This window comes from Aeromonas sp. FDAARGOS 1408, from assembly GCF_019048665.1.
Classification (GTDB): domain Bacteria; phylum Pseudomonadota; class Gammaproteobacteria; order Enterobacterales; family Aeromonadaceae; genus Aeromonas; species Aeromonas dhakensis.
Genome location: NZ_CP077394.1, coordinates 180,001 through 222,500, shown reverse-complemented (window position 1 = coordinate 222,500; position 42,500 = coordinate 180,001). Strand labels below are relative to the sequence as shown.

Annotated in this window: 23 protein-coding genes and 2 rRNA genes (2 of these 25 only partly in view); 13 read left to right on the top strand and 12 right to left on the bottom strand. The window is 61.2% G+C overall.

Annotated features, from left to right (window positions below; translation table 11 throughout):
• A protein-coding gene (rapA, locus tag I6L38_RS01155) for an RNA polymerase-associated protein RapA (protein ID WP_043172014.1) crosses the window boundary here: on the top strand, window positions 1–1,355 show its final stretch. It extends 1,513 nt beyond the left edge of the window; the window shows 1,355 of its 2,868 coding nt (coding positions 1,514–2,868); its start codon lies off the left edge, out of view; its stop codon occupies window positions 1,353–1,355.
• Window positions 1,356–1,576: 221 nt separating this feature from the next.
• Window positions 1,577–2,233, top strand: coding sequence for a bifunctional tRNA pseudouridine(32) synthase/23S rRNA pseudouridine(746) synthase RluA (gene rluA / locus I6L38_RS01150; protein ID WP_201883181.1), 657 nt, complete (start codon window positions 1,577–1,579; stop codon window positions 2,231–2,233).
• Between the two features lie 676 nt (window positions 2,234–2,909).
• Here the strand turns inward: rluA and I6L38_RS22550 are convergent.
• From I6L38_RS22550 to I6L38_RS01075, 3 genes are all read right to left on the bottom strand, one after another.
• Entirely contained in the window at window positions 2,910–19,385 is a 16,476-nt protein-coding gene (locus tag I6L38_RS22550) for a VCBS domain-containing protein (protein WP_254204175.1), read from the bottom strand.
• Between the two features lie 227 nt (window positions 19,386–19,612).
• Window positions 19,613–21,274, bottom strand: a complete 1,662-nt coding sequence (locus I6L38_RS01080; RefSeq protein ID WP_042005943.1) for a putative transporter — start codon at window positions 21,272–21,274, stop codon at window positions 19,613–19,615.
• A gap of 118 nt (window positions 21,275–21,392) precedes the next feature.
• Entirely contained in the window at window positions 21,393–22,028 is a 636-nt protein-coding gene (locus I6L38_RS01075; protein WP_010636289.1) for a hemolysin III family protein, read from the bottom strand.
• A 218-nt stretch (window positions 22,029–22,246) separates the two neighbouring features.
• Between I6L38_RS01075 and I6L38_RS01070 the strand changes: the two genes are divergently transcribed.
• From I6L38_RS01070 to I6L38_RS01060, 3 genes are all read left to right on the top strand, one after another.
• The gene (locus tag I6L38_RS01070; RefSeq protein WP_043171883.1) at window positions 22,247–23,752 is read left to right on the top strand and encodes a pyridoxal-dependent decarboxylase; all 1,506 of its coding nucleotides are present in this window, start codon (window positions 22,247–22,249) and stop codon (window positions 23,750–23,752) included.
• A 104-nt stretch (window positions 23,753–23,856) separates the two neighbouring features.
• Window positions 23,857–24,420 carry a septation protein A gene (locus I6L38_RS01065; RefSeq protein ID WP_005309592.1) on the top strand — a complete coding sequence of 188 codons (564 nt, stop codon included), beginning with the start codon at window positions 23,857–23,859 and terminating at the stop codon, window positions 24,418–24,420.
• A 24-nt stretch (window positions 24,421–24,444) separates the two neighbouring features.
• Entirely contained in the window at window positions 24,445–24,741 is a 297-nt protein-coding gene (locus tag I6L38_RS01060) for a YciI family protein (protein ID WP_005309589.1), read from the top strand.
• 78 nt (window positions 24,742–24,819) lie between these two features.
• On the opposite strand, the gene cysQ is transcribed toward I6L38_RS01060, so the two are convergent.
• On the bottom strand, window positions 24,820–25,590 hold the full coding sequence (gene cysQ / locus I6L38_RS01055) for a 3'(2'),5'-bisphosphate nucleotidase CysQ (protein ID WP_043171882.1): 771 nt from the start codon (window positions 25,588–25,590) through the stop codon (window positions 24,820–24,822).
• Window positions 25,591–25,756: 166 nt separating this feature from the next.
• On the opposite strand from cysQ, the gene I6L38_RS01050 reads away from it, so the two are divergent.
• From I6L38_RS01050 to I6L38_RS01040, 3 genes are all read left to right on the top strand, one after another.
• Window positions 25,757–26,077: a ComEA family DNA-binding protein gene (locus tag I6L38_RS01050; protein WP_005309580.1), complete on the top strand. Its 321-nt coding sequence runs from the start codon at window positions 25,757–25,759 to the stop codon at window positions 26,075–26,077.
• A gap of 95 nt (window positions 26,078–26,172) precedes the next feature.
• Complete coding sequence (gene galU / locus I6L38_RS01045; protein WP_043171881.1) at window positions 26,173–27,084, top strand: UTP--glucose-1-phosphate uridylyltransferase GalU; 912 nt, start codon at window positions 26,173–26,175, stop codon at window positions 27,082–27,084.
• Window positions 27,085–27,297: 213 nt separating this feature from the next.
• Window positions 27,298–28,695 (top strand): peptide MFS transporter, encoded by a 1,398-nt coding sequence (locus I6L38_RS01040; protein WP_026459194.1) that lies wholly within the window; start codon window positions 27,298–27,300, stop codon window positions 28,693–28,695.
• A gap of 72 nt (window positions 28,696–28,767) precedes the next feature.
• On the opposite strand, the gene I6L38_RS01035 is transcribed toward I6L38_RS01040, so the two are convergent.
• Window positions 28,768–29,739: a response regulator gene (locus I6L38_RS01035; RefSeq protein ID WP_005309570.1), complete on the bottom strand. Its 972-nt coding sequence runs from the start codon at window positions 29,737–29,739 to the stop codon at window positions 28,768–28,770.
• A gap of 355 nt (window positions 29,740–30,094) precedes the next feature.
• Here I6L38_RS01035 and I6L38_RS01030 point away from each other — a divergent pair, with 355 nt between their 5' ends.
• The 3 genes from I6L38_RS01030 to I6L38_RS01020 all read left to right on the top strand — a co-directional run bounded on the left by I6L38_RS01030 (window position 30,095) and on the right by I6L38_RS01020 (window position 32,455).
• Window positions 30,095–30,772 (top strand): DnaT-like ssDNA-binding domain-containing protein, encoded by a 678-nt coding sequence (locus tag I6L38_RS01030; protein ID WP_043171750.1) that lies wholly within the window; start codon window positions 30,095–30,097, stop codon window positions 30,770–30,772.
• A 68-nt stretch (window positions 30,773–30,840) separates the two neighbouring features.
• Window positions 30,841–31,695: a DnaA/Hda family protein gene (locus tag I6L38_RS01025; RefSeq protein ID WP_005309562.1), complete on the top strand. Its 855-nt coding sequence runs from the start codon at window positions 30,841–30,843 to the stop codon at window positions 31,693–31,695.
• Between the two features lie 124 nt (window positions 31,696–31,819).
• Entirely contained in the window at window positions 31,820–32,455 is a 636-nt protein-coding gene (locus tag I6L38_RS01020; protein ID WP_216989021.1) for an SDR family oxidoreductase, read from the top strand.
• A gap of 59 nt (window positions 32,456–32,514) precedes the next feature.
• Here the strand turns inward: I6L38_RS01020 and I6L38_RS01015 are convergent, their stop codons facing one another.
• The 4 genes from I6L38_RS01015 to I6L38_RS01000 all read right to left on the bottom strand — a co-directional run bounded on the left by I6L38_RS01015 (window position 32,515) and on the right by I6L38_RS01000 (window position 37,292).
• On the bottom strand, window positions 32,515–33,723 hold the full coding sequence (locus I6L38_RS01015) for an ABC transporter permease (RefSeq protein WP_017785922.1): 1,209 nt from the start codon (window positions 33,721–33,723) through the stop codon (window positions 32,515–32,517).
• Window positions 33,720–34,856, bottom strand: coding sequence for an ABC transporter permease (locus I6L38_RS01010; RefSeq protein WP_043171746.1), 1,137 nt, complete (start codon window positions 34,854–34,856; stop codon window positions 33,720–33,722). Before I6L38_RS01010 ends, I6L38_RS01015 begins: the two co-directional genes overlap by 4 nt.
• Window positions 34,856–35,860 (bottom strand): HlyD family secretion protein, encoded by a 1,005-nt coding sequence (locus I6L38_RS01005; protein WP_216989020.1) that lies wholly within the window; start codon window positions 35,858–35,860, stop codon window positions 34,856–34,858. Before I6L38_RS01005 ends, I6L38_RS01010 begins: the two co-directional genes overlap by 1 nt.
• Window positions 35,861–35,933: 73 nt before the next feature.
• The gene (locus I6L38_RS01000; protein ID WP_017783355.1) at window positions 35,934–37,292 is read right to left on the bottom strand and encodes a TolC family protein; all 1,359 of its coding nucleotides are present in this window, start codon (window positions 37,290–37,292) and stop codon (window positions 35,934–35,936) included.
• Between the two features lie 338 nt (window positions 37,293–37,630).
• On the opposite strand from I6L38_RS01000, the gene dusB reads away from it, so the two are divergent.
• Both dusB and fis read left to right on the top strand, forming a co-directional pair.
• Window positions 37,631–38,596 (top strand): tRNA dihydrouridine synthase DusB, encoded by a 966-nt coding sequence (dusB, locus tag I6L38_RS00995; RefSeq protein ID WP_043171745.1) that lies wholly within the window; start codon window positions 37,631–37,633, stop codon window positions 38,594–38,596.
• Between the two features lie 25 nt (window positions 38,597–38,621).
• On the top strand, window positions 38,622–38,918 hold the full coding sequence (gene fis, locus I6L38_RS00990) for a DNA-binding transcriptional regulator Fis (RefSeq protein ID WP_005309538.1): 297 nt from the start codon (window positions 38,622–38,624) through the stop codon (window positions 38,916–38,918).
• A gap of 82 nt (window positions 38,919–39,000) precedes the next feature.
• Here fis and I6L38_RS00985 read toward each other — a convergent pair whose 3' ends face one another.
• From I6L38_RS00985 to I6L38_RS00975, 3 genes are all read right to left on the bottom strand, one after another.
• A complete protein-coding gene (locus tag I6L38_RS00985; protein ID WP_201882996.1) occupies window positions 39,001–39,633 on the bottom strand; it encodes a LysE family translocator in 633 nt (210 codons plus the stop codon).
• 325 nt (window positions 39,634–39,958) lie between these two features.
• Window positions 39,959–40,073, bottom strand: a 5S ribosomal RNA gene (rrf, locus tag I6L38_RS00980).
• 83 nt (window positions 40,074–40,156) lie between these two features.
• Window positions 40,157–42,500, bottom strand: a 23S ribosomal RNA gene (locus I6L38_RS00975) (it continues 545 nt past the right edge of the window).

Below are 42,500 nucleotides of genomic sequence, written 5' to 3'. Positions count from 1 at the left end.
TCGCGCTTGAAGAGGCCGTGCGTACCCGCGAGGGGATCCGCGCCGCCGTCTTCCACGAAGGGATGTCCATCCTGGAACGGGACAAGGCCTCCGCCTATTTCGCTCAAGCTGAGGGGGGCGCCCAGGTGCTGCTCTGCTCCGAGATCGGCTCCGAGGGGCGCAATTTCCAGTTTGCCAGCCATCTGGTGCTGTTCGATCTGCCTCTCAACCCGGATCTGCTGGAGCAGCGGATCGGCCGACTGGATCGCATCGGTCAGCAGAATACCGTCGAGATCCACGTTCCCTATCTGGAGGGCACTTCCCAGCGCGCCCTGCAACTCTGGTATCACGATGGCCTCGATGCGTTCGAGCAGACCTGCCCGACCGCCCGCCCGGTGTTTGAAGCGGTGCGTGACGAGCTGTTCGAGCTGCTGGCCGCCAACACCGGTGAGCAGGCAACCCTCGAAGCGCTGCTGACCCGCACCCGCGAGCTGCACGAGCCCCTCAAGGCCAGTCTGGAACAGGGCCGTGATCGTCTGCTGGAGATCCACTCCAGCGGTGGCGAAGCCGCCAAACAACTGGTCGAGAAGCTGGCCGCCGAAGATGACGACACCGGCATGATCTCCTTCGCCCTCAAGATGTTCGACGAGATCGGCGTCAATCAGGATGATCGTGGCGAGAACGCTCTGGTGCTGATGCCGGGCGATCACATGCTGGTGCCGAGCTTCCCGGGACTGCCGCAAGACGGCATGACCATTACCTTCGATCGTACCACCGCCCTGTCGCGGGACGACATGTCGTTCCTCTCTTGGGATCACCCCATGATGCGCGGCGGTATCGACCTGATCCTGGGTTCAGAGATCGGTGCCACCTCGGTGGCCCTGCTCAAGAACAAGGCGTTGCCGGTCGGTTCCATCCTGCTGGAACTGATTTTCGTTGCCGAGTCTGCAGCTCATCCCCAGCTCTACCGCTTCATGCCGCCTACCCCGATCCGGCTGCTGATGGACAAGAACGGCAACAACCTGGGTGAGAAGGTGGCGTTCGATGCCTTCAACCGCCAGCTGACGCCGGTCAACCGCCACCTGGGCAGCAAACTGGTCACCGCTTCCCAGCCAGTGATCCACGGTCTGATTGGCCAGGGTCAGGCGATTGCCGAAGGACTGAAGGCGAATATTGTCGACCAGGCCCGTTCTCAGATGGCGCAAACTCTGCAGCAGGATCTCGATCGTCTGGAGGCGCTCAAGGCGGTCAACCCGAACGTGCGCGACAGCGAACTGGATTATCTGCGCAATCTGCAGGCAGAATTGCACCACCTGATCGACCAGACCCAACTCAAGCTGGATGCCATCCGCTTTATCGTGGTTACCCATAACTGATAAAACGGTGAAGGCATCGTCTGGTTACTAACAACCAGACCCAACGCGAGTTGGATACCATGCACTTTTTATCGTGGTTACCCATAACTGATAAAACTGTGCAGGCATCGTCTGGTTGATAACGACCAGACCCAACGCGAGTTGGCAGCCATGCACTTTTATCGTGGTAATCCATAACTGATGGGGGCTTGCCCCCGCTTTGACCAAAGATGCGAGACGCTATGTTTGTATACTCACCGCCCCTGGAACCCTGGCTCGATATCCTGTTCAAGGACAAGGACATCATGGTGGTCAACAAGCCCACTGGCCTGCTGAGCGTCCCTGGGCGCGGCCCCGAGAATGAAGACAGCGTGCTCCATCGGGTGAAACAACAGCACCCCAAGGCGGCGGCAGCCCATCGTCTCGACATGGCGACCACAGGTGTGCTGGTGATCCCCCTCAATCCCAACTCTCACCGGGAGCTGAGCCGGCAATTCCGCGAGCGGGAAACCGAGAAGCACTATCTGGCCTGGGTGTGGGGCGAGCCGAAACTGGATGCGGGTGAAGTGGATCTGCCGCTCTGTGTCGACTGGCCCAACCGCCCGAAGCAGAAGGTGGACTTTGAGGAGGGGCGTCACGCCCTGACCTTGTGGCAGAAGCTGAAGGTGGAAAATGGCAACAGCTTGATCAAGCTGACCCCCATTACCGGTCGCTCCCATCAGCTACGGGTTCATATGCTGGAGCTGGGGCACCCCATCCTCGGGGATAACCTCTACGCCAATCCGGAGGCGCTGGCGGCGGCACCGCACCTCTATCTGCATGCAGCCAGCCTGACCATTACCCACCCGCGCAGCGGCGAACGGATGACCTTCGAGGCTCCGGCCCCCTTCCCAACCTGAACCAACGCAGGAATAATAATGTGTCTAGCCCCGAAATAGGTTCGCACATTTTTAGCACTGAAAACCCCTGATGCGCCACATCGGGGGCTTTGTATTTCAATGCCTGATGTGGTCACTTCAGGTCATGTACCATTTCCCCCGCTTGTGCCTGGTTCCGAGGGCTTTGTAACAGCAACTCTCCTTGCAAAATCTCGGTCGCCCGTTCCGCCTATGTATCCTGATATCAGCCATAGCCATCCGTCATCGAGTACTGGAGCCTGTGCCACTCATGCACCGACGGACACAAGAGCGAGTAATATTGCCCCCCAAGTCAGAGTGGTAGCCAACTTCCTTACGTGAACAGGTATTCATCACCAAACTAAGGTTTAAAGGTTCGCTCTTGTCCGGCAGACAGATAATATCAGCCCCCGAATTAGCTCAGACACCGCCGGCAAAATCTAGTCAGGCCCGATAACAAACTTGTACCTGTTTCTATGTCAGCTTACCTTTTTCAATCTACACGACCGAAGCCAGTTTAAAACTCAGTAAGCAGTTACACTGTATTTGCTCCATGTCTTATTCCATCGAGGTCTCGGTATAACCGAAAGCAAGGTGTAAATCATATTCAGGACGGGAAAACAACGCTAATAAAAAAGCGGCAGATTGCTCTGCCGCTTTTTGCCTGGGGTCGACCGGATTACTTGTCGATATCCAGCATGTTGTTGTTGAGCATGTAGTCGATCACCTGAGACGAGGTGGCCGCCGCACTGCCGGTGAGGCTGTCGAACGTGTGGTTCATCAGCACTATCTCCTGGGTCACGGGGGCAGCGCTGCTCTCCTTGACCTGCAGATGCACCCCTTCACTGTCCTGGAAGACCGAGAGCAGGCTCTTCAGATCGTTCTGGTTGCGAGAACCGTCGTGATCCAGCAGGTCGCTCAGATCCAGCTTGTCACCTTCCGCCTTGGAGAAGTCGACCACGTAGTCCTTGGCCACGCTGCCCGCAGCTGTATCGCCCTGCAGCCAGGTGAAGGTATCGGCGCCGCCATCCCCCTTGAGGATGTCATTGCCAAGCCCGCCGACCAGGATGTCGTTGCCCAGACCACCGCTCAGGGTATCGTCGCCGATGCCGCCAAACAGGGTATCGTTGCCGCTGCCACCGTACAGGGTATCGTTGCCGCTCTCGCCGTACAGGGTGTCGTTGCCGGCACCACCGAACAGGATGTCGTTGCCGGCCCCGCCAAACAGGAAGTCATCGCCACCCTGACCGAACAGGATGTCGTTGCCATCCCCGCCGATCAGCACGTCTGCCTTGTCGTTGCTGGAGGACTGATCAAACTCGCTGGCATGGTCCGTGATGTAGTCATGGACCTGGGCATCGGTCACCGAGCCTGCGCTCAGCTTGCCGGCCACATACTGCTTGATGGCCGCGTAGCCTTCACCGTTGATACCGGCAAAGTGGATCGCATCACCGAACAGGATGTCGTCACCGGCACCGCCGTCGATCCGGTCGCTGCCCGGCAGGTTGTTCACCGAGGTACCCAGAATGGCGTTGGCCAGGTCGTTGGCGTTGACACCGGTCATGATGACGCCGTCAGAGTCGTAGGACTTGAGATCGTTGTAGGAGATGTTGGCTCCCAGTCCGATCGCTTCTACCGTAACCCCCATTCCTGTCAGCAAGGCAAAGCCGGCAACGGAGTTCGTAATCGTAGTATTGGTGGTATTACGGCCATCACCGTCCAATGTCGAGTAGGTATAACCACCCAGACCATCGGGACGCATATAGCCAATCTTGGTTGACGCGCCTTTGGTATCGACCTTATACACGGCCCCCTGAGCATCGATAATGGTATATCCGCTGCTCTTGTAAACTTGACCTGGCACATAGCCATTCTGCAGCAGCTGATTGAGATAGACATCACGAGAATCATTCGGATAGTCATCGATCAGCGGATTGCTACCCTCACTACTGAGATAGTAAGTCGGCTTACCATCGGTAATGAAGTAGGTCAGGTTCTTGGCATTGGTGTTACCTTGAGTGGTTGAGCTGTTGAACCAGTTGGCCGTGGTCTTGAATACATCTTCGTAGTTGGTACCACCGCCACTGTTGGTGCTGCCATCCATGCTGTCGAGAATGGCTTGCAGCTGGCTCAGGGCATTGCTGTCCTTCAGGTTCACGCTGACCGATTTGTTGGCCATGGTGTCGAAGTCCACTAGGAAGATGTTGACCATCCCGGCCCCATCGGTCCCAGCGCTCGCCTTGAGGCTGGAGAACACCTGTGCCAGCTGACTCTTGATGGTGTTCATGGCACTGGTGCCGATACTGCCCGAGCTGTCGACCATGAAGGCGATGTTGTAGTTCTGGCCCGGCAGCACCACGCTGCCATCCAGATCCCCGACCACGATATTGTGCTCGCTGCCGTAGATACGGTTTTGATCCCCCGGCTCCCCTTCGGTGGATTGGAAGTAGCTCAGACGAATGCTGTCACTGTCGGTCGCGGTACTGGTCTGATCGGTACCCACCTCCTTGGCGGTAGCATCCACCTGGAGATCCACCAGACCGGCGCTGCCGCCCGGCACTCGCAGAGTCAGTCCGGTCAGCTTCACATCCAGCGCACTCGTATTCCACAGACCGCTGCTGGCGGTGAGAATGAGCTGGCCATCAACTCCGACGGTGCCCAGCAACTGACTACCGCTGTAGAGTTCAGCTCCCTTCGGAATCCCGCTCAGTACTAAGCTATCGAGCACTTCGCTGCCATCCCGGTCGGTCAGGGAGGCACTCACCTCCAGCGGGTAATCAACAACCACTGGCTGTACCAGGGTCAGCTCACCCGTGCTCTGGTTGAGCTGGTAGATACCGTCGGCAAACTGGACATACTCCACGTCGTGCAGTGCCTTGGTGATGCCGGCGCCCTTCTCCGTGACGGAGAAGTCGAACCAGCGATCATTGACCGAATATCCGCTGCCCTTCTTGATGGCGTAGTCGGCACGGTTGCCAGTCAGCACCGCGATATCAGTACCGGCACCACCATAGAGGCCGTCGCTGCCGAGGCCCGATACCAGCACATCATTGCCGTCTCCCCCGTCGAGGGTATCACCCGTCACAGAATTGCCACCGACCAGCACGTCATTGCCTAGGCCACCGACAAAGTGGTCACCGCCGCCCTTCACACTGACGATATAGTCGTTGACCTTGGTGCCATCAACCCGCTCCTGACCACTGCTACTGTCTGTCAGCCAATTGGTGATGCCAAAAGCCGTCTTGTTGAAATTACCTGACTGGAACTGATCCGTGGTGACGCTCGCGCTCGGGAAGCTCAGGTTGTAAGACGGTATGCCATTCCCCGTTAGGGTGACATTGACCGTGGGTCTATCTGCTACCGCATCAATATCGATCACCAGCTTGCCGCTGTTGCTGAGGTTGGCACCGTCGCTGATCTGATAATCGAAGCTGGCGTAGTCCCCCTTCATGTTACCGATGACGACACCGCCGCCATCGCTGGCACTTGAGCTCGACTCGTTCACCCCAGGCACGAAGCGCAGATGGCCAGCACTCACATCGGCATAAGAGATGAGGGCACCACTCGACACGGCAACCCACTGGCCTGCAGCATTGAGGTACTCGAGCTTGCCACTGAGAGGCAGAGTGCCGATCTTCACACTGAGATCGCTCGTAACCTGATCATCGCTGGCACCGAACTGGGCCCAGGTCAGCACCTGGGGCTTGTCTTCCTGCCCGGCACTATGGCCCCCGGCCGCCGTCGGCGCACGATCGTTGTCGATGATGGTACCGATGCCGTTCTGACCGCCCACAGTCACCGTCAGGGTCTCATTCGCTTCGACCAGACGATCGTCCACCGTCGGGATGGCCACGGTAAAGCCCGACACCCCGGCCGGCACGGTGATCTTGCCGGTGGCGCTGTTGTAGGTCACCCCGTTGCTGAACTGGGCAGTACCCCAGTCAAGGCTGGAAGCCGGGTTGGTACCGCTGCCCTTGATGCCGAAGTCATACTGGGTCGCTTCCTGGGTCGCATCCGACAGCGTCACCGTGTGCAGCAGGTTGCCGCCCTCGGCCGCACTCTCGCTGGAGACCGACTGTACGATAGGCGTAAACAGCGGCTTGGTTGCGAAAGAGCCCAGGCTGTAGTCGCCGTCGCCATCCACCACCTTGATCTGGAAGTCGATGTCGCCATCTCCCAGCGGCTTGGACATGTTCTGATACTGGAAGAACTCCCACTTGCCGGTGGCCGGGGTAAATTCCAGACGGAACACCAGGGTGCCATCACTGGCCTTGCCGACCAGGGTATTGGCCGATTCCATCGTGGTGGTGATCAGCTTGCTGGTCGCCGTGGTCAGCCCGGTCTCGGTAGAACCGACCAGCTGCATGTAGCCCTTGCCGTCTGCACCCCACTGCGGAGTGACCGTGCCGGAACCGTAGGCAATGGCCGGCGCCGTAGTCGCCCCGAGGAACTCGATGCTCTTCACGGTGAAGTCGCTGTTGTCGCCATAGAGGCCGTTACCATTGTTGGTGGCCTTGATGACCATGGTATCGAAGCCGCCCTGCTGTACCTGGAAGTTCTCGGCATAGTCGCCACCCGCCGCGTTGGAACTGAAGGTCTGGGTACCGATCAGCACGCCACCGCGGTAGAACTCGACCACGCCGCTCTCCAGCTCGCCACCGAACATCTGGCTGAACTTGATGTTGGCGCCATAGGCCACCTTGCCCGCATCCAGCTTGACGATCAGCTGCTCGGAAGCAGAAGTACCATTTGCAAAGTGGCGGAAGTCCACCTCGTTGGCGAGGTTGTGGTTCGGTGAACCGACGCTGGAAACCCCCAGACCGGCGCTGGAACCGTTGACATTGGCCGTCGTCAGGGCCGAGTTGGTCGATGAGGTAAAGCCCAGCGCCGTGATGCTGAAACCGCTCACGTTCAGGGTCATCTGGTTGCTGCCACTGTACTTGGTCAGATCAAACAGGCCGGTCAGAGTATCCGGGATGTTGGTCTTGATGACAGAGACGGCCGCCATGTCGCCAGCCACCGGTGAGTCGTCCTCGACCGAAATGGGCAGGCTGCCGGTGGTGGTGGTCTTGCCATCCGATACGGTCACACCGATCTGGAAGTTGAGTACGTCTTCACTGCCCTTGACCGGATGATCCAGCGGGGCCTTGAGCGTCACGTCGTAGCTCCAGTCGCCCTTGCCGTTGCCGGCAGGCGCGGTCAGTTTCACATCCATGACCGCCTTGTAATCGGCGCCGCCCGGAATGCCGGTATAACCGGTCAACACCTTAGTAGCGGCATTCCAACTCCACTGCACCGCGGCACCGCCAGCCGTCAGGCCAGCCGGCCCGTTCAGGCTGATGGTGAGGGTATCCTGGCTGTCGACGTCGCCGACCGTGATCTTGCCGCTGGCGGCCACGCTGTCGGTGGTATCGCTGCTGCCCGCCGTATCGGCAATGCCGCCGGCAAGCCCCTCTTCAGAGACCACAACCCCCTTGTCGATATTCAGGGTCGGTGCGTCGTTGGTGCCGGTGATGGTGACGGTGACGGTGTGCTCGGTGCCGTCCACGGACTTGACCACAAAGGTTTCGACCTTGGTCTCGCCCTCGCCCAGGTACTCCACCTTGCTGTTGTCGACGTTATAGGTCCAGACACCGCCTTCGGTGATGGTCAGGCTGCCCAGCGGGGCACCCTCGGTCGGGTGCGCCACCGCCGCCACGTCGGTGCGGAAGGTGTTGTCGGCATCCTTACCGTCCACGTCCACGGCCGTCAGGGTACCGCTGTCACTCAGGACGATGTTGCCATTGCCCTCGGTCACTGCGCCCTCGGCATCGCCGCTGATGATCGCCTGGTCGTTGGTGCCGGTGATGGTGACGGTGATGGTGTGCTCGGTGCCGTCCACGGACTTGACCACAAAGGTCTCGACCTTGGTCTCGCCCTCGCCCAGGTACTCCACCTTGCTGTTGTCGACGTTATAGGTCCAGACACCGCCTTCGGTGATGGTCAGGCTGCCCAGCGGGGCACCCTCGGTCGGGTGCGCCACCGCCGCCACGTCGGTGCGGAAGGTGTTGTCGGCATCCTTACCGTCCACGTCCACGGCCGTCAGGGTACCGCTGTCACTCAGGACGATGTTGCCATTGCCCTCGGTCACTGCGCCCTCGGCATCGCCGCTGATGATCGCCTGGTCGTTGGTGCCGGTGATGGTGACGGTGACGGTGTGCTCGGTGCCGTCCACGGACTTGACCACAAAGGTTTCGACCTTGGTCTCGCCCTCGCCCAGGTACTCCACCTTGCTGTTGTCGACGTTATAGGTCCAGACACCGCCTTCGGTGATGGTCAGGCTGCCCAGCGGGGCACCCTCGGTCGGGTGCGCCACCGCCGCCACGTCGGTGCGGAAGGTGTTGTCGGCATCCTTACCGTCCACGTCCACGGCCGTCAGGGTACCGCTGTCACTCAGGACGATGTTGCCATTGCCCTCGGTCACTGCGCCCTCGGCATCGCCGCTGATGATCGCCTGGTCGTTGGTGCCGGTGATGGTGACGGTGACGGTGTGCTCGGTGCCGTCCACGGACTTGACCACAAAGGTCTCGACCTTGGTCTCGCCCTCGCCCAGGTACTCCACCTTGCTGTTGTCGACGTTATAGGTCCAGACACCGCCTTCGGTGATGGTCAGGCTGCCCAGCGGGGCACCCTCGGTCGGGTGCGCCACCGCCGCCACGTCGGTGCGGAAGGTGTTGTCGGCATCCTTACCGTCCACGTCCACGGCCGTCAGGGTACCGCTGTCACTCAGGACGATGTTGCCATTGCCCTCGGTCACTGCGCCCTCGGCATCGCCGCTGATGATCGCCTGGTCGTTGGTGCCGGTGATGGTGACGGTGATGGTGTGCTCGGTGCCGTCCACGGACTTGACCACAAAGGTCTCGACCTTGGTCTCGCCCTCGCCCAGGTACTCCACCTTGCTGTTGTCGACGTTATAGGTCCAGACACCGCCTTCGGTGATGGTCAGGCTGCCCAGCGGGGCACCCTCGGTCGGGTGCGCCACCGCCGCCACGTCGGTGCGGAAGGTGTTGTCGGCATCCTTACCGTCCACGTCCACGGCCGTCAGGGTACCGCTGTCACTCAGGACGATGTTGCCATTGCCCTCGGTCACTGCGCCCTCGGCATCGCCGCTGATGATCGCCTGGTCGTTGGTGCCGGTGATGGTGACGGTGACGGTGTGCTCGGTGCCGTCCACGGACTTGACCACAAAGGTCTCGACCTTGGTCTCGCCCTCGCCCAGGTACTCCACCTTGCTGTTGTCGACGTTATAGGTCCAGACACCGCCTTCGGTGATGGTCAGGCTGCCCAGCGGGGCACCCTCGGTCGGGTGCGCCACCGCCGCCACGTCGGTGCGGAAGGTGTTGTCGGCATCCTTACCGTCCACGTCCACGGCCGTCAGGGTACCGCTGTCACTCAGGACGATGTTGCCATTGCCCTCGGTCACTGCGCCCTCGGCATCGCCGCTGATGATCGCCTGGTCGTTGGTGCCGGTGATGGTGACGGTGACGGTGTGCTCGGTGCCGTCCACGGACTTGACCACAAAGGTCTCGACCTTGGTCTCGCCCTCGCCCAGGTACTCCACCTTGCTGTTGTCGACGTTATAGGTCCAGACACCGCCTTCGGTGATGGTCAGGCTGCCCAGCGGGGCACCCTCGGTCGGGTGCGCCACCGCCGCCACGTCGGTGCGGAAGGTGTTGTCGGCATCCTTACCGTCCACGTCCACGGCCGTCAGGGTACCGCTGTCACTCAGGACGATGTTGCCATTGCCCTCGGTCACTGCGCCCTCGGCATCGCCGCTGATGATCGCCTGGTCGTTGGTGCCGGTGATGGTGACGGTGACGGTGTGCTCGGTGCCGTCCACGGACTTGACCACAAAGGTCTCGACCTTGGTCTCGCCCTCGCCCAGGTACTCCACCTTGCTGTTGTCGACGTTATAGGTCCAGACACCGCCTTCGGTGATGGTCAGGCTGCCCAGCGGGGCACCCTCGGTCGGGTGCGCCACCGCCGCCACGTCGGTGCGGAAGGTGTTGTCGGCATCCTTACCGTCCACGTCCACGGCCGTCAGGGTACCGCTGTCACTCAGGACGATGTTGCCATTGCCCTCGGTCACTGCGCCCTCGGCATCGCCGCTGATGATCGCCTGGTCGTTGGTGCCGGTGATGGTGACGGTGACGGTGTGCTCGGTGCCGTCCACGGACTTGACCACAAAGGTTTCGACCTTGGTCTCGCCCTCGCCCAGGTACTCCACCTTGCTGTTGTCGACGTTATAGGTCCAGACACCGCCTTCGGTGATGGTCAGGCTGCCCAGCGGGGCACCCTCGGTCGGGTGCGCCACCGCCGCCACGTCGGTGCGGAAGGTGTTGTCGGCATCCTTACCGTCCACGTCCACGGCCGTCAGGGTACCGCTGTCACTCAGGACGATGTTGCCATTGCCCTCGGTCACTGCGCCCTCGGCATCGCCGCTGATGATCGCCTGGTCGTTGGTGCCGGTGATGGTGACGGTGACGGTGTGCTCGGTGCCGTCCACGGACTTGACCACAAAGGTTTCGACCTTGGTCTCGCCCTCGCCCAGGTACTCCACCTTGCTGTTGTCGACGTTATAGGTCCAGACACCGCCTTCGGTGATGGTCAGGCTGCCCAGCGGGGCACCCTCGGTCGGGTGCGCCACCGCCGCCACGTCGGTGCGGAAGGTGTTGTCGGCATCCTTACCGTCCACGTCCACGGCCGTCAGGGTACCGCTGTCACTCAGGACGATGTTGCCATTGCCCTCGGTCACTGCGCCCTCGGCATCGCCGCTGATGATCGCCTGGTCGTTGGTGCCGGTGATGGTGACGGTGACGGTGTGGGTGGTGCCATCGACCGAGGCCACGGTGAAGGTCTCGACCTTGGTCTCGCCCTCGCCCAGGTACTCCACCTTGCTGTTGTCGACGTTATAGGTCCAGACACCGCCTTCGGTGATGGTCAGGCTGCCCAGCGGGGCACCCTCGGTCGGGTGCGCCACCGCCGCCACGTCGGTGCGGAAGGTGTTGTCGGCATCCTTACCGTCCACGTCCACGGCCGTCAGGGTACCGCTGTCACTCAGGACGATGTTGCCATTGCCCTCGGTCACTGCGCCCTCGGCATCGCCGCTGATGATCGCCTGGTCGTTGGTGCCGGTGATGGTGACGGTGATGGTGTGCTCGGTGCCGTCCACGGACTTGACCACAAAGGTCTCGACCTTGGTCTCGCCCTCGCCCAGGTACTCCACCTTGCTGTTGTCGACGTTATAGGTCCAGACACCGCCTTCGGTGATGGTCAGGCTGCCCAGCGGGGCACCCTCGGTCGGGTGCGCCACCGCCGCCACGTCGGTGCGGAAGGTGTTGTCGGCATCCTTACCGTCCACGTCCACGGCCGTCAGGGTACCGCTGTCACTCAGGACGATGTTGCCATTGCCCTCGGTCACTGCGCCCTCGGCATCGCCGCTGATGATCGCCTGGTCGTTGGTGCCGGTGATGGTGACGGTGACGGTGTGCTCGGTGCCGTCCACGGACTTGACCACAAAGGTCTCGACCTTGGTCTCGCCCTCGCCCAGGTACTCCACCTTGCTGTTGTCGACGTTATAGGTCCAGACACCGCCTTCGGTGATGGTCAGGCTGCCCAGCGGGGCACCCTCGGTCGGGTGCGCCACCGCCGCCACGTCGGTGCGGAAGGTGTTGTCGGCATCCTTACCGTCCACGTCCACGGCCGTCAGGGTACCGCTGTCACTCAGGACGATGTTGCCATTGCCCTCGGTCACTGCGCCCTCGGCATCGCCGCTGATGATCGCCTGGTCGTTGGTGCCGGTGATGGTGACGGTGACGGTGTGCTCGGTGCCGTCCACGGACTTGACCACAAAGGTTTCGACCTTGGTCTCGCCCTCGCCCAGGTACTCCACCTTGCTGTTGTCGACGTTATAGGTCCAGACACCGCCTTCGGTGATGGTCAGGCTGCCCAGCGGGGCACCCTCGGTCGGGTGCGCCACCGCCGCCACGTCGGTGCGGAAGGTGTTGTCGGCATCCTTACCGTCCACGTCCACAGCCGTCAGGGTACCGCTGTCACTCAGGACGATGTTGCCATTGCCCTCGGTCACTGCGCCCTCGGCATCGCCGCTGATGATCGCCTGGTCGTTGGTGCCGGTGATGGTGACGGTGACGGTGTGCTCGGTGCCGTCCACGGACTTGACCACAAAGGTCTCGACCTTGGTCTCGCCCTCGCCCAGGTACTCCACCTTGCTGTTGTCGACGTTATAGGTCCAGACACCGCCTTCGGTGATGGTCAGGCTGCCCAGCGGGGCACCCTCGGTCGGGTGCGCCACCGCCGCCACGTCGGTGCGGAAGGTGTTGTCGGCATCCTTACCGTCCACGTCCACGGCCGTCAGGGTACCGCTGTCACTCAGGACGATGTTGCCATTGCCCTCGGTCACTGCGCCCTCGGCATCGCCGCTGATGATCGCCTGGTCGTTGGTGCCGGTGATGGTGACGGTGACGGTGTGCTCGGTGCCGTCCACGGACTTGACCACAAAGGTCTCGACCTTGGTCTCGCCCTCGCCCAGGTACTCCACCTTGCTGTTGTCGACGTTATAGGTCCAGACACCGCCTTCGGTGATGGTCAGGCTGCCCAGCGGGGCACCCTCGGTCGGGTGCGCCACCGCCGCCACGTCGGTGCGGAAGGTGTTGTCGGCATCCTTACCGTCCACGTCCACGGCCGTCAGGGTACCGCTGTCACTCAGGACGATGTTGCCATTGCCCTCGGTCACTGCGCCCTCGGCATCGCCGCTGATGATCGCCTGGTCGTTGGTGCCGGTGATGGTGACGGTGACGGTGTGCTCGGTGCCGTCCACGGACTTGACCACAAAGGTTTCGACCTTGGTCTCGCCCTCGCCCAGGTACTCCACCTTGCTGTTGTCGACGTTATAGGTCCAGACACCGCCTTCGGTGATGGTCAGGCTGCCCAGCGGGGCACCCTCGGTCGGGTGCGCCACCGCCGCCACGTCGGTGCGGAAGGTGTTGTCGGCATCCTTACCGTCCACGTCCACGGCCGTCAGGGTACCGCTGTCACTCAGGACGATGTTGCCATTGCCCTCGGTCACTGCGCCCTCGGCATCGCCGCTGATGATCGCCTGGTCGTTGGTGCCGGTGATGGTGACGGTGACGGTGTGCTCGGTGCCGTCCACGGACTTGACCACAAAGGTCTCGACCTTGGTCTCACCTTCGCCCAGGTACTGCACCTTGCTGTTGTCGACGTTATAGGTCCAGGCACCGCCTTCGGTGATGGTCAGGCTACCCAGTGCACCGGCGCTCGGAGTGCCGTTGCCCGCCAGGAACTTGGCTTCGTCCGCGCCGTCCACGTCGGTCACGGTCAGGGTGCCGGTCTCGGTCAGGATCGGGTTGGTCTCATCTTCGGTCACGCCACCGGTATCGGTACCGGTGATCACCGCGGCATCGTTGACGCCGGTGATGGTGATGGTGACGGTATGGGTAGTGCCGTCGACAGAGGCCACGGTGAAGGTCTCGACCTTGGTCTCACCCTCGCCCAGGTACTGCACCTTGCTGTTGTCGACGTTGTAAGTCCAGGCGCCGCCTTCGGTGATGGTCAGGCTGCCCAGTGCACCGGCGCTCGGAGTGCCGTTGCCCGCCAGGAACTTGGCTTCGTCGGCGCCATCCACGTCGGACACGCTCAGGGTGCCGGTCTCGGTCAGGGTCGGGTTGCTTTCGTCTTCCACCACGTTGCCGCTGTCGACACCACCAATGACGGCAGAGTCGTTTACACCGGTGATGGTGATGGTGACGGTGTGGGTGGTGCCATCGACCGAGGCCACGGTGAAGGTCTCGACCTTGGTCTCGCCCTCGCCCAGGTACTGCACCTTGCTGTTGTCGACGTTGTAGGTCCAGACACCGCCTTCGGTGATGGTCAGGCTGCCCAGCGGGGCACCCTCGGTCGGGTGCGCCACCGCCGCCACGTCGGTGCGGAAGGTGTTGTCGGCATCCTTACCGTCCACGTCCACAGCCGTCAGGGTACCGCTGTCACTCAGGACGATGTTGCCATTGCCCTCGGTCACTGCGCCCTCGGCATCGCCGCTGATGATCGCCTGGTCGTTGGTGCCGGTGATGGTGACGGTGACGGTGTGCTCGGTGCCGTCCACGGACTTGACCACAAAGGTCTCGACCTTGGTCTCGCCCTCGCCCAGGTACTCCACCTTGCTGTTGTCGACGTTATAGGTCCAGACACCGCCTTCGGTGATGGTCAGGCTGCCCAGCGGGGCACCCTCGGTCGGGTGCGCCACCGCCGCCACGTCGGTGCGGAAGGTGTTGTCGGCATCCTTACCGTCCACGTCCACGGCCGTCAGGGTACCGCTGTCACTCAGGACGATGTTGCCATTGCCCTCGGTCACTGCGCCCTCGGCATCGCCGCTGATGATCGCCTGGTCGTTGGTGCCGGTGATGGTGACGGTGACGGTGTGCTCGGTGCCGTCCACGGACTTGACCACAAAGGTTTCGACCTTGGTCTCGCCCTCGCCCAGGTACTCCACCTTGCTGTTGTCGACGTTATAGGTCCAGACACCGCCTTCGGTGATGGTCAGGCTGCCCAGCGGGGCACCCTCGGTCGGGTGCGCCACCGCCGCCACGTCGGTGCGGAAGGTGTTGTCGGCATCCTTACCGTCCACGTCCACGGCCGTCAGGGTACCGCTGTCACTCAGGACGATGTTGCCATTGCCCTCGGTCACTGCGCCCTCGGCATCGCCGCTGATGATCGCCTGGTCGTTGGTGCCGGTGATGGTGACGGTGACGGTGTGCTCGGTGCCGTCCACGGACTTGACCACAAAGGTCTCGACCTTGGTCTCGCCCTCGCCCAGGTACTCCACCTTGCTGTTGTCGACGTTATAGGTCCAGACACCGCCTTCGGTGATGGTCAGGCTGCCCAGCGGGGCACCCTCGGTCGGGTGCGCCACCGCCGCCACGTCGGTGCGGAAGGTGTTGTCGGCATCCTTACCGTCCACGTCCACGGCCGTCAGGGTACCGCTGTCACTCAGGACGATGTTGCCATTGCCCTCGGTCACTGCGCCCTCGGCATCGCCGCTGATGATCGCCTGGTCGTTGGTGCCGGTGATGGTGACGGTGACGGTGTGCTCGGTGCCGTCCACGGACTTGACCACAAAGGTCTCGACCTTGGTCTCGCCCTCGCCCAGGTACTCCACCTTGCTGTTGTCGACGTTATAGGTCCAGACACCGCCTTCGGTGATGGTCAGGCTGCCCAGCGGGGCACCCTCGGTCGGGTGCGCCACCGCCGCCACGTCGGTGCGGAAGGTGTTGTCGGCATCCTTACCGTCCACGTCCACGGCCGTCAGGGTACCGCTGTCACTCAGGACGATGTTGCCATTGCCCTCGGTCACTGCGCCCTCGGCATCGCCGCTGATGATCGCCTGGTCGTTGGTGCCGGTGATGGTGACGGTGACGGTGTGCTCGGTGCCGTCCACGGACTTGACCACAAAGGTTTCGACCTTGGTCTCGCCCTCGCCCAGGTACTCCACCTTGCTGTTGTCGACGTTATAGGTCCAGACACCGCCTTCGGTGATGGTCAGGCTGCCCAGCGGGGCACCCTCGGTCGGGTGCGCCACCGCCGCCACGTCGGTGCGGAAGGTGTTGTCGGCATCCTTACCGTCCACGTCCACGGCCGTCAGGGTACCGCTGTCACTCAGGACGATGTTGCCATTGCCCTCGGTCACTGCGCCCTCGGCATCGCCGCTGATGATCGCCTGGTCGTTGGTGCCGGTGATGGTGACGGTGACGGTGTGCTCGGTGCCGTCCACGGACTTGACCACAAAGGTCTCGACCTTGGTCTCACCTTCGCCCAGGTACTGCACCTTGCTGTTGTCGACGTTGTAGGTCCAGGCACCGCCTTCGGTGATGGTCAGGCTACCCAGTGCACCGGCGCTCGGAGTGCCGTTGCCCGCCAGGAACTTGGCTTCGTCCGCGCCGTCCACGTCGGTCACGGTCAGGGTGCCGGTCTCGGTCAGGATCGGGTTGGTCTCATCTTCGGTCACGCCACCGGTATCGGTACCGGTGATCACCGCGGCATCGTTGACGCCGGTGATGGTGATGGTGACGGTATGGGTAGTGCCGTCGACAGAGGCCACGGTGAAGGTCTCGACCTTGGTCTCACCCTCGCCCAGGTACTGCACCTTGCTGTTGTCGACGTTGTAAGTCCAGGCGCCGCCTTCGGTGATGGTCAGGCTGCCCAGTGCACCGGCGCTCGGAGTGCCGTTGCCCGCCAGGAACTTGGCTTCGTCGGCGCCATCCACGTCGGACACGCTCAGGGTGCCGGTCTCGGTCAGGGTCGGGTTGCTTTCGTCTTCCACCACGTTGCCGCTGTCGACACCACCAATGACGGCAGAGTCGTTTACACCGGTGATGGTGATGGTGACGGTGTGGGTGGTGCCATCGACCGAGGCCACGGTGAAGGTCTCGACCTTGGTCTCGCCCTCGCCCAGGTACTGCACCTTGCTGTTGTCGACGTTGTAGGTCCAGACACCGCCTTCGGTGATGGTCAGGCTGCCCAGCGGGGCACCCTCGGTCGGGTGCGCCACCGCCGCCACGTCGGTGCGGAAGGTGTTGTCGGCATCCTTACCGTCCACGTCCACGGCCGTCAGGGTACCGCTGTCACTCAGGACGATGTTGCCATTGCCCTCGGTCACTGCGCCCTCGGCATCGCCGCTGATGATCGCCTGGTCGTTGGTGCCGGTGATGGTGACGGTGACGGTGTGCTCGGTGCCGTCCACGGACTTGACCACAAAGGTCTCGACCTTGGTCTCGCCCTCGCCCAGGTACTCCACCTTGCTGTTGTCGACGTTATAGGTCCAGACACCGCCTTCGGTGATGGTCAGGCTGCCCAGTGCACCGGCGCTCGGAGTGCCGTTGCCCGCCAGGAACTTGGCTTCGTCGGCGCCATCCACGTCGGACACGCTCAGGGTGCCGGTCTCGGTCAGGGTCGGGTTGCTTTCGTCTTCCACCACGTTGCCGCTGTCGACACCACCAATGACGGCAGAGTCGTTTACACCGGTGATGGTGATGGTGACGGTGTGGGTGGTGCCATCGACCGAGGCCACGGTGAAGGTCTCGACCTTGGTCTCGCCCTCGCCCAGGTACTGCACCTTGCTGTTGTCGACGTTGTAGGTCCAGGCACCGGTCTCAGTGATGGAGAGGGTGCCCAGCGCACCGGCTCTCGGGGTGCCGTTGCCGGCCAGGAACTTGGCCTCGTCGGCGCCGTCCACGTCGGTCACGGTCAGGGTGCCGGTCTCGGTCAGGGTCGGGTTGGTCTCGTCTTCGGTGACTGCACCAGTATCGGTGCCACCAATGACGGCGCTGTCGTTGACGCCAGTAATGGTGATGGTGACGGTGTGGGTGGTGCCATCGACGGACTCGACCACAAAGGTCTCGACCTTGGTCTCACCCTCGCCCAGGTACTGCACCTTGCTGTTGTCGACGTTGTAGGTCCAGGTGCCGCCTTCGGTGATGGAGAGGCTGCCCAGCGCACCCGCGCTGGCCACGCCGTTGCCCGCCACAAATTTGGCTTCATCCGCCCCATCCACGTCGGACACGGTCAGGGTACCGGTCTCGGTCAGGGTCGGGTTGGTTTCGTCTTCGATCACGCCACCGGTATCGGTACCGGTGATCACCGCGGCATCGTTGACCGGCGTAACAGTCCCGGTCACGCCGCCTGTGGCGCTGTTCAGGCCATCGGTAACTGTGTATTCAAATGCGATGTTGCCGTTGAAATCCGGAGCCGGTGTAAAGATCAGCTGGCCATTGTTCAGGGTGACGGAGCCGTTGCTGATCGCAACCGTGCCGCCTTCGGCAATGGCCTGGCCGTTGATGGCGGTGATGGTGAGAGGATCACCATCCGCATCCGTGTCGTTGCCAAGCACATTGATGGTGACGGTGCCATCCTCTGCCACGGTGAACTGGTCGTCGCCCGGCTGGGGTGCGGCATTCACCACGCTGTTGTCGGTTCCCTTGGGCGAGGTGTTGCCCACCGGGTCGGTCAGGGTGGCATCCACCGTGATGGGGCCGTTGACCGGCAGATCCGTGGTGGGGATGGTCAGGGTGACCTGGGTGCGGCCGATATCGTCGGTCGTCAGAATTCTGCTGGAGTCGGGTACGCCATCACCATTCCAGTCCACATCGAGGCGATCGCCGGCCTTGGCATCGCCCGGCAGCCGGATGATGACATCCACCCCGTTCTCGCGCTCATTGGCGGAGATGACATTGTCAGCCCCGTCCTGGATGTCCACTTGCGGTGCCGAGGGAGCGGTACTGTCCACACTGCCGTCATCGGTCGCGGTGCCGGTGTTGCCGGCCGGATCGGTGACGCTGCCCGTGACGGTGTAGGAACCATCCGGCAGCGGCGTGGTGACATCCACGCTGAAAGTGCCATCCGGATTGACGGTGGTGATCAGGGTTTGCTGGTTGCCATTGGCATCGGTCACCAGCAGGGTCACGGTACTGCCGGCGGCGGCATCCGTGGTACCCGTGATGGTCGGGGTTGTGTCGTTGGTATTGTCAGGCGCAGAGACGGTGATCACCGGCGGCACCAGATCGATCAGGCGGTTCTCTTCACCCGGCAGTGCATCAGCGGTCACGCCGGCATCGGTTTGATAGGTCGTATCAAAACCCGCCGCCGCTATGGTGGCATCGCCGGTACGGTCGATGGTGACGAAACCACCATTGCCGCTGGCGCCGGCCACGCCGCCAATACCACCACCGGCGGCAGGAGCCCCACCGGCAGCAGAGGCTTCAAACGCCTTGGTCGGGTCGGCGCCACCCAGAATGGCTTGCTGCAGGGCAGCAATGTCATTGGGATTGTCGCTCGGCACGTTCTGGGCAAGCAGCGGCTCTTGAGACGTTTCATCCTCAGCCTGCTGCTCGTTGGTCGGGCTCAGGGTGAAAGTCTGGTTGCCACCTTTGAAGCTGGCGCCCTCAGGAGTGAGCAACACGGCATTCTTGGGCAGGATATCGCCTTCGGCGAGCGGTTGCTGGCTGCCATCTGCGGCGACCAGGTAAACCTTGCCTTTCAACTGGGTAACGACAACGTCCTGATCCAATGCAATTTCGTGGTTGCTCATGTTCTCTCCTGAAGCTCTATTGGCATGCAATATTCCACCGTCTAATGTGCCCGCGAATGGCGCCGGAAACCAGTTAGAAAATTCGAATGGATAGACTGATTCGAGGCCGGAACGGTCGGTTAAACAGAAGGGTCAATAGCGGTGGGAATAAAAAATAAAATCAAGATGATCAATGTGTTGCAAAAATATGAAGGGAGCACCTCCAGTGCTCCCATTCGGGGTCATATTCAGCTGCCAGCCCACAGCAGGATGGCTAGCAACTGGGGCGAGATGATCCGCAGAAACATCACCAGCGGATAGACGGTCGCGTACGAGAGCGCGCTGGCACCACTGGTGGGATGCATGCCGTTGGCAAACGCCAGGGCGGGAGGATCCGTCATGGAGCCGGCCAGCAGACCGCACAGGGTGAGGTAGTTCATCTTGCCGTACAGACGGGCCAGCACCCCGACCACCAGCAGCGGGATCAGGGTGATCGCCACCCCGTACATCACCCAGGCCGGGCCGTCACCGTTGATCAGGGTATCGATGAAGCCGGCGCCAGACTTGAAGCCCACCACCGCCAGAAACAGCACTATGCCGATCTCCCGCAGCGCCAGGTTGGCACTGGGGGGCATGAACCAGTAGAGCTTGCCGATGCTGCCGATGCGCGACAGGATCAGCGCCACCACCAGCGGCCCGCCCGCCAGGCCCAGCTTGAGCGCGGCCGGGAAGCCCGGCAGGTAGAAGGGGATGGAGCCGAGCAACACGCCAAGACCGATGCCGATAAACACCGGCAGCATCTGCACCTGCTGCAGTTTCTGCTGCACGTTGCCCACCACATTGGTGACCGCCTCGATGGCGTCGAGTCGCCCTACCAGGTTGAGAATGTCACCGAACTGCAGGCTGGTCTGGCTGGTCGGCACCAGCTCGATGCCGGCCCGGTTGAGGCGCGAGATCACCACGTCGTACTTCTGCTTGATGTCGAGATCGCGGATCTTCTTGCCGAGCACCTGCTCGTTGGTCACCACCACCCGCTCCACCCGCAAGTCGGTGCCACGAGTGGAGAGCGAGGTCTCCACCTCCTCCCCCAGCACCAGCAGCACCTTGCGCAGGGCATGTCGCTCACCCACCAGATGCAGCAGGTCGCCCAGCTCGATGCGTGACTCCGGTCGCGGCACCATCAGCTCCTCGCCGCGCTTGAGGCGCGAGCAGATGACGTCGGCCTCGTCGAGACTCGGGATCTCGCTCAGCATCAGGCCGTGGATGTTGGGGTTGCGCACCGCGATGTTGATGGTCTGCAGACTCTCCTTGGTCTTGCCGGCCTGTTGTTCAAACTGGGCGGCTTCTTCGTCGATCTTGATGCGAAAGAACATGCGGATCAGCCACATGGTCAACAAGATGCCACAGATGCCGAACGGATAGGCGACCGCATAGCCCATCCCCATCAGGCCGGTGGAACCGGGGGCGGCCCCCAGCTCGGCCAGGATCTGCTGGCCGGCACCGAGGGAGGGGGTATTGGTCACGGCGCCGGAGAAGACCCCCAGGATCACCGGCAGCGGCACATCGAACAGCTGATGCAGGGCTGCCGCCACGGCGCAGCCGAGCAGTACCAGCAGGGCAGCGAAGCCGTTGAGCTTGAGGCCGGAGCTGCGCAGGGAGGAGAAGAAGCCGGGACCGACCTGAATACCTATGGTGTAGACAAACAGGATCAGGCCGAACTCCTGAATGAAGTGCAGGGTCTGCTCATCCAGCGCCAGCCCCGAGAGGCCGGCGAAGTGGCCCACTATGATGCCGCCGAACAGCACCCCTCCGATCCCGAGACCGACGCCATAGACTCGCCAGTTTCCCAGCCAGAGCCCCAGCACTGCCACCAGCGACAACATGCTGATGGAAAGCGCGATATCACTCATTTCGTGCATCCTTTGCGAATTGAACTGTCCCTAGCTTGTCAGCAAACGCCGCGGTCAACTGTGTGATACCGCACGAATTTATCCTTTTGCGCGGCAAAAAATACCAATTAAGGGCTAGTTATGCGACGTAACCATAAATGGCCATAAAGTGACAAACACTGCCCCCCAGCACGAACAGATGCCAGATGGCATGGTTGTAGGGGATGCGCTTGGCCACATAGAAGATCACCCCCAGGCTGTAGATGAGACCACCCAGCCCGAGTAGCAGCAAGCCTTCCCCCTCCAGATGGATGTAAAGCTGATAGACCACCAGCAGCGACAGCCAGCCCAGCATCAGGTAGGTAAACAGCGACAGCTTCTTGAAGCGGTTGATGAACAGCAGCTTGAACACCACCCCCGCCAGCGCCAGCCCCCAGATCACCACCATCAGCCCCTGTGCCAGCGGCGTGTCGAGCGCTACCAGCAGAAAAGGGGTATAGGTGCCGGCGATCAGCAGATAGATGGCGCAGTGATCAAACACCTTGCACCAGCGCCTGGCCGGCCCCTCCGCCATGCTGTGATAGAGGGTCGAGGCCAGATAGAGCAGCACCAGGCTGCCACCATAGAGGCTATAACTGATCAGTGCCTGGGTGCCCTGCGCCCAGCCCTTGTTCAACAACAACACCAACCCCAGGATCCCCAGCACCAGCCCCAGCCCGTGGCTGAGGCGGTTGGCCAGCTCCTCGCGAGGCGAATAATCCGTCACACTGCTCATTGCATACTCCTGCCCAAACTGCGCTCACTCTAGCTGCCGTCATTTCAGAGTACAAGTGTTAGCTTAAAGATGAGCCGTCCCCATTTGCGATGTTTCCCCACCGCGCACATGGCTGTCAGCCGTTGACCTTTGGTGTATGCTCTGCGGCCGATGCCCACTTAGCTGTTGCCGCCCCTTGTTCACCCCCGACTCCCCGGCAACCCGGTCTGGAGAACCTGATGAAGTTGACTGAGCTGTTTGCACAACCGGATCCGGCCTTTGGCCAGGCCATGACGGATCTGCTGGAGACCTTCCACCACTCGGATGACAGTCAGGCTCCCTATCAGCGCGACCAGTTCACCCACCAGCTTGAACAATCGGGCATGCCGGAAGCGGGGCTCGCCATGGCGGACTACCTGACCAGGCTGGCAACCCTGGTGCCCGGCGCCTCCCACCTGACCTCGCCACGCTACATGGGCCATATGACGGCACCATTGCCGGCCTTCACCGCCGAGCTCTCCCGTCTGGTGGTGATGCTCAACCAGAACCCGATGAAGATGGAGTCCTCCCGTCTGCTCAGCTTTCTGGAGCGAGAGGTGCTGGCCAAGCTGCACCGCCTCGTCTATCGCGCCGACGAGTCCTTCTACGGCACCCATATGCATGCCAAGGATGCGGCGCTCGGCGTCATGACCAGCGGTGGCACCATCGCCAACGTCACCGCCCTCTGGCTGGCCCGCAACCGCGCCTGCGGCGACAACCTGTTCGCCCTCTATGAGCAGGGGTATCGCGGCGCCGTCATCCTGGGCTCGCGGCTGATGCACTACTCCTTCGACAAGGGGATGGATCTGCTGGGGCTGGGGGCGCGCAGCGTCTGGCGTCTCGAGACCGACCAGCATAACCGGCTCAGTCTGGCCGCGCTGGAGCAAGCGTTGGCCCAGTGCAAGGAGCAGAAGCTCAAGGTGCTGGCTCTGGTCGGTGTGGCCGGCAGCACCGATTTCGGCTCCATCGATCCGCTGCCTGAGCTGGCAGCCATCGCCGCTCGCGAGCAGATCCACTTCCACGTGGATGCCGCCTGGGGTGGCCCGACCCTCTTTTCGCCCCGTTATCAGGGGCTGCTGGCGGGGATCGAGCACGCCGACACCGTCACCCTGGATGGCCACAAGCAACTGCTGGTACCGCTCGGTACCGGCATGCTGCTCTGCCGCCAGCCGGACCTGATGATGGTAGTCAAGCGGGAGGCCCCCTACGCCATCCGCGCCAGCTCTTTTGATCAGGGGCGCTTCACCCTGGAGGGAACCCGCCCGGCCAACGCCCTCTATCTGGATGCCGCCTTCCAGCTGTTCGGCCAGCAGGGTTATGCCGAGCTCATCGAGGCCAACTACGACCGGGCCCGCCTGATGGCCAGCCTCATCGACCAGGATCCGGCCTTCGAACTGATGTCGGCCCCGGTGATGAACCTGCTCTCCTATCGCTGCATCCCCCCTCATCTGCAGGGCAAAGTGCTGGACGAAGCCGCCAACGAACAGGTCAATGCCTTCAACGTCGCGCTGCAAAAGGCCCAACGCGCCGAAGGGCACAGTTTTGTCTCCCGCACCCAGCGGGCCGTGGGTCGCTACGGTACCCAACCGCTCACCCTGTTGCGGGCCGTACTGCTCAATCCCCACATCGAGGAGCGACATATTCGCGAGCTGCTGGCAGATCAGAAACGGTTGGGCGATGAGATCGCAGGGGAGCTATTTGGCTGAGGAACTGGCTGGCGAATGAGCGGTCTTATTCATTTGCCGTTGCCCATCGGGCAGGTACACTGGATGAAATTTTGCGTTCCACTCTTGAGGGCGACGAGCCAGACATGAAGCAATTTATTGAATTTATTCCCCTTATCGTTTTCTTTGCGGTCTACAAGTTCTACGACATCTACATGGCCACCGGCGCCTTGGTGGTGGTGACCGGTCTGCAGCTCGCCTACAGCTGGGTTCGCTATCGCAAGGTCGAGAAGATGCAGCTGTTCACCTTCCTGCTGGTCGGCTTCTTTGGCGGCCTGACCGTCATCTTCCACGACGACACCTTCATCAAATGGAAAGTGACCGTCATCAACGTACTATTCGCGCTGGGCCTGCTCATCAGCCGCTACGGCTTTGGCAAGAACCTCATAAAGCAGATGCTGGGCAAGGAGCTGCAGGCGCCGGATCCCGTCTGGGATCGGGTCAATCTCGGCTGGGTCGGCTTCTTCACCGTCTGCGGCCTGCTCAACCTCTATGTGGCCTTCAACCTGCCGCAGGAGGTGTGGGTCAACTTCAAGGTGTTCGGTCTGCTTGGCATGACCCTGGTGTTCACCCTGCTGAGTGGTGTCTATCTCTATCGCCACCTGCCTGCCGAGCAGCTGACCAAACAAGAAGACGAACTGAAAAAATAACCGCCATCAGAAAAGGATCCTCTCATGTGGTATCTCATCTACTCCGAAGATGTTCAGGGCAGCCTGCCGCTGCGCAAGCAGGCGCGCCCGGCCCATCTGGCCAGGCTACAGGCGCTGCAGGATGAGGGACGGCTGCTCACCGCCGGCCCCAACCCGGCCATCGATGCCGAGGATCCGGCCGATGCCGGCTTTACCGGCAGCACCGTCATCGCCGAGTTCGCCAGCCAGGCAGATGCCAAGGCTTGGGCCGATGCCGATCCCTATGTGGCGGCCGGGGTCTATGCCAAGGTGACCATCAAGCCGTTCAAGAAGGTCTTCTGAGCCAAGGGCAGTAGAGAAATAAAAAGGCCGGACTGGAGACTCACTCCCGTCCGGCCTTTTTGCATTCCACCGTCCCGTTTATGCCTTGGCCACGAACCAGGGGTTGAGGATGTCGGGCTTGTTGTAGCGCAGCGGCGAACCATCCAGCTGGGTGACGCTGCCGCCAGCCCCTTCCAGTACCGCCTGCGCCGCCCCCGTATCCCACTCGCAGGTCGGGGCGAGGCGTGGATAGAGCTCGGCGCCCCCCTCGGCGATGATGCAGAACTTGAGCGAACTGCCCATGGAGACCAGCTCAATTTCCCCCCCCGCCATGTCACCAAAGCGCGCCAGGTAATCAAGGGTCTCCTGTGACAGGTGATTGCGGCTGCCCACCACTCGCCAGGGAGTGCCTTCCTGATGAAGCCGGGTCTGGATAGACTCACGCTTGCCATCGGCAATGCGCGAGGCCCCCACCCCCTTGCCGCCATACCAGAGCCTGTCCAGCACGGGGGCATAGACCAGACCCCACAGTGGCTGGCCATGCTCGATCAGCGCGATATTGACGGTGAACTCGCCGTTGCGGGAGATGAACTCCTTGGTGCCATCGAGCGGATCCACCAGCCAATAGCGGGACCAGCCGAGTCGCGCCGCCATCACCTCGGGGGAGGACTCTTCCGACAGCACGGGAATGTCGGGGGTGAGCCGGGCCAGCGCCGCGACAATCAGCTCGTGTGCCCCCTTGTCGGCGGCAGTCAGCGGACTCTCGTCCCCCTTGTACTCCACCGCAAAGGGCTGACTGTAGATGGCCATGATGACCTCACCGGCGGCACGGGCGATGGGCTCCAGCTCGGAGATTGCGGGAAAAAACATGGAAAAAGACATCCTGGTCAAATGGTTGGAGCAGTGTACCCATTTTGGATAGAGGAGGCTTATAGCCGTTAGCTCTGACTTATACAGTGTCAGATATGACAGACCAAAAGTGGCGCGACTCGACTAATCCTCAATAGCGAAACCCACAACACAAGGACGTGACGCCATGAACTACAAGACCCTGACCGCCACCTTGCTGCTGAGCTGCCTGCCGCTGCTCAGCCAGCCCCTGCTGGCCGCCGACAAGCCCGCCGCCAAACCGGCCACCACGGTTGCCACCGCCAAGGAGAGTGGCAAGGTGAACCTGAATACCGCCAGTATCAACGAGTTGACTGCACTCAAGGGCATCGGCGAGAAGAAGGCACAGGCCATCGTCGATTATCGCGAGAAACAGGGCAAGTTCACCACTGTTGACCAGCTTGCCGATGTCAGCGGTATCGGGCCGGCCACGCTGGAAGCAAATCGGGACATGATTATCGTCAAGTAACCGGTTTCCACCACTTCCATTCTGGGGGCAGCCTGTGGCTGCCCTATTTTTCTTCGGGTATCATGGGCCCACTTTGTATCCTTTGGAACTGATCCATGAAAAATAATCCTCTTGTGGTCCGCAAGGCTGTTCTCCCCGTCGCCGGCCTGGGTACCCGCATGCTCCCCGCCACCAAGGCCATCCCCAAGGAGATGCTGCCCGTCGTCGACAAGCCACTGATCCAGTATGTGGTGCGCGAGGCTATCGCGGCCGGCATCAAAGAGATCATCCTGGTTACCCACTCGAGCAAGAACTCCATCGAGAACCACTTCGACAAGAGCTTCGAGCTGGAAGCCACCCTGGAAAAACGGGTCAAGCGTCAGCTGCTGGAAGAGGTGCAACACATCTGCCCGAAAGACGTCACCATCATGCACGTGCGTCAGGGTGAAGCCAAAGGGCTGGGTCACGCGGTACTCTGCGCCCGCCCGCTGATCGGCGACAACCCGTTTGCGGTGCTGCTGCCGGACGTGCTGATCGACGAGGTAGCCAGCGATCTCAAGCAGGACAATCTGGCCGAGATGGTGCACATGTTCGAAGAGAACCACATCAGCCAGATCATGGTGGAAGCCGTCCCCGAGAGCGAAGTGGACAAATACGGTATCGCCGACATCAAGGGGGAGGCGCTGAGCGAGGGCATGTCCCTGCCGATGCAGGCCATTGTCGAGAAGCCGCCTCGCGATGAGGCCCCCTCCAATCTGGCGGTGGTCGGCCGTTACGTGCTCTCTTCCAACATCTGGCCGCTGCTGGAACGCACCCCCGCCGGTGCCGGTGACGAGATCCAGCTGACCGACGCCATCGCCATGCTGATGGAACAGGAGCAGGTCAACGCCTACTTCATGAAAGGCCGCAGCCACGACTGCGGCAGCAAGCTGGGTTACATGAAAGCCAACGTGGAATATGCCGCGCGCCATCCGGAGCTGAACGGTGAATTTATCAATTGGCTGAAGCAGTTTGCCAAGCAGCTGTAATCGCTGATTTTTTAACCAAACGAAAGAATATTATACTGGGCATCATTCGATGCCCTTTTTCATTTTATAAACAAATATTCAACCATTGATAGATAAAATATCGCTAAATCATAATATTGTAATTTAATCACGCTTGTTCTATAAGGATTAAGGCTTGTTCCTAGCCCTTGCATAAAATTTCTAAAAAAATATAAGACACAGGTGGAAGTTCCAATGAATAATCCGTCCAAAGGGACCTTTTTAGGTCACCCTAAAGGGCTTTTTTTGCTCTTTAGTACCGAACTGTGGGAGAGATTCTCCTACTACGGCATGCGTGCCGTGCTCGTGCTCTATCTGACTGACATGACTGCCAACGGCGGGATGGGCTGGACTCAGGCCGATGCCCTCAAGCTGTACGGCATCTATACCGGTCTGGTCTACATCACCCCGATCATCGGCGGCTGGTTGGCTGATACCTTCCTGGGTCAGCGTCGCGCCATCCTGTTCGGTGCCGTGTTGATGGCCGCCGGCCAGTTCACGCTGGCCCTGCCTCACGCCATGTTCCCGGACATGGTCAACACAGTGTTCTATTCAGGTCTTGGCTTGCTGATCGTGGGTAACGGTCTGTTCAAACCGAACATCTCCACCATGGTGGGTGATCTGTATCAGGAAGGTGACCACCGTCGCGACGGTGCCTTCACCATCTTCTACATGGGCATCAACCTGGGCTCCCTGCTGGCCGGCGTGATCTGTGGCGCAGCCGCCACCGCCTACGGCTGGCAAGCCGCCTTCGTCAGCGCCGGTATCGGCATGCTGCTCTCTCTGGTAGTACAGGCCACCATGGCCCAGCGTTTCCTCGGTGATATCGGCCGCGTGCCGGCCGCCCAGCGCGCCGCCGAGCAGCGCTCCAAAGAGCAGAAGGCTCCGCTGACCAAGCAGGAAGTGGATCGCATCAAGGTCATCCTGGTGCTGGGTCTGTTCACCATCATCTTCTGGGCCGGCTTCGAGCAGGCTGGCGGTCTGATGAACCTGTACGCACAGGAGTATACCGACCGCATGATCGGCAGCTTCGAAGTACCGACCGCCTGGTTCCAGTCCCTGAACCCCTTCTTCATCATCACCCTGGCGCCCATCGTGGCCGCCATCTGGATCAAGCTCGGCAAGAAAGAGCCGAACTCCCCGGTGAAGTTCGCCATGGGTCTGCTGTTCCTGGCCATCGGCTTCCTGTTCATGATCGGTGCCGTGCTGGAGCAAGGTGGTGATCAGGCCGTCAAGACCTCCATGTTCTGGCTGGTCGGCGCCTACCTGTTCCACACTCTGGGCGAGCTCTGCCTCTCCCCGATCGGCCTCTCCATGGTGACCAAGCTGGCTCCACTGCGTCTGGCCTCCCTGATGATGGGTGCCTGGTTCGGCTTCGTGGCTCTCGCCAACTATGCCGCCGGCTTCATCGGCTCCTTCGTCGGCGAGTCCGGTGCCATGGCCATCTTCGGTGGCATCGCGCTGGCAGCCGTCATCAGCGCCCTGATCCTGCTGACCATGGCCAACCGCCTGGTCTACTGGATGCACGGTGCCGAAGGCCCGGCCAAAGAGCCGCAGGAACACGACAAGAAGCTGCAATCTGCCGCCGTCTAAGCGGTCAAGATTGTAAGCAACAAAGAGGGCGCCCATGGGCGCCCTCTTTGTATGTAGCCGTCTGACAAGGCTTCAATGATGTCGAACCTGCACATGCAGAGCGCTGCCACTGTCGCTGCGAAACTGCAGGTCGAACGGCTCATGCCAACTGCGTCTGTGCAAGGCATAATGGCTGGTGCGCAGCAGGCCGAGCGGCAGCCCTCCGGAGCGCACCAGCCAGTGGGGCGAGGTCAGCCCGGCATTGGCAAAGACCAGCCCGTCCTCCTGATCAAACAGCAGTGCGGCCATGGCAAACGAGTGGCGCAGGCCGGATTCGATCAACTGCAGATTGAGGTAGTCGAGCAGCCGATGGGGTTGAGTCAGCAACAGGCTCTCGCCGCGCTGAAACTGGCGATAGGGCCCGTTCATCAGGGAGCGCACCAGGGCTCCGCAAAACGCCGCATCCACCCCGAGCACCGGCAGCTCCATCACCAGCACCAGCAGCTTGTCATCCACCTTGAAGGTATCGGGAATGAACAGGTTGCCCATCCCCTTGAAGGTCACCTGCCAGGGGCCCCACTCCTGCAGACCGGGTGGCTTCAACCAGGCCAGCAACCGGGTCGCCGCCTTGTCGTGCTCGCGGAAAAAATCCATGTGATCCATCAACTCCAGCTGCTGCCCATAACCGTGGTTGGCCGCCAGACACTGCTCTATGCTGCGGCGCACCTGACCGAAGTCCGAGATGGGCTTGAGCAGAAAGTCGCGGGCGCCGGCACGCAGCGCCCGTTCGACCGCCTCCATCTTGCTCTGGGCCGAGATGACGATGACAGGGGTATGAGGATAGCGGGCAGAGAGACAGGCAATGACCTCATGGCCATCCATGTTGGGCATGTTCAGGTCACACAAGACAACATCGGGGTGGTAAAGCGCGGCGGCGGAGAGACCTTCGATACCGTCTTCAGCCTGGAAGACGCAGGCGCCATCGTGCTCGAGATAATTTACCAAGGAGTGGCGAAAAACGACCTCGTCTTCCACCACCAGGATCCGTAATCCGGCTTTTGACATCTTGATAAAGCTCTTATTAGTCAACCAGTTATTTAGCTTCAAGCCTAGACCATAACCGACTGCACTGACCAATCGGATGATAGAATAATCTCCATTAAAGCTATGCCAGATAGCTATTTAGACCGTCAACTGTTTGAAATAAAGCAGGTAATGAGGTTGCTCGAAAACCCGCCTTGCCTTGCGGGCATCGCTTCGCCCAGCAAGGGGAGCATACGAGAAACAACCACTCCCCCGACTCGCACGGGCAGAGATCGGCCACGCCCCCGCCCTGCTGCATCTCACCCCAGCCACCATCAATTGTATGCGGCCCCGCCATGGGGGATAATGCCCCTCAATTTCGTCGATGAAGCATGCCATGACCCCAGCCGAATACAGCGCCCTCGCCCACCCCAGATTGTCCCATCCTGCCCGCAGCCTCTATACCCTGCAGCTGCGTCGGCTGGTGCTGGAAAATCAGCTGGCCAGGCTCAACTACCCGGAGCTTGGGCGGGCGCTGGCGGTGGTCGACCCGGGCGATCCCAGCGGCTTCTCCTTTCAGGTCAATGCCCGCCAGCTGACCGAACTGTTTGACGAGCTGATGGAGGCCGGCCTGCTGCAGGTCGAGAGCCAGACCGAGAGTGAGCACTACCATCAGTGTCCGTTCCAGCTGCCGCTGCTGACCCAGCGGATGCGCAGCCCCCTGCCGGAGCGCCCCTTCCAGATGCACCTGCAGTGGCGCCCGGATGAAGAGTTGCCCGCCCTCGCCCGCCTGTGCGGTGTGATCGATGCCAGCTACAGCGAAGAGGATCTCGGCGAGTTCATCGCCTACTGGCTAGGACGGCCCGAGGTGTTCGACTCCCAGCACCAGTGGATGCTCAAGTTCATTCGCGCCCTCAAGACCCGCCGTTACGCCCGCCGCCAACCGATGAGCGTGACCGGCTATCAGCAAGTCACCCCGGAGCCGGTGGAGGCGGGCCCGAGCAAGCGGGCGCAGGAGATGATCGAAGAGGCCAAGCGGCTGGCCGCGCAGCGCCAGGAGCCGGATAATGATTGAAGAAGGTCCCTGCCAGCAGGCAAAATCAGACCCCAGTCCCCACCCAGACCGAGCAGAAGGAGCACTCCATGACTGATCCGCACGATCCCCTGCGCCAGGAGCTGGAAGAGATCGAGGCCAAACGCCGGAAGATCGCCAAGGCCAAGCAGGAGCAACGGATGCACGACCCCGAATTAAGCCGCCATGTCAGCGGTCTGCTCGAGCGCATTCGTCGCCTGCAGGCCCAGACCGGTGGCAGCCAGTACGACTATGAAACCCTGCGCAAGGAGTACGACGCCAAGGCCAACGCCGAGGTGCGCGAACTGCAGAAGGTGGCGCGCCAGGAGCGGATCCAGAAGCTGATCGCCCAGGCCGACCTCAACCCAGACTGGGTGTTCGAGCGCATGGATGCCGGCGACCCCGCGCTGCAATACCCCATCGAGACGGCCCGCTACTTCATCAGCGGTTTCGAACACTGGGAGAAGAGCGGCGGTGGCTGCATGCTGATCTATGGCGACTACGGCACCGGCAAGTCGACCCTGGCCGGCGCGGTGGCACACGAGCTGATCGAACGCCACCAGAAGTCGGTGATCTTCCAGCAGTGGGCCTCCATCGTTGATCGGCTGTTCTTCAACGTCATCCAGGATCAGGAGGAGCGCAACCAGTACCGGCGCGCCCTGGAAGAGGTTGACCTGCTGATCATCGACGAGGTGGCGGCCAATCGTGCCAAGATGGCGGAGAGCCAGTCCAGCTTCCTCGGCCACCTGCTGCGCCGTCGCCGCAACCTCTCAAAAAGCGTCATCCTCATCACCAACCACAGCCCCCAGAGCCTGCATCAGGCCATCGGCGACTTCAGCTTCGAGGCGATCAAGGCGTTCAACCCGGTGGATATCCACCTGAGCGGCCCCAGCCGTCGTCCCAATATTGGCCACTACAACGGCTGATGCTGCGTGAGCCGGGTGTCTCCGGCTCACCGTTTTCTCTCCTGCCAGACAAATAAAAACAACTCTCATTTACAACATCCCTTCCGCCCTCTAGGCTAGCCCTTTCACTCAAGGGAGCCGCACCATGCCAACCACACTCATCTTCGGAGCCAGCCGCGGGCTGGGCCGCGCCTTCACCGAGCAAGCGCTGCAACTTGGCCACAGGGTCGTCGCCCTGCTGCGCCATGCCGACATGGCCGCCGAGCTGCACTCGCTGGGCGTCGACGTCATCAGCGGGGATGCCCTCGACCCGCAGGCGGTAGCAGCCGCTTGCCGGCTGGCCGGTGAAGGGGCACAGGCCATTTCCACTCTCGGCAGCTTTCGCCAGGCCGAGCCCGTCGACTATCTGGGCAACCGCCAGGTGATCGACGAGATGGAGCGAGCCGGACTCAAGCGTCTGCTGCTGGTCACCTCCCTCGGCTGTGGCGACAGCTGGCAATATCTGCCCGAGCGGGCGCGGGCCGCCTTCGGCCACGAGGTGCGGCTCAAGAGCCTGGCGGAGAGCTGGCTGCAGACCAGCACGCTGGCGTGGACCATACTGCGCCCGGCCGGCCTGCAGGATGGCATAGCTACCGGTGCGGCCGTGCTGAGTCAGGGCAAGGAGATGCACGGTCTGGTGCGCCGGGCCGACGTCGCCGCCTGCGGGCTGCGTCTGCTGACCGACGAGGCGGCAGCAGGCCAGATCTACGCCATCGGCGACCCAAGCCTCAGCCGGGCATGAGCCAGCGCCATAGCAAAACGGTCAGCCCTGGGGCTGACCGTTTTGCTGTCGGGGAACACCTAACCGGCGGAGGGTTCGCTCACAGCATCCCGCGCCGGCGCGGCCGGGCGAACCTTTCGCCTCTGGGATTGACGCCAGCCCAGCAGCAGGCACGCCAGGGCACCATACAGCAGCGCCAGCCCCCACAACTGCCACCAGTAGTGGGAGACCTGAGCAAACTCAGCCCCCATCTGGTTGAGACGCAAAAAACCCTCGATGGCCGGAGTGCTCGGTACCCACTGAGCCAGCCAGTTGAGCGGCGCCGGAATGAGTTCCAGCGGCCAGATGAAGCCGGCCAGAAAGACCAGCGGCAGGGAGGAGACAAGCACCACCTGGGTCGGCAGATCGCGCCGGGTAAAGAGGGCCCCCAGCGCGACGCCAAACCAGGTCGTGGCCAGCAGGAACGGCAGGGTGAACAACCAGAGTGCGGCCGGCTCGGCGGTGCGCGCGATATCGTAGTGATCGAAGCAGAAGCCGAAGAAGTAGCTCACCGGCAGCACGAACAGCCCCCCCACCACCAGAGTTCGGGCCAGCAGCAGTGGCAGGACGGGCGCATCCTGCCAATAGCCTGACTCGCCGCGCTGGCTGCGCTGGTTCTGGGTCGCCCCCAGGATGCCGGTGCCCATCAGCAGCACCTGATGCAGGATCAGCACGAACACCGCCGGCACCACGTAGTTCACATAGCCCATGGTGGGGTTGAACACCGGCAGTACGTTGAGGGCCACCGCATTCCAGCCCATGGCTGCCTGCGGCAGCGCCTCGCCGTGACTCAGCAGCCTGGCCACCTTGACCTGGGCGGCCAGGGTGCCGCCCGCCTGGGCCAGCCCCTCGGCGATGGTGCCGTAAACCAGGAAGTAGGAAGCATCGCCGGCATAGCTCAGGGTCACGCTCTTGCCCAGCATCAGATCCCGATAGAAGTGATTGGGGATGTGCAGGATCCCGCTCGCCTCGCCGGCCATCATCCGCTGGCGAGCCTCATCCAGCGAGCTGGCCCGGGCCACCAGTTTTACCTGCGGCGTCGCATCGGCCATGAACTCCAGCTGACGGGAGAGCTGGCTGCCATCCTCGTTGACCACCACCACCGCCTCTTCCCGCGGCAACTGGTGCAGATAGGGCTGCGGATAGAGGAAGGAGTAGAAGAAGACGCCGCCAAACAGGGTCAGCATGATGGCCCTGTCAGCCAGCAGGGTACGCAGCTCGAGGCGCAGCAGATCCCGGAATCCCATCATGGCTTGAGCTCCTCTTGTGACTGGGTCGTGCTCGCCTGTGCCCGGTAGCGGCGCACGACCAGCAACAGGGGCAGCAGAAACAGCAGCAGGGCGCCGAACTGCGGCAGCGCTGCCGCCAGCGGTTGACCGTAGTTGGTCTGGCCGATCTGCAGCTCGACATAGTGAGAGATGGGCAGCAGGCTGCGCCAGAACTGGGCGAAATCCCCCATGGCGCTGACCGGAAAGGTGACCCCCATAAAGGCGAACCCCGGCGCCGTGTAGGCCCCCGCCAGCGACAGAGCCCGGGCCGGATCCCGAATGACGGCGTAGAAGAAGGCTCCCATGCTGACGCAGGCGGCCGAGGCCAGCCCCAACCCCACCGTCAGCACCAGCCAGCTGCCGTGCATGGGATAGGCAAAGCCCTTGAACAGCAACAGCATCCAGAGCAGCCCCCAGCCCCAGCCGATCAGCACGTGGGGCAGCAGGGTGCGCCAGAGCCCGAACCAGACCCCTTTGGTAGTCCAGTCCAGTCCCAGCCGGTCGGTGCGGGCCAGCGCATTGAGTCCGTAGAGCACCACCAGGATCTGCCACACCGCAGGCAGGATGGCGCTCAGCAGAAACTGGGCGTAACTGGCATTGAGGTTGTAGAGCGCCGTCACCTGACTGTTGATGGGCACCGCCTGGCCGAGCGCCCCGGGCAGCACCTTGCCATCGGCCATCGCCGTCAGCACGCCGACCTGGCCGCTGAGGGTTCCCACCACCTGGGCCAGCGCCGAGTTGACCAGCTTGGCGATCAGGATGAACTGGCCGTTGTTGAACACGGTGACCCGCGGCTGGGTGCCTTGCCTGGCATCCCGCTCGAGATGGTCAGGCAGCACGACCAGGGCGTAGATGTCGCCTCCCCGCAGGGCATTGGCCCCTTCAGCGATGGAGTCGAACTGTCGCGCGACCTTGAGCCCGGCGGAGGCATCCAGCGAATAGGCCAGCTGGCGCGACAGCACGCTCTGATCCAGATCCACCAGACCGACCTTGAGATCCCGCGCCAACCCGGCAGAGAAGATCCAGCAGAGGATCCCCATCAGCAGCAGGGGCAACCAGCTGGCCAGCGCCCGGCCGAACGGATCCTGCCACAACAACCGCCATTCGCGTCCCATCAGAGCTCAACCAGCACGCTCATGCCGACCCGCAGCCCCTCAACCGGTTGCAGCGGACGCGCCTCCACCTGGAAGCTCTTCATGTCGAAGCCCTGGCGGGTGTCGGTGGCACGCCAGGTGGCGAAATCCCCCATCACGGCCACATGGGTCACCTTGAAACGCACCGTCTGCTCGCCAAGACCGGGGATGCGAGCATCGAACTCGGTGCCCAGCGCGAAGCGGGGCAGCAGATCTTCGCGCACGTGGAACTGGGCCCAGGCATCGCTCATGTCGAGCAGGGTCACCACGGGGAAGCCCTGCGGGGCCAGCTCGCCGCTGCGCAGCAGCACCTGGGATACTTCACCCGCATGCGGGCTATTGATGCGGGTGTCGGCCAGGTAGGCCTCCACTTCAGCCACCGAACCTGCCGCCATCTTGGCCTGCTCGCGGGCCGCGATCTTGGTCTCTTCCCGCACCCCTTCCAGGGTCATCTGATACTGTTGCCAGGCCATGCCTTCGCTGTACCTGGCCGCCTGCCAGGCCGTCCAGGCCTCATCACGTTTTTGCAGCGGCATCACGCCATCCCGGTGCAGGCTGGCAATGCGCTCGTAGGTCTTGCCGCGCAGCAAGGCGGCCGCCTTGGCCTTTTGCCACTGATCCTTGGCGGCGGCAATCTGTTGGGCGCGCGCGCCCTTTTCGGCCTCTTCGGCCATGGCGCCGGCCGCGGCCTGGCCCGCCTTGGCCTGGCTCAGTTTGGCTTCAATCTCGGGGCTCGCCAGGGTGAACACCAGCTGATCCTTGGCCAGTTGATCCCCCTTCTTCACCAGCACCTCCTCGATGCGGCCCGCCACCTTGGAGGAGACGGAGTACTGCTGCGCCTCGATCTGCCCCTGCAGACGCACCGGCTCGGGTTGATAGGCCAGCCAGAAACGCCAGCCCAGCCAGATGACCAGCAACACCAGCGCCAATGGCAGCAGCAGCGGCTTGCCCTGGCTCATCTTCTTCTTGATGGGGGGATGACTCATGAATTCACCTCGGCAAACGGGCGACCCTTGGCGGTCGAAACAGACATGACAATGGGAGCAAGGCAGGCCGCGATCATGAGTTCACCTCGATCGCCTGCCCGTGCTGATACTGGTTGAAACTGTTCATCTGCCCGGAGAGGGCCAGCAGACGCGCCAGCGAAATGACGTATTGATAAGCGGCAGCGGCGCGCTGGGTCTTGACCCCGGCCAGCTGGTTGCGGGCATCCACCACATCGAGGGAAGTGGAGAGCCCCTGCCCGAATGCCTTGTCTCGCAGCAGCACGTTCTCCTCGGCCAGCGCCTGGGTGGAAGAGAGCGACTGGAACTCCTCCAACCCCTGCGCCGCCTCGCGCCAGGTCTTCTCGACCAGCAACTCCAGATCCTGGCGGGTCTTGGCCTGCAGCAGATTGACCTGCAGCTCGGCGCTCTTGGCCGCCTGTACCGTCTCGGAGCGGCCGTCACGGCTCACCAGCGGCATGCTGACACCCACCCCGACCAGCCAGTCCGGGGTGGTCTTGGAGGCCAGCGAGTCATCCTCATAGAGGTTGTAGTTGCCATACAGGAACAGCTCGGGGGCGTACTTGCCCTTCTCCAGCTTGATCATCCCCTGCGCCTGCTCCTTCTTGGCCGTCAGCAACTTGAGGCCGGGGTGCACCGCCAGCGTCTCCTGCACGAAGGCTGCGAGTTCAGGCATCTGCGGATTGATGAAGAGCTGGGTATCGGGCTCCGCCTGCTTGAGCTTGAGCATGTGGCCAAGGGCCAGCTGGGCAATCTCCAGGCTGCGACGCGCCTTCTGGGTATCGATACGGGCCCGATCATAGGCTGATTGGGCGGAGAGACGTTCAACCCTGGCGATCTGGCCCTGAGCCTCCAACTTCTTGGCATGCTCCAGGTGGTGAGCCAGCCCCTGTTCGATCTCCTGCTTGGTCTGCACCACCTGGGCCGCCAGCACCACCCCGAAATAGGTCTGGGAGAGGCTCTCGAAGGTGGACTGCTGCTTGAGCACCAGCAACTGCTGCGCCTCGCTCACCTGGGCCTGGCGAATGTCCTGTGCCGCATCGATGCGACCACCGGTAAACAGCGGCCAGAGCATCTTGACCGAGCTGGTCACCACGTTCTGCTTGGTGAGGGGGGTGACGAAGTCATTGGGCGTCAGCTTGAGCGCCTGCATGAGGGGCGCCAGTACCTTGCCGAACTCAGGATGACTGGCGATGGGGTTGAGGTCCATCATGTCCAGCTCCACCGGCTGATCGAGGTGGGTGTAGCTGGCCCCCACGTCCACCTTGGGCAGATACATGGCCTTGGCTGCTTCGCGCAGCTGTTGCGCCCGCTCCACCCCGGCCTGTTCCGCCGCCAGCCCGTCATCCTGTTGAATGACCCGACTCCAGGCTTCGCTGAAACTGACCGTCTGAGCCTGGGCCGAGCCCAGCATGGCGCCAAGCAGACACGGGTAGAGAGATTTGATGAACCTTGCCGTCATACGTCCCCAATCTGTTTGTAATGAATTTGTTTGGAGTCTTTGCTCGATACAAGCTCGCTATCATAACGCAAACCCGTCCGGGATGGGGACAGGCAAATAATGGTCCCCCTCATCCAATTGGCCCCGCCGCTTCGCTTCGACAATCTGTCCGATTTTCAAGCACTCCTGATTTTGCAAGCCTTGGCGCGACGTTTTTTTCAGAAAAAAATGGCTGACGCTCAAATACTAACCTTTTCTCCTGACTAAAAAATGCGTAATATACGCCGCCCTAAGCCGATGGTAACCGTGGAATGCAGATAGGTCCCCACACGCTTGAAACTCCCCTGATCGTGGCTCCCATGGCCGGTGTAACAGACCGACCATTCCGTGAACTTTGTTTGCGGCTGGGTGCCGGCATGGCCGTTTCCGAGATGCTGCTGGCCAACCCGGATGTCTGGGATACCCAGAAAACCCGGATGAGAATGGATCACTCTGCTGAAGGGGGCTTGCGATCGGTCCAGATTGCCGGAGCCGACCCCGAGATGATGGCGTTTGCCGCCCGCTACAACGTGGAGCAGGGCGCTCAGATCGTCGACATCAACATGGGATGTCCGGCAAAAAAAGTGAATAAGAAGCTGGCAGGTTCCGCCCTGTTGCGCCAACCCGACCTAGTCAGATCCATCTGCCGGGCCGTGGTGGACGCAGTGGACGTGCCTGTCACCTTGAAGATCCGCACAGGATGGGATCCGGATAACCGCAATGGCGAGGAGATCGCCCGAATCGCCGAAGATTGCGGTATCGCGGCCCTCGCCGTGCATGGTCGTACCCGTGCCTGTCTCTACAAGGGCGAAGTGGAGTACGACACTATCAGGGCGATTAAGCAGGCCGTATCGATTCCTGTTGTCGCCAATGGCGACATAGACAGCCCGGAGAAGGCCCGGTATGTCCTCGACTATACCGGTGTTGATGCCGTGATGATCGGCCGTGCTGCGCAAGGACGACCCTGGATTTTCCGGGAAATCCGTCATTTTCTTGAGACGGGCACCAAGCTGCCACCTCCCGACAGGGAAGAGGTTCGCACCCTGATGAACGAGCATGTAACCAACCTGCACCAGTTTTATGGTGCATATCTGGGAGCGCGCATTGCCCGTAAACACGTGGGCTGGTATCTGGATGAAGAAGAGACGGGCCGAGAATTCCGTAAGCACTTCAATGCCCTGGATTGTGCAGACGCACAACTCGAGGCACTCGAAGCGTATTTCGATGGATTAGGTTAACGCATAACTAAAGAGCCGACCGAATATGTTCGAACAAACCCTGACTTCTGATGCATTGGTAACAACTACTCACAATCACGCTGCCGAGCCGACCCAGCGCCCCCTGCGTGACTCTGTGCAACAGGCCCTGCGTAACTACCTGGCCCAGTTGAACGGTCAGGAAGTGATTGATCTGTACGATATGGTTCTCTCCGAAGTCGAAGCTCCCATGCTGGACGTGATCATGCAGTACACCCGTGGCAACCAGACTCGCGCTGCCGTGATGATGGGGATCAACCGCGGTACTCTGCGCAAGAAACTCAAGCGCTACGGCATGAACTGATTTCAGTCATCCTGCTGCAGTGCAGACGAAGGCGTATCCCAGCAATGGGATACGCCTTTTTCTATGGACGACGTTTATCTTCTCACTCCACCGCCAGCTTGATGCCAAGCCCCACAAACAGCCCCCCCATCACACGGTTAAGCCAGGTACTCAGCCTTGCAGGCAGCCTCACCTTGCGGCTCGCATAGGCGGTCGAGAAAGCCAGCAGATGGCACCAGATCATGCCGTTGAAATTGAAGATGCAGCCCAGCACGATGAATGCCAGCGCTTTTTGCGGCGCATCTGGCGCGATGAACTGGGGCACAAAGGCAAGGAAGAACAGGGCCACCTTGGGGTTGAGCACATTGGTCAGTAACCCTTGCCGGAAGATCTGGCCATAGGAGAGCACAGGCAGGGACACAGCCTCTTCAGCCGATACCCGGCCTCCTCCCCCTTGCCTGAACATGGATAAGCCGAGATAGACCAGATAAAGCGCGCCCATCAACTTGATGACGGCAAACAGCTCGGCCGAGGCGCTCAGCAGAGCGGACAACCCCAACGCAGCAGCCAGCACGTGCACCATGGTGCCGGTCCCTATCCCCAGTGCCGCCATGGAGCCTGCCCGCCAGCCCTGGGAGCCGCTGCGCAGCATGATGAGCAGGGAGTCCGGCCCCGGCATCATGTTCAACAGCAGGCCTGACAGGATAAACAACGCCAGATCGTGGATCCCCAACATACACAGCTCCCTTGTCGATGAAGTTCACAGTCTAAAGATCACGCAGCCCTTGTCATCCCCTGCCAGGGCAATAGTGATCATCAACAAAAAGAATGGCCATATTGTTGCACCATCAGGAAATTGGCTAGCAGTGGAGGGGGAGAAATGCTGACCGAGGGCTGGAGAGATGCCCCAAATGAAACCCAAATGGAGCCACACAAAATCAACATGACACTGCCCGTTGCGGAGCAAGCAAAGGGGGAATAGCACGGGATTCTGTGCAGAAATGGCTGAATGTCAGGCAATAAAAAAGCCCGCTCAAATGAGCGGGCTTCTTCAATTGGGTGCCTGGCAGTGTCCTACTCTCGCATGGCGAATGCCACACTACCATCGGCGCTACAGCGTTTCACTTCTGAGTTCGGCATGGGGTCAGGTGGTTCCACTGCGCTATTGCCGCCAGGCAAAATCTTCAATCTGAAAAAGCTGATTTTGTTATTCGTTCTCGGTATCTGCTACAAGCCTTCGAACACTTCTTGGGTGTTGTATGGTTAAGCCTCACGGGTAATTAGTATGGGTTAGCTCAACACGTCGCCGCGCTTACACACCCCACCTATCAACGTTGTGGTCTCCAACGGCCCTTTAGGACCCTCAAGGGGTCAGGGATGACTCATCTCAGGGCTCGCTTCCCGCTTAGATGCTTTCAGCGGTTATCGATTCCGAACTTAGCTACCGGGCAGTGCCACTGGCGTGACAACCCGAACACCAGAGGTTCGTTCACTCCGGTCCTCTCGTACTAGGAGCAACTCCCTTCAATCATCCAACGCCCACGGCAGATAGGGACCGAACTGTCTCACGACGTTCTGAACCCAGCTCGCGTACCACTTTAAATGGCGAACAGCCATACCCTTGGGACCGACTTCAGCCCCAGGATGTGATGAGCCGACATCGAGGTGCCAAACACCGCCGTCGATATGAACTCTTGGGCGGTATCAGCCTGTTATCCCCGGAGTACCTTTTATCCGTTGAGCGATGGCCCTTCCATTCAGAACCACCGGATCACTATGACCTACTTTCGTACCTGCTCGACCTGTCCGTCTCGCAGTTAAGCTGGCTTATGCCATTGCACTAACCTCCTGATGTCCGACCAGGATTAGCCAACCTTCGTGCTCCTCCGTTACTCTTTGGGAGGAGACCGCCCCAGTCAAACTACCCACCAGGCACTGTCCGCGAGCCCGATTCAGGGCCCTGCGTTAGAACATCAAACATACAAGGGTGGTATTTCAAGGACGGCTCCAGCGCAACTGGCGTCACGCCTTCAAAGCCTCCCACCTATCCTACACATGTAGGTTCAATGTTCAGTGCCAAGCTGTAGTAAAGGTTCACGGGGTCTTTCCGTCTAGCCGCGGGTACACCGCATCTTCACGGCGAATTCGATTTCACTGAGTCTCGGGTGGAGACAGCATGGCCATGGTTACACCATTCGTGCAGGTCGGAACTTACCCGACAAGGAATTTCGCTACCTTAGGACCGTTATAGTTACGGCCGCCGTTTACCGGGGCTTCGATCAAGAGCTTCGCTTGCGCTAACCCCATCAATTAACCTTCCGGCACCGGGCAGGTGTCACACCCTATACGTCCACTTTCGTGTTTGCAGAGTGCTGTGTTTTTGATAAACAGTCCCAGCCATCTGGTCACTGCGACTCCCGTCAGCTCCATCCGCAAGGGACTTCACCAACAAGAGCGTACCTTCTCCCGAAGTTACGGTACTATTTTGCCTAGTTCCTTCACCCGAGTTCTCTCAAGCGCCTTGGTATTCTCTACCCGACCACCTGTGTCGGTTTGGGGTACGATGACTTGTAATCTGAAGCTTAGAGGCTTTTCCTGGAAGCAGGGCATCAATGGCTTCCGCACCGTAGTGCGTTCGTCTCGTGTCTCAGTGTTGTGTCTCCGGATTTGCCTAGAAACACCACCTACGCACTTTCACCAGGACAACCGTCGCCTGGCCCACCTAGCCTTCTCCGTCCCCCCATCGCAATTACAAGTCGTGCAGGAATATTAACCTGCTTCCCATCGATTACGCCTTTCGGCCTCACCTTAGGGGTCGACTCACCCTGCCCCGATTAACGTTGGACAGGAACCCTTGGTCTTCCGGCGAGGAGGCTTTTCACCCCCTTTATCGTTACTTACGTCAGCATTCGCACTTCTGATATCTCCAGCATGCCTCTCGACACACCTTCGCAGACTTACAGAACGCTCCCCTACCACTCACGCTTAGCGTGAATCCGCGGCTTCGGTGCCTGGTTTGAGCCCCGTTACATCTTCCGCGCAGGCCGACTCGACTAGTGAGCTATTACGCTTTCTTTAAATGATGGCTGCTTCTAAGCCAACATCCTAGCTGTCTGAGCCTTCCCACATCGTTTCCCACTTAACCAGAACTTTGGGACCTTAGCCGGCGGTCTGGGTTGTTTCCCTCTTCACGACGGACGTTAGCACCCGCCGTGTGTCTCCCGGATATTACTTACTGGTATTCGGAGTTTGCATGGGGTTGGTAAGTCGGGATGACCCCCTAGCCCAAACAGTGCTCTACCCCCAGTAGTATTCGTCCGAGGCGCTACCTAAATAGCTTTCGGGGAGAACCAGCTATCTCCGAGTTTGATTGGCCTTTCACCCCCAGCCACAGGTCATCCCCTAACTTTGCAACGTTAGTGGGTTCGGTCCTCCAGTTGATGTTACTCAACCTTCAACCTGCCCATGGCTAGATCACCCGGTTTCGGGTCTACACCTTGCAACTAGACGCCCAGTTAAGACTCGGTTTCCCTACGGCTCCCCTATACGGTTAACCTCGCTACAAAATGTAAGTCGCTGACCCATTATACAAAAGGTACGCAG

Bases quoted from the DNA above. Each gene is read 5' to 3' on its own strand.
- I6L38_RS01030 (WP_043171750.1), top strand. From the start codon at position 30,095: ATGACCCCAGCCGAATACAGCGCCCTCGCCCACCCCAGATTGTCCCAT.
- rluA (WP_201883181.1), top strand. From the start codon at position 1,577: ATGTTTGTATACTCACCGCCCCTGGAACCCTGGCTCGATATCCTGTTC.
- I6L38_RS01015 (WP_017785922.1), bottom strand. From the start codon at position 33,723: ATGATGGGATTCCGGGATCTGCTGCGCCTCGAGCTGCGTACCCTGCTG.
- galU (WP_043171881.1), top strand. From the start codon at position 26,173: ATGAAAAATAATCCTCTTGTGGTCCGCAAGGCTGTTCTCCCCGTCGCC.
- I6L38_RS01060 (WP_005309589.1), top strand. From the start codon at position 24,445: ATGTGGTATCTCATCTACTCCGAAGATGTTCAGGGCAGCCTGCCGCTG.
- I6L38_RS01065 (WP_005309592.1), top strand. From the start codon at position 23,857: ATGAAGCAATTTATTGAATTTATTCCCCTTATCGTTTTCTTTGCGGTC.
- I6L38_RS01020 (WP_216989021.1), top strand. From the start codon at position 31,820: ATGCCAACCACACTCATCTTCGGAGCCAGCCGCGGGCTGGGCCGCGCC.
- I6L38_RS01070 (WP_043171883.1), top strand. From the start codon at position 22,247: ATGAAGTTGACTGAGCTGTTTGCACAACCGGATCCGGCCTTTGGCCAG.
- I6L38_RS01025 (WP_005309562.1), top strand. From the start codon at position 30,841: ATGACTGATCCGCACGATCCCCTGCGCCAGGAGCTGGAAGAGATCGAG.
- fis (WP_005309538.1), top strand. From the start codon at position 38,622: ATGTTCGAACAAACCCTGACTTCTGATGCATTGGTAACAACTACTCAC.
- I6L38_RS00985 (WP_201882996.1), bottom strand. From the start codon at position 39,633: ATGTTGGGGATCCACGATCTGGCGTTGTTTATCCTGTCAGGCCTGCTG.
- I6L38_RS22550 (WP_254204175.1), bottom strand. From the start codon at position 19,385: ATGAGCAACCACGAAATTGCATTGGATCAGGACGTTGTCGTTACCCAG.
- I6L38_RS01010 (WP_043171746.1), bottom strand. From the start codon at position 34,856: ATGGGACGCGAATGGCGGTTGTTGTGGCAGGATCCGTTCGGCCGGGCG.
- I6L38_RS01050 (WP_005309580.1), top strand. From the start codon at position 25,757: ATGAACTACAAGACCCTGACCGCCACCTTGCTGCTGAGCTGCCTGCCG.
- I6L38_RS01040 (WP_026459194.1), top strand. From the start codon at position 27,298: ATGAATAATCCGTCCAAAGGGACCTTTTTAGGTCACCCTAAAGGGCTT.
- dusB (WP_043171745.1), top strand. From the start codon at position 37,631: ATGCAGATAGGTCCCCACACGCTTGAAACTCCCCTGATCGTGGCTCCC.
- I6L38_RS01035 (WP_005309570.1), bottom strand. From the start codon at position 29,739: ATGTCAAAAGCCGGATTACGGATCCTGGTGGTGGAAGACGAGGTCGTT.
- I6L38_RS01080 (WP_042005943.1), bottom strand. From the start codon at position 21,274: ATGAGTGATATCGCGCTTTCCATCAGCATGTTGTCGCTGGTGGCAGTG.
- I6L38_RS01075 (WP_010636289.1), bottom strand. From the start codon at position 22,028: ATGAGCAGTGTGACGGATTATTCGCCTCGCGAGGAGCTGGCCAACCGC.
- I6L38_RS01005 (WP_216989020.1), bottom strand. From the start codon at position 35,860: ATGAGTCATCCCCCCATCAAGAAGAAGATGAGCCAGGGCAAGCCGCTG.
- I6L38_RS01000 (WP_017783355.1), bottom strand. From the start codon at position 37,292: ATGCTGGGCTCGGCCCAGGCTCAGACGGTCAGTTTCAGCGAAGCCTGG.
- cysQ (WP_043171882.1), bottom strand. From the start codon at position 25,590: ATGTTTTTTCCCGCAATCTCCGAGCTGGAGCCCATCGCCCGTGCCGCC.